This window comes from Kiloniellales bacterium (genome assembly GCA_030064845.1).
Classification (GTDB): domain Bacteria; phylum Pseudomonadota; class Alphaproteobacteria; order Kiloniellales; family JAKSDN01; genus JASJEC01.
Genome location: JASJEC010000008.1, coordinates 55,867 through 113,537, shown reverse-complemented (window position 1 = coordinate 113,537; position 57,671 = coordinate 55,867). Strand labels below are relative to the sequence as shown.

Sequence of the window (57,671 nt, the reverse complement as noted above, 5' to 3'; positions counted from 1 at the left end):
GAACAGCCCGAGGACCAGCCAGGCCGCGGCGTAGGCCACGTAGTACCACTCGCGCACGAAGAAGACCGTGACCGCCGTCTTGAACGGCTCGATCTCGGAGAAGGTCTTGGTCAGCGCCGGCGGCGCCACGAAGACGGAGAGGATGAGGCCCGCGAGCAGGACGTACTTCAACGCTTTGAGGCGGCGATCCCAGCGCTCGCTCGGCTCGATCTGCCGGAGACCCAGGCGCAGGCCCAGGTGGTGCGCGAACTCCTGCAGCGCGCCGAAGGGACAGAGCCAGCCGCAGAACAGGCCGCGCCCCCAGACGACGAAACTGACGATCGCAACGACCCAGATCAGCAGGGAGAAGGGATCGTAGAGCAGGAAGTTGAAGTCGCCGCCGTTGAGCGCCGCGCGGATCGTTCCCATAACAGTGACGATCGAGAGCTGTCCCTGGCCCCACCAGCCGACGAACACGGTCATCACGGCGAGCACCACGAGGCGGACGTCGATGAATCGCCGAAGGCCCGCCAGGGGGTCCATGCGGAAGGCCAGCATGCCGGTCAGGCCGAGTAGGAAAACGCCGAGGGCGCCCAGGTCGCCGGCCCGGTTGCGCAGCGCCTCGAGCCGGGGATCCAGCACGCCCACCGCCTGCTCCCGAAGGAAGAAGCGCTCGTCGGTCGCATGCGTCGCCGAGAGCGTCGCGGTCCCGGTGTCCGGCTGGAACGAGCCGTGCTCACGCACCGCCAGGACGTGCAGGATCCACTCGCGGGTCGGATCGAAGCCGAGGCGCCGGTCGGTCCGCAGGATCATGGCGGTCCCTTCCGGCGCGTCCTCGGCGACCTCGACGAAGAGATCGGCGTCGCGCAGCGCGACCGGCAGGCCGTCCTGCTCGGCCGACAGCCAGTCCGGGCTGGTGTTGCGCACGAAGGTCTCGGAGACCAGGCCGTGGCGCCCCGCGTCGATCAGCAGGATCGGCTCGTCGCTGCCGGAGATCGCCAGGAACTCCTGGAGCTCCTCGAAGGTATCCGGGTGCAGCGCCGCGCGCGCGATGGCCTTCGGCCCGACATCGACGATCCAGAGGTCCAGGTAGGCTTCCTCCGGCGCCTCCAGGGCTTCGGGATCGTCGTCGGCCCAGCGCGTGCCGGCGAAGGCGGCCTGGACCTCGGCGTTGCTCACCCGCTTGCGGGTCGCCAGGCCCTGCACGACTAGGTCCTCCCAGGTCAGCTCTTCGTCGTGGTCGGGATCGGGCCTGGCCGGCGGTCCCGTGGAGATGCCCTGCATCTTCTCGCGGGCCACCGCGAGGGCGGCCGCCAGCAGGCTCTCGTGGGCGATACGCACGCTCGCGGTGGCCTTGGTCACGCCGTCGAGATAGACCAGCGACGAGGCCTTGTCGGCCGCGCCGTACGGCACGCCGACCACCAAGGTCGACGAGATCGAATGCCCCCGATACTGCTCGAAGAACTTGTGGAACGGCGCCGAGCCGAGGCCGGAGATGAAGATCGGCTCGCTGTGGTCGATCAGCCTGGCCGTGATGATCCGGCCCTCGAGGTCGAGCATGACGAAGACGTTGATCGGCGCGCCGGAAAAGCCGGGCAGAGGGGCGAGCGGTTCCGTCTCGAAGACGTAGCCCGCCAGGGCGCCGCCCGAGTTCAACAGCGACCAGACGCCGCGGTCGTTGACCGGCTCGCCCAGGGAATAGGGCGGCATGACCAGCGCGGCCAGCTCCGCGCGCGACATGGTTGCGTCCGCGCCTGCTCCGTCACGCGCCGCGGCTACCTGCGCGATTGACAGCAGGGTCCCCATCAGGAGTCCGAGCAGGGCGGGCCCTATTCCGGTCCACGGCAAGAGTCTGCACATCCGACAGAACCTAGTGATCGCCCGGCGACGTGGAAGCCATACCAAAGTCGGAGTGAATCTGTCTCGGGCGGGCGATAGGATGCAAGCAGCTAGTTGTCGCCTCTGCGCTTCTGGCGAGAGCTCACAGAGATTGGCGACGCCGAGCCCGCTATCGCCCGGCGATAGGTGTTAGGGCCCCATAGATCTTTAGACAGCTTTCGCGCAGGCTTCCCGATGAACGCGCGGCGGCGGCAGGCGAAGCGTGACGCAGGTGCCTTCGCCGGGCCCGCTCTCGATCTCAAGGCTGCCGCCGTGCAGTTCGATCAGAGACTTGCTGAGCGGCAACCCGAGGCCGGCGCCCGCGTAACGGCGATCGAAGCCGGAATCGATCTGCCTGAAGGGCTCGAGCGCCGTTTCGATCCCGTTGGCATTCATGCCGATGCCGTTGTCCCGCACCCGGATCGCGATGCCGCCGAGCGGCTCGAGCTCGGCGGAGAGCCTGATCTGACCGGTCGCCGGCGTGAACTTGATGGCGTTCGACAGAAGGCTGGAGACGACGCGCCGCAGTTTGAGCTCGTCTCCCGTCACCGTCGGAAGCTGCTCGGTCACGTCGAGAACGAGAGTCAGGCCCGCCTCCTCGAGCCTGCCTTCGACGCCCCGCCGGCAATAGTCGATCAGCTCATGGAGGCTTATCTTTTCTTCCATCAATGAGGCTTCGCCGACTTCCAGCATCGATAGCTCGAGAATGTCGTTGATCATCCCCAGCAGGTGGCCGCCCGCTTCACCGATGTTCTCCGCCGCCTCGATGTACTCCGGATTGTTGACCGGCCCCAGAAGCTCTTTGGCCGCCATCTCGGCAAAACCGATGATGGCGTTGAGCGGCGTCCTCAGCTCGTGGCTCATGTTTGCCAGGAAGTGGGTCTTGGCCTGGTTGGCCAGCTCGGCCTTCTGCTTCGCCGCGCGCAGTTCCAGTTCCTGCCGGCTGGCGCGGAGTATGTAGTTGATCTGGTGACCGAGCAGATCGAAGTTGATCGGCTTGGTCAGAAAGCTTGTGGCGCCGGCGGCGAAGGCCTCGTCGATGGATTTCCCATCCTCCAGGCCGGTCGAAATGACGATCGGCAGATACTGGGTATCCGGCGCCGCCCTGAGCGACCGGCAGACCGAGAAGCCGTCCAAATCTGGCATGATCACGTCGAGTATGACGAGGTCGGGCGTCAGCTCGCGGGCCTTCTCCATGCCTTCCGAGCCGCTCTTGGCTTCTTCGATGTCGAAACCGGCTTCCTCGAGCGTCTCACGCAGAATGATGCGTTGAGCAAGATCATCGTCGACGATCAGGATCAATCGCCTGGTTTCCGGGGTCTCCAAGCTGTCCATCACGCGCTCTTCGCTGCCGTCTCCGCGGTGGGAACCTCGCTCTCGAGAGCGGCCCGGGCCGTGTCAAACTCCTTGCGGACCTGGGCAAGCAGATCGGGAAGCTCGGCGAGAGCGTTTTCCCGGCCCTTGTGCTCCATGGATTTCAGCAGGCCGGCCAGTTTCGCCAGGCCCAGGTTCGCGCTGCTTGTCTTGAGTCCGTGCGCCAGAACCGAGGCGCCGGCGCTGTCCTCGCGCTCGACGGCCGCCGCGAGCTGACCCAACTGGACCGGCGCTTCCGCCAGATAGACACCGGTGAGCTTGGCGAGCAGCTGGCGACCGGTTCTCTCGTCGAAACTGCGAAGCTGGGCGATCACCTCTCTGTCCAGCGAGGGCGTGCTCTGGTCATCCGGGCCGCTCGCGGGCTCCTTGGGCCTCAACTGCGCAAGCGGGGCCCAGCGCGTTAGAACACTGCGGAGCTGTACCTGATTGAAGGGCTTGGACAGGTAGTCGTCCATGCCCGCGGCCAGGCACCGCTCGCGTTCGCCGGCGGTCACGAAGGCCGTGACCGCGATGATCGGAATTCTCACCCTGTCATCCAAGCGGCGCTCTTGCTCGCGAATCTGCCGGGCCGCTTCGTAGCCATCCATCTCGGGCATCTGACAATCCAGGAGGAGCGCGTCGTGGCCACCGTCCGCCCAGGCCTCGACCGCCGCGGTTCCGGTCTCGACGATCGTGACCCCGCATCCGAGATCCTCGAGGAACTCGCGGGCGACCTCCTGGTTCACGTGATTGTCTTCGGCGAGCAGAATCTGCAAACCGAGCGGGGGCTCGGACTGCTGCGCCGGTCCCGCGGCCTCGACCAGCGGGGTCTCGGCGGCCGGCTCCGTCAGATCCAGCGCGATCCGGGCGACATGCCGGCGCAGTTCCGCGGCGCGCACCGGCTTGGTCAGGAAGGCGGAGATCATTTCGTGGTGCCGCCGTTCCTGTTCCGCGTCCCATCCAAGAGAGGTCAGGAGAACGATATCGGTCTCGGCGATCTCTTCGGACGACTTGATGATCCGCGCCAGCTCCAGCCCGCCCAAGCCCGGCATCCGCATGTCGAGCACCGCGATATCGAAGGCGTCGCCGCGATCCGCACCGTCCCGAATCAGGGAAAGGGCCTCTTTGCCGCTCGCGGCTTCGTCGCAACGGCACCCCGAGCTGCAGAGGTATCGGGTCAAGACGGCTCGGTTCGCCGCACTGTCGTCCGCGAGCAGGATCCGCACGCCGGACAGGTCGTAGCCGGTTTCATCGTCCTCGGCCTCGTCTCGGCTGCATTGCCCGAAGGTCGCGGTGAACCAGAACGTCGATCCGCTGCCGGGCTCGCTCTCGACGCCCATCTTCCCGCCCATCATGGTGACCAGCTGGTTGGCGATCGACAAACCCAGACCGGTTCCGCCGTAGCGGTGGGAGATCGAGCTGTCGGCCTGTTCGAAGGCCGCGAAGAGATCGGTCCGCTCGTCGAGATTGATGCCGATGCCGGTATCGCGAACACGAAACAGCAGTGTGATCGCCTCTCCCTCGGTCGCTTCCTGCGCCACGGTGACCTCGACCTCGCCATGCTCGGTGAACTTGATCGAGTTGCCGATCAGGTTCATGAGCACCTGCCGGAGCCGTTGCGGGTCGCCGGAGAGCCACGCGGGCACCTCTTCCCCCAGGGAATAGACGATCTCCAGCGTCTTGCTCTGGGCGGGCTCCGACAGCAGTTCGGCGACGTCGCTGACCAGCTCCTGCAGGTCGAAATCGACCTTGTCGAGCGTCATCTTGCCCGCCTCGATCCGTGAGAAGTCCAGGATGTCGTTGATGATGTTGAGCAGCGTTTCGGCCGAGTGCTGCAGGATCCCGACCAGCCGTTTCTGACGCGGCCCCAGATCGGTGCTTCTCAGCAGGTCGGTCATGCCCAACACCCCGATCATCGGAGTCCGGATCTCGTGGCTCATCTTGGCGAGGAAGCTCGATTTCGCGCGGCTGGCATCCTCGGCGGCTATGCGCGCTCTGGTGATTTCCTCCGCCTGGCGCTTCAGTTTGCCTTCCGCCCGCTTCCTGACCACCACCTCGGTCTCGAGCGATCGTACCGACTGCTCGCGCGAGGCGATGGTTTCGCGCAGCTGTTCCGTCATTCGGTTGAAGCTCTCGACCAGCACCTGGACTTCGCCGGTGGTCTTCATCTCGACCCGGGTCTCGAGGTTGCCGCCGGCCAAGCGGGCCGCGGCGGACGCCAGCTCCACGATGGGATTGGAAAGGTAGCGCGACACGTAGAACGCGACCGCGAACACAACCAGCAAGGAGCCCGCGAGCACCAGGGAGAAGAAGCGGATGGCGGGTGAGAAGTCCTTGACCAGCAGCACAGAGGGTATCGCGACGGCGACCCGCAGAAACGGCTGTCCGGGCGTAATGGCGAAATCCTGGAAGGCCACGATGCCGCTCGGCACTTGGACGATTTCCAGGCTCCCTTGAAAACCGCTCTTCAGGAATTTGGCGGGGTCGAAGGTGACCCTGGCGTTCTCGGGTGATTGCAGCGCCTGTCCGTTCGCATCGAACACCCAGATCGGGTTCTCGTCGAAAAAGGTCACGTCGCGCAGCGCGGCGAGAAAGGGCGCGAGGCTCTTCCGCAGCATGATGACTCCGCCGAAAGTGCCGGTATCCAGGTCGATCTTGGCCAGCCCGGCGACAAAGGAGACCGTGCCGTTTCGGTCGACGAAGGGTCTGCTCACCTTCATCTCCCTGGGCGGCATGAACCACTCCATGTTGCCCGAGGAAAGCAGGACCGGGATCGACTTGAGATGCTTGAAGAGCTGGGCTGAGGCATCGTAGGCCATCGCGTCCAGCAGGCCGGCGGGGTCCGAATCGGCCGTCTCGAAATTGATGCGTTCCCGGCGGCGCGCCTTGCCGACGACCTCTATCATGACGTCGCCGCTCCCGTTCACGAAACTTGCGCCCTGGAAATCGTCGAAATCTTTGAGCAGCCTGAGAAACATCCGCTCCAGTCTCTTCTGCTCGACAATCTGCTCGGCGACCGAGGCTTGCAGATAGTCGTTCAGCGCCGTCGACGCCGCGATCGTGCTCAGGGATCGTTTCAGGGCGCCGATGTACTGATGCGAGAAGATCTGGTGGATCGTGTCGATCTGCTGAGCGATGTTCTCCTTCGTCCGCCGCTCCAAGGAATCGCGGCTGAAGTTGTAGGCCAGGACGATCAGAATGCTGCTCGTGGCGATGTTCACCAGCAGGAAGACGACGAGAATCCGCAGGAAAATCGAGATCCCATTGTTTTCCGCGGTCGCCATCGGAACGACTACCCGCCGAGAGCGATGGCGTCTTCTACGACGATGTCAATGATGTCCATGCGCTCGTCGACGTCGATGCCGAGCATCTTGGCGCGGACCCGATTGATCATCAGAGGCCCGCGCTGCGGCGTGACCGTTCTCATGCGGCTGGGGTTCAGGCCCTGCTCGAGGATGTCGTAGGCCATCTCGAAGGCCTTGTAGCTCTGGTTGAAGCCGGCATCGTTCGCGGTCAGAAGCATGCCTTCCCGGACGAATTGGTCCTCGTGCGACGCCTCCGGCTTGTTGACGTTCTCGAGATACCACTTGCCCACGGCGAGCATGTCGACATGGTTGCCGTCGTCATCCCGGAAGGTGTCGTGGTTCAGGATGAAGAAGGCGTCGACCGTTTCGGCCAGCTCGAGGACCCTTTCCTGGAACTCCGAGTAGGAGTTGGTCACCACGACGTCGACCAGCTGCAAGGGCAGTTTCCCGCTTCTTGCAAGAGCCTGGATCTGCTTGACGTTGGGGCGGGCGGATACCGAATCGCAGGCCAGGATGGCGAAGGTTCTGGCCGACGGCACCATCGCGTTCAGGAACTCCAGGCTCTCCCTGTGATAGCCGTTCTGCCAGACACCGGTCACGTTGTGCCCCGGGTTGTCCATGCTGTCGACCAGCCCATACTTCAGGGGCAGCCCATTGATGCCCCAAAAGACCACGGGCGTTTCGGTGTCGAGCAGCTGGTTGCCGATGTAGTTGGCCGCATTGTCGTCGCCCAGCAGCACGAGATCGGGCTGGAACTCCCGGATTTCCTTCATGATCCTCTGGGTCGCTCTGGCGATGGCAAGCGCGCTGTTTTTACGCTTGGTGTCCATCCATGCTTTTCTGACAATCGCCTTGGAGCTCTCGACCCCATCGTGCTCGGCGAAGTCCCGGACCTGCTGCTCGTTGTCCAGGTAGCCGTAGTTGAGCATCGCCTCGCTCAGGCCCTTCTGGGTCGATTGCGACCAGAGGTACTCCTTGTGATAGCTGCTCACCACGAAGATCCGCTTCTTGTCGGCCGCGGAGGCTGACCCCGCGACACCGAAGACGAAGAACAGCGCCACGACCAAGTGCAACGTTCTCATCGTCTACTCCGCAAAAACTTGCCACGTCTCGTGAATCGGCAGGCGTGTGAGCCCGGCCCCCTTAGACAGCGCCCCTTTCCCGCCATTTCCTGAAGATCCGCTCGGCTTCCCGGTTGCACTGACTGAGCGCGTCTTCGGGGCTCATGTCGCCTCGTGCGGCCTGGGCGAACATCGTCGAGATGAGCCAGCTGGTGAAGATCTCGTCCTCTGCGGCATTCGCGAAGCCGGGATAGCCCAGGTTGGTGACCCAGCGGGAAACATCCTCGAAGACTTTGTACTTGTCCGCCGGGTTCGCCTTGGGATCGTTGGCGATGAGATCCGGCAGATCGGGGACCATGCGCGGAAAACAGGGAAAGTTGTAGAACTGGCTGGCCCGGAACACCTCGCCGGAGTGGCCGATGTAATCCACCAGGAACTGCTGCGCGCCCTCTATGTTGTCAGCGAACTTCCAGATCACGTAGACATCGATCAGGTGGTGAAGCCCGATCCGGCGGACCGGCCCGCGGGCCGCCTTGGCCAGCCAGATTCTGTCCGCCACGGGAATGCTCTGGTTCTCGCCGGTACGGGTGATCGATATTGCGTTGACCGCCAGCGACCCGCGGCTTGCCAGCATCTGGCGGTTGTTCGATGAGGGGTCCCAGGTAAAGACCTCGTCGGTCATCGCCTCTTGATAGAGCGCCTTGGCGAATTTCAGGGATTCGAGGGTTTCGCGGGAATTGAGCGCCAGGTTGCCTGACTCGTCCTGGATCGAGGAACCGAACGAGGCCATCAGCGAGCGCAGGGCCATGTTGGTATCCAGTTCGGGCGCGAGGCCCAGACCGACCGGGATGCCGTGCCGCTTCTTGATCTTGCGGCCGCCGACCCTGATGTCGTCCCAGCTATCGGGATACATGCCGACATCGTCCCAGAGATCCTTGCGGTAGTTGACCGGATCGGGGACGTAGCTGTCGGAAAAGCCGTAGTACTTGTCCGTCTTCGGGTTGTAGGTGCTCTTGACCGCCAGCTCTACCGGCTTGCCGTAACGGCGCTCGCACTCTTCGTAGATCTCCCGGTGATCGATGACATGCTCCTCGTAGCTCGGCGGCGGGCTCAGGAACATGCAGAGGTCGTGACCTTTCTGGGCGGCGACCTCGGCGGCCGCGCGGCTGTTCAGGCTGGTCATGCCGACATTGTCGACGATGACTTCCGTGTCGTTACGACGGCCCCAGTCCTTGACGTAGACCTCGTTGAACCAGCGGTCGAACTCGGGCACGAAGTGATTCCATTGCAGGATCTTCAGGGTCCGTCGGGATGAACCACGCGCCTGGCGCGGTGCCAGAATGGCCGGCGCAAGACCTGCCGTGAGCGCAGCACTGCCCGCCGTCTTTATCAGTTGTCGCCGCGAGCTTTTCTTCGATTCGGTCATGAGCTTCTCTTTTCCAGTCTTGCGGCGCGATCCAGCGATTGCCGCAGAGAGCGATTGATTCCGTGTCGAGGAGTAGCAGGATGATCTTTTAGTATTATAAACGATAGTATTGTAATACTAAATTATTTGTATTAAAAACGGCTTAATCTATACTTTCGTACAACATCACGATATTGACCCAACGTGGGCGTTACCGAGCATTTCTCTGGGTGCCGCGACAGTATGAAGCGCCCGGCGCCGGCTGTCATAGATCCACCATAGCGCGCGCTGTATTCTGAGGCGCAGAATGCAGAGAAGGCTGGTCAGCCTGTGACGTCGAAGACGCTCCGCGAGGGATCAATGACGGCAGAAAGAAAGTTCACGACGCGAAGCGGCCGCCGCATGCGGCTTCGGCCGATACAACCCGACGACGCGGCGGCGCTGCAGCGCGCCTATGCGCGTCTCGACGTGCGTGACAAGCGCGCCAGGCTCTTCGTGCCGGTGCCCCAACTGACCGACGAGACCGCCCAGCGTTTCTGCACGATCGACGAGGACCACGAGCTCTGCTTCGTCCTCGAGGCGGATGACGAGCCGGGCGAGATCATGGGCGGCGGCCGCCTGATGGGCGCGCCGGCGAGCGACTCGGCGGAGTTCGCCGTGTCGCTCCGCTCCGACCTCAAGGGACAGGGTCTCGGCACGGCGCTCTTGAAGACCCTGCTCGAGGTGGCGCCGGAGAGGGGATTCAAGACCGTCTGGGGCTCGATCCTGGCCGACAACCATGCCATGCGGGCGCTCGCCGAGAAGCTCGGATTCCAGGTCCGCCGGGATCCGGACGATCCCAGCCTGGTCATGGCGACGATCGATGTGTCCCGCGCCTAGAGCGGAGCGCTTCGGTCTCGGGATGCACCTTGGCACCTTCGGGCCCGCCGAGTAAGACAGGGGCGGATATCGATCGCTTGCACGGGGGGTCCCAGGTGCAAACCAAGAAACTCTCTCTCGAGGGGCCGTACGCCGGTCTCGAACTGGCCTATACCGAGTGGGGTCGTCCCCAGGCCGAACATGTCGTCGTCTGCGTTCACGGCCTCACGCGCAATGCCCGCGATTTCGACTTCCTGGCCGCCGCGCTGGCGGAGCGAGGCGCGCGGGTCTACGCGGTCGACGTGGTCGGCCGCGGGGCCAGCACCTGGCTCGGCGACCCGGAAGGCTATGCCTTGCCGAACTACGCCGGCCAGCTCAGGCAGTTCATGGAGTTGTTGGAGCTCCCGGCCATCGACTGGATCGGCACCTCCATGGGCGGGCTCATCGGCATGGTCCTGGCCGCCGCGGAGAACGCACCGATCCGGCGCCTCGTCCTGAACGACGTCGGCCCCTTCATCCCCGAGCCTGCGCTGAAGCAGATCCAGAGCTATCTTTCCCTCGACATCGTCTTCGCCGATCTCGACGAGGCCGAGCGGCATCTGCGCAACATTCACGCGCCCTTCGGGCCGCTGACCGCCGCGCAGTGGCGCCATCTGGCGCTGCACAGCGTGCGCGAGACCGGCGAGGGTCTGCGGCTCAACTACGATCCCGCGATCCGCCGGAAGTTCGTCGAAGTGGCCGCCGGCGACATCGACCTCTGGGAGCTGTGGGACGCGGTCAGCTGCCCAACCTTTCTGATTCGCGGCATGGAGAGCGCGCTGGTCTCCGCCGAGACCGCGGCCGAGATGGGTCAACGCGGCCCCAAGGCCACCGTGACCGCGGTACCCGACGTCGGCCATGCGCCGGCGCTGATGTCCCGCGATCAGATCTCCACGATCGAGCGCTGGCTGGAACTGACACCGGCCCAGCAGACCGCCACCGTGCCGGCCGGCTCCGGCAGCTGAGGCAGGCGCCGGCCGTTCTAGCCGGCCAGAGCCATCTCGGGCACCTCGCCCGGCACGATCAGTTCCGCGTCCGTGACCGCGCGAATCTCGTCGACCGTGACGCCCGGGCCTCGTTCCATCAGCACGAGGCCTTCGTCGCTCGGCTCGATCACGGCCATGTCCGTCACGATCAGGCTGACCGGCCGGACCGATGTCAGCGGCAGAGAGCATTCCCGGACGATCTTGGCGCGCCCCTTGTGGCTGTGGATCATCGCGACGATGACCCGCTTGGCGCCGGAGACCAGGTCCATGGCGCCGCCCATGCCGGGCACCATCTTGCCCGGGATCACCCAGTTTGCGAGGCGGCCCGACTGATCGACCTCGAGCCCGCCGAGCACCGTCATGTCGAGATGGCCGCCGCGGATCAGGCCGAAGGACATGGCGCTGTCGAACGCGACGGCGCCGGGCAGCGCGGTGATGAAGGCGCCGCCGGCGTCGGTCAGGTTCGGGTCCTCCATGCCCTCGGGCGGCCGGGCCCCCATGCCGATCAGGCCGTTCTCCGACTGGAAGTAGACCGTGATGCCCTCGGGCACGTGGTTGGTGACCTGGGTCGGCAGCCCGATGCCTAGGTTGACCAGCATGCCGTCGCGCAGTTCCTGCGCGACCCGCCTGACGATGATTTCCTTGCCGTCCATCATGCCCCCCGCGAAATCAGGTAGTCGACCAGGATGCCCGGCACCACGACGCCGTCCGGCGGGATCACGCCGAGCGGCACGAACATGTCCGGCTCGACGATCACGGTCTCGGCCGCCATGCACATGATCGGGTTGAAGTTCCTGGCGGTCAGCGTGAAGTCGAGATTGCCGTTGTAGTCCGCGCGGTGGGCGCGGACCAGCGCGTAGTCCGCGGCGAGCGGCCGCTCGACCAGGTAGCTCTTACCGTCGAGCTCGAGGGTCTGCCTGCCCTTCGCCGCCTCGGTGCCGAGCCCGGTGGGCGTCAGGACGCCGCCGAGGCCGTAGCCCGCGGCCCGCATGCGTTCCGCCAGCGTACCCTGAGGCACCAGATCGACCTCGATCTCGCCGGAGATCATCTTCTCCTGGGTGACCGGATTGGTCCCGATGTGCGAGGTGATCACCTTGGCGACGCAGCCGGCGTCGATCAGCTTGCCGATGCCGTGGCCGGGCCGCGCGGTGTCGTTGGCGATCACCGTTAGGCCCTTCTTGTTCTGTTCGACCAGGGTCTCCATCAAGCGGGGCGGCGTGCCCACGCCCATGAAGCCGCCGATCATGAGCGACGCGCCGTCGGGGATGCCGGACACCGCCTCCTCGACCGTGATGGGTTTCTTCATCTACCTCTCCTCCCGATCCTCTAGCCGCAATAGAGCGGCGTCAGGGCGCAGGATGCAAGGCGCAACCTTTCCTCATCCGGCGGCCGTGGCAGGAACGACGGGATCTTTCCCCCTGCGCGCGCGGGTCAGCAACTTTCTCGAGCCTAGCCGGTGTCGTCCGCGTAGACCCGGAGATAGCGGCCCTCGGTCTCTATGCCGACGAAGCGCTGATCGAACTCGACGCAGAGACGCTGCGCCATGGCGACGATCGCGTCGGTCGAGTCCGTGCGGACGCGCATGGTCAGCACCGGCCGCCGGACACCCTCGAAGACGCCCTCCGCCTCCTGCATGACAAAACTGGGAAAGCTCGTCTCCATGACCGCCGCGAGGCGGTCCCGGTCCAGCGGCGTTCGGTCGATCTCGGTATTCGCGAGATAGATCAGGTGCACCCGCTGCCCGGCGGTGGCGTCAAGCTGGAAAGCGACGCTCCCGCCGTCGGAGAGCCGCGCGAAGTGCTGCTTCACGCTCGCCTCGGCGCGGTCGGCCTCATCGGCGAACAGCCGGTCCAACTGTGCGTTGGCCCCCGCCAGCGCCTCGTGCATCTCACGGCAGGACTTGATGTACCCGAGGCACCACTCGGCCGGCCAGCCCGCCGGGGGCGACAGCGCGGTGGCACGCAGATTGGAGATCATGTCGGCCAGCTTGATCGTCTTGGCGCCGGGCGACTTGGCCCGCGCGAGCTCCAGGCGCCGGCGCTTGCGCTCCTCCTTGGGGAGGCTCATGTCGTCCGTGTTCTCGGCGACCCAGCCGGCGATCCGGTCGCCGAAGCGGCGCGACAGCTGCTCGAAGGTGACCTTGGTGTCCTCGAGGGTATCGTGCAGCAGGCCGCCGATCACGAGGTCGGTGTCCTCGCCGCCGGTCGCCGCGGCGATCAGGTTTCCGACCTCGATCAGGTGGTTCACGTAGGGCTCCTGGGCCGCCCCCTTGCGCCGCTGGTTGGCGTGGGCGCGGGCCGCGAAATCGAGCGCCGTCATGAGGCGCGAGACCTCCGAACGCACCGTGACGCCGCCCTCGGAGTCGCCTTCGCCGCGCTCGAAGCCCTCCGCCAGCCAGGAAACGTCGGACGGCGTGATCATGTCACCTCCGCCGGCGTCCGCAGCAAAACGGTCGGCATCATTGCCGCCCGCGGCCGCAGGGATTTCAACCAAGACCCTTCGAGACCTGATGCCATATCGACCCTCCCTAAGAACGCATCATAGGACCGTACCCGATGTTTTTTGTGCGCTGCAGCAAAAAAGTGTCGCTCTGTCACATGAATCTCATGTAACACTCGTATTTCCAGGTATCTCAAGGCGGTCAATGGCAGGAGGGCGCGCGGATGAGCAATGATCCGGACATCATCACCTTCGATCCTCAGGCACGTATGCTCGAGGGCAAGAAGGGCGTCGTGCTGGGGGTCGCGAACCGGCAATCGATCGCCTACGGCTGCGCGGCGGCTTTCCGCTTCCTCGGCGCCGAGGTCGCGCTGACCTACCTGAACGACAAGGCCAAGCCTCACGTCCAGCCGATCGCCGAGGAGCTCGAGTCGCCGATCTTCATGCCCTGCAACGTCGAGCAGGAGGGCCAGATGGAGGCCCTCTTCGCGGCCATGGAGGAGCAGTGGGGCAGCATCGACTTTGCCCTGCATTCGATCGCCTTCGCCCCGAAGGAGGACCTGCACGGCCGTCTGGTCGACACCTCGGGACCGGGCTTCGCTCGCGCCATGGACATCTCCTGCCACTCTTTCGTGCGCATGGCCCGCCTCGCCGAGCCGTTGATGCCCGAGGGCGGCACGCTCTTCGCCATGAGCTACTACGGCGCGGAGAAGGTGATCACGAACTACAACGTGATGGGGCCGGTGAAAGCGGCGCTGGAGTGCGCGGTGCGCTATCTCGCCCACGAGCTCGGGCCGAAGAAGATCCGCGTTCATGCCATTTCGCCCGGCCCGATCAAGACGCGCGCCGCCTCGGGGATCAGCGCGTTCGAGGACCTGCTTTCGAGCGCGCAGAGCCGCGCGCCCGCCCAGCAGCTGGTCAGCATCAGGGACGTCGGCATCGCCACCGCCGCCCTGTCGACGCCCGCCGCTCATCTGATCACCGGCAACACGATCTACATCGACGGCGGCTACCACGTGATGGGGTGATGGCACCGATTGAAGAACTCTTCGTGAATGACGCCAGAGGGGGCTCCCATGGGTGATCTCGTTCTCGTTATCAACGCGGGCTCCTCCAGCCTGAAGTTCTCGCTGTTCGAAGCCGGCGCCGAGGGCGATCCCGAGCTGCAGGTCCGCGGACTGGTCGAGGGCATCGGAACGAAGCCGCATTTCACGGCGCGGGATGTCCACGGGGAAAAGCTCGTCGACAGCACCTATGAATCCGGCGGCGGACACCGCGCCGCGATTCAGCGGGTCAGCGACTGGGGCAGCAACTATCTCGGGGACCGAGACATCGACGTGGTCGGCCACCGCGTCGTGCACGGCGGAACCGAGCATCAGGAACCCGTGGTGGTCGACGCCAACGTGATGGAGGCCTTGGAGGCCCTGATTCCTCTCGCCCCCTTGCACCAGCCGCACAACCTCAAGGCCATCGAGGCGATGGCGCTGGCCTATCCCGGCGTCCTGCAGGTCGCCTGCTTCGACACCGCGTTCCATCGCGGACATCCCTGGGTCGCCGACACCTTCGCCCTGCCGCGCGATCTCTATGCCAAGGGGGTCCGCCGCTACGGCTTCCACGGCCTTTCCTACGAGTACATTGCCCGGGAGCTGGGCCGGAGCGCGCCTGCGCTGGCCGAAGGCCGCGTCGTCGTGGCCCACCTGGGCAACGGCGCGAGCTGCTGCGCGATCAAGGCGGGCCGCAGCGTCGACAGCACCATGGGCTTCACCGCGCTCGACGGCCTTCCCATGGGGACCCGTTGCGGCCAGCTCGATCCCGGCGCGCTGCTGCACCTGATCGACGGTCTCGGCATGACGGCGGCGGAAGTCTCCGACCTGCTCTACAAGGAGTCGGGCCTCAAGGGGCTGTCCGGCATCAGCAACGACCTGCGCGAGTTGGGCGCGAGCGGCGCGACCGAGGCGGCCGAAGCGGTCCAGTACTTCACCTACCGGATCCGGCGCGAGGTCGCGGCCCTGGCCGCCGCCCTCGAGGGGATCGACGGGCTCGTCTTCACGGCGGGCATCGGCGAGAACGACCGGGCCGTGCGCCGCGAGGTCTGCCGCGGGCTGGATTGGCTGGGCATCGCGCTCGACGAGGAGGCCAACGAGAAGAACGCCCCGGTCATCTCCCTGCCGGAAAGCCGCGTCGAGGTGCGCGTGGTGCCGACCAACGAAGAGAAGATGATCGCGCTACACGCGCTCCGCGCCAGTGCGTCCGGAGGCCGGACCGCCTGAACAAGGTGCCGTAGAGCTACTCTTGAGGGCTTTCGTTCTCGTCTTGGTGCGTAAGCGTCACCAGGGGCGACATCGCCTCTAGCCAAGGTGCCCAGGCAATCTCGGCCCACCGGCTCCACGCGGCCATGGGTGCCGACCAGCCGCCCAGCCAGGGATTCAACAGCCAGGGGTTCATCGGCCAGGGGTTCATCGGCCAGGGGTTGATCGGCGAGTCGGGGTCGAAGGGCAGCAGCGGCAGGTTTCCCGGCTTCGTCAAACTGCCGAAGACGGCGTCGAATGACGGGACAGCGGTCATGCGGAGCGTGATCGTCTCGGCGTTCTGCTCCGGCAGCTCGCGCCGCGTAATCTCGACGTCCAGGCTGGGCAGCTTGGCCGTTATCTTCGTTTCTTCCATCGATGAGAGTTCCCGCGAAGCCGTGTGGATCGTTCGAATAGCCTAGATCAGATCCGGGTCTGATGAAATCGCGGGAACCGCTGCACGAGACGGCCACGCTGCCGCTTCATGGGTGAACACCGACGCGATCCATCTGAGGGGTCAATCCGGCCCGAACTGTGATATTGAGGGCCGGCTTTCGCGGAACAGGATGTGCCATGACCCGGGCTCTCATTATCACCGCTTGCCTCATCGTCGTCTTCGCGGGAATCAAGGCCGCCGCCACGCTGGTCGTGCCTTTCCTGCTGGCCGTCTTCCTGGGAATAGTCCTGGGGCCGCCCTTCGCCTACATGAAGCAGAAAGGCATCCACGACGCCATCGCGCTCACCGTGATGTTCGCCGCACTGGCGGTGCTCTGTATTCTCGCCGTCACCATCCTGCGCGCGTCGCTGGACCAGTTCGCCGCCGCCCTGCCCGCCTACGAGGCGGGGCTCCGGGCACAGCTCGACGCCCTTTGGAGATGGCTCGCGTCCGTCGGCATCAGCCCGCCGGAGGAGTTCGTCGCGGAGAACCTCGACCCGAACTTCGCCATGCGCTACGCCGGCACGCTGGCCCGGGCCCTCAGCTCGACGCTGGGGCAGGCGATCCTAATCTTCATCGTGGTCGCCTTCATGCTGGTCGAGGCGAGCGGCCTGCACCTGAAGATCCGCGCGATCCCCGGCATCTCCGAGAAGGGCATCGAGGCGCTCGACCGCAACTTCGAGGACGTGCGCCGCTACGTCACCCTGAAGACCTTGATGAGCCTGTTGACCGGCGCGCTGGTCGTGGGCTGGCTCTGGCTCCTGGAGATCGACAACGCGCTCTTCATGGGCCTGCTCGCCTTCTTCCTGAACTTCGTGCCGGCGATCGGCTCGATCGTCGCCGCGGTCCCGGGGGTCATCCTGGCCTTCATCCTGCTCGGGCCCGGGATCGCCGCCGTGACGGCCGTCGGCTACATCGTCATCAACGTCGGCGTCTCCAACGTCATCGAGCCGCGGTTCCTCGGCCAGGGCCTCGGCATCTCCCCGCTGGTCGTCGTCCTGTCGCTGATCTTCTGGGGCTGGCTGCTGGGTCCGCTCGGCATGTTGCTCAGCGTTCCTCTTACCATGGCGGTCAAGGCGGGCCTGGAGACCAGCAATGCCACGCGCCCGGTCGCGGTGCTGCTCGGTCCGCCGCCGAAAGAGTGACGGGGGGCGCGTGGCGGTGGGCGGTCAGAAGTGCTTGGAGAGAGCCCTTCTTCGCTAAAGCTTCGAAGGGCATCCTGCTTCGCTTCTGGGTTCGCAGCAAATCCTGCAAAGCGCGGCGCGCGATGCGACAGAGTGCGCGGGAAAAAGCCCTTCTTCGCTAAAGCTTCGAAGGGCATCCTGCTTCGCTTCTGGGCTCGCAGCCAATCCTGCGAAGCGCGGCGCGCGAAGCAGGATGGCGGAGGGGGTGGGATTCGAACCCACGAGACGGTTTCCCGCCCACACGCGTTCCAGGCGTGCGCCTTAAGCCACTCGGCCACCCCTCCGCGGGCGGCGCGAAACCTAGCCCAGGCGGCGCGGCCGCGCAACGGCGCCGTTTCTTGCCCGATCCGGTGCCGGCCCACCCATGCGGCGAGACGCGGCCGGCGGACTGGGTTATCCTGCGGCCGCGGGACATCCGACCGTGGGAGGAAGGACGAGATGGATTCCACCGTATTCACCGGCTGCATCCCCGCGCTGATGACGCCCTGCGGGGCGGACCGGACGCCGGACTTCGAGGCCCTGGTCCGCAAGGGCCAGGAACTGATCGGGACCGGCATGTCCTCGCTGGTCTACTGCGGCTCCATGGGCGACTGGCCGCTCTTGACCGATGAAGAGCGCCAGGAGGGCGTCGAGCGCCTGGTCGCGGCCGGTCTGCCGGTGATCGTCGGCACCGGGGCGCAGAACCCGGCGCGGGCCGCCGCCCACGCCGCCCACGCCGAGCGGGTCGGCGCCAAGGGGCTGATGGTCATTCCCCGCGTGCTGTCGCGGGGCACCGCGCCCAGCGCCCAGCGGGCCCACTTCGCCGGCGTCCTGGGCGCGGCCCCCGCGCTGCCGGCGGTGATCTACAACAGCCCCTACTACGGCTTCGAGACCCGGGCCGAGCTCTTCTTCGAGCTCCGGCGCGACCACCCGAACCTGATCGGCTTCAAGGAGTTCGGCGGGGCCGAGTCGCTGCGCTACGCGGCCGAGCACATCACCAGCCGGGACGACGACGTCTCGCTCCTGGTCGGGGTCGACACCCAGGTGTTCCACGGCTACGTCAACTGCGGGGCAACCGGGGCGATCACCGGGATCGGTAACGTGCTGCCGCGCGAGATCCTGCACCTGGTCTCGCTGTGCGAGCAGGCGGCCGCCGGCGACGCCGAGGCGCGCACGCGGGCGCGCGAGCTGGACAGCGCGCTGGCCGTGCTGTCGTCCTTCGACGAGGGCCCGGACCTGGTGCTCTACTACAAGCACCTCATGGTCCTGGAGGGCGATGCCGCCTACGCGCTGCACTTCAACGAGAGCGACGCGCTCTCCGCGAGCCAGGCGAACTACGCGGCCCGGCAGCTGCAGCTGTTCAAGGCCTGGTACCGGGGCTGGGTCCAGGAACCGGGCGTCGCGCGGCTGTCCGCCTAGCTGGGGGGCTGAGCAACTTTTGAGTACTTGATCGCGGTCATCCTTCGACAAGGGGGCGTAGGCCCGGCGCTACGCGCGGATGAGGGAGACTGCTTGAAACACCTTGCCCTCACCCTGAGCTTGTCGAAGGGTGACGTTGGGGCAGGACGCCGGCGTTCGGACCCGGCGTCGCCGCGCACAATTTGATTTATGTCAAAGACATTGGACGGCTTTTGTGTCAAATTTACTTGACACAAGGAGAGCCGCTCATGCGCATCGTGCTCGTTCACCCGAACTACCATTCCGGCGGCGCCGAGATCGCCGGCAACTGGCCGCCCGCCTGGGCCGCCTATCTCGCCGGCCACCTTCGCGACGCCGGGTTCGACGACGTCCACTTCATCGACGCGATGACCAACAACGTCGGCGACGACGAGCTGCGCGACCGCCTGGCGGCGCTGCAGCCGGACGTCGTCGGGACGACCGCGATCACGCCGTCGATCTACAAGGCCGAGGACGTGCTGGCCATCGCGCGCGACGTCTGCCCGGGCGCGGTCCGCGTGCTGGGCGGCATCCACGCGACCTTCATGTACAAGCAGGTCCTGTCGGAGGCGCCCTGGATCGACGTCATCGTCAGAGGCGAGGGCGAGGAGATCTTCCGCGCGCTGATCCGCACCATCGACGAAGGCCGCTGGCCGCAGGACCGGGAGAAAATCAAGGGTCTGGCATTCCGCGAAGGCGAGCAGATCGTCGCCACCCAGGCGGCGCCGACGGTCAAGGAGCTCGACGCGATCAACCCGGACTGGTCGATCCTGGAGTGGGAGAAGTACATCTACGTGCCGCTCGGCGCGCGGGTCGCCATCCCCAACATGGCGCGAGGCTGTCCCTTCACCTGCTCGTTCTGTTCCCAGTGGAAGTTCTGGCGCGACTACCGGGTGCGCAACCCGGTCAAGGTGGTCGACGAGATCGAGCGCCTCGTGAACGACTACGGCATCGGCTTCTTCATCCTGGCCGACGAGGAACCGACGATTAACCGCAAGAAGTTCATCCAGTTCTGCGAGGAGCTGATCGCCCGCGACCTGCCCGACAAGGTGAAGTGGGGCATCAATACGCGGGTCACGGACATCATGCGCGACAAGGCCCTGCTGCCGCTCTACCGCAAGGCCGGCCTGGTGCACGTCTCGCTCGGCACCGAGGCGGCGGCCCAGCTGAAGCTCGACCAGTTCAACAAGGAGACGCGGGTCGCCGACAACAGGGAAGCGATCCGGCTGCTCAGGGAGGCCGACATCTTCGTCGAGGCGCAGTTCATCGTCGGCCTCGACAACGAGACGCCGGAGACCCTGGAAGAGACCTTCCAGATGGCCTGGGAATGGCAGCCGGACCTCGCCAACTGGGCCATGTACACGCCCTGGCCCTTCACCTCGCTGTTCCAGGAGCTGAAGGAGAAGGTCGAGGTCTTCGACTTCTCGAAATACAACTTCGTCACGCCGATCATGGCGCCGGCAGCGATGGACCGCGCGACGCTGCTCGACCGGGTCATGCACAACTACCGCCGGTTCTACAGTCGCAAGGCGCTGTTCCACTATCCCTGGCGCGGCACCGGCTTCCGCCGGCGCTATCTGCTGGGCTGCCTGAAAGCTTTTCTCAAGGCCGGCTTCCAGCGGAAGTTCTACGACCTCGGCAAGGTCAACTATTGGGGGCCCCAGTCGAAGTCGAAAGTCGATTTCCATTTCGACCGGACGCGCAAGATCGCGCCGGCGCAGATGGAGGACTGGGAGGCGGCGGCGGACCGTGCGGCCCGCGCCAAGGCCCGGCGCGGGGCGGCCGAGGTCAGGGCCTGCGGCGGCGGCGACCAGCAGCTGCCGGAGAACCTGGCCGCCCCGGTCGCGGCCGAGGTCAGAGCCTGCGGCGGCGGCGACCAGCAGCTGCCGGAGAACCGCGCCGCCCCGGTCGCCGGGGACTAGGGTCTTGGGAGGCGAAGGCGCAGGCCCCGCCGCGGCGGCACCGGCCGCGACGCGCGGACGGGTCGGCCCCAACGCCGTGATCCAGCTCGGCGCGGCGCTCACGGCGCGGGGGCGCACGGAGGCGGAGATGGTCTTCACCCGGGCGGGCTACCTGGAACTGCTCGACGCGGCGCCGGACGAGATGGTCGACGAGGCCGTGCCGGCGGCGCTGTTCCGGGCGCTCTGGCAGGTCCTGCCGGCCGAGTCCGCGCGGCGCGTCGCGGTCGAGGCCGGGCGCCGCACCGCGGACTACGTCATTGCCAACCGGATCCCGGCCGCCGCCCGCCTGGCGCTCCGCCTGGCGCCGCGAGCGCTCGGCGCCAGGCTCCTGCTGCGCGCGATCGAGCGCAACGCCTGGACCTTTGCCGGCTCGGGACGCTGCGAGACCGCGGCCCGGCCGACCTACGCCATCTCGATCGCGGACAATCCCTTGCGGATGCCGGGCTGCGTCTGGCACCGTGCGGTCTTCGCGCGCCTGTTCGACCGGCTGACCGCTCCGGGCGCCGCCGTCGTCCACGCCGCCTGCGGCGGCACCGGCGGCGCCTGCCGTTTCGAGATCCACCTGCCGACGAGTCGAGAGAGACCATGGACGCCAAGCTGAAGAAACACGCGGTTCGCAAGGTCCCGCGCTACACCAGCTACCCGACCGCCCCCCATTTCAGCGAGGCGGTGGGCGCCCGGGACTATGCCGGCTGGCTCGAGGCGCTCGACCCCGCCCAGTCGGTCTCGCTCTATCTGCACGTTCCGTTCTGCCGCCGGGTCTGCTGGTACTGCGGCTGCAACATGAAGCTTGCGTCGCGCGACGCGCCGGTGGCGCAGTACGCCGCGACGCTGACCGACGAGATCGGCCTTGTGGCCGGGCATCTGCCGGGCCGCATGACCGTCTCGCACCTGCACTGGGGCGGCGGCACGCCGACCGCATTGACGCCGGACGACCTCGAGCGGGCCATGGCGGCGGTCGACTCCCATTTCGACATGACGCCCGGCGCCGAGCGCGCCATCGAGAGCGATCCGCGGACGCTGACCAGCGCAATGATCGCGCGGCTCGGACGGCTCGGCTTCAACCGCGCCAGCATCGGGGTGCAGGAGTTCGACGCCAAGGTGCAGGCCGCGATCAACCGCCTGCAGCCGCCGGCCATGGTGTCGAACTGCGTCGAGCGCCTGCGCGAGGCCGGGGTCTCGGCGATCAACTTCGACCTGATCTACGGCCTGCCGCACCAGACCGTCGAGACCCTGCTCGACACCATCCGTCTCTGCGTGGAGATGCGCCCGGACCGGCTCGCGCTCTTCGGCTACGCCCATGTCCCCTGGATGGCCAAGAAGCAGCGCCTGATCGACGAGGCGGCGCTGCCGGGCGCGGCGGCGCGCCTGGCCCAGGCCGAAGCAGCCGCGAAGGCCCTGACCGAGGCCGGCTATGTTGCCATCGGCCTGGACCACTTCGCGCTGCCGAGCGACCCGCTGGCCACCGCGGCCGCGGCGGGAACGCTCCGGCGCAACTTCCAGGGCTACACGACCGACGGCGCCGACACGCTGCTGGGGATCGGCGCGAGCTCGATCGGGCGGACACCGTCCGGCTTCGTCCAGAACATCACGGAGACCGGCGCCTGGGCCCGGGCGGTGGAGGCCGGCGTGCTGCCGGTCGGCAAGGGCCTGGCGCTGACCGGGGAAGACGGTCTGCGCGCCTACGTGATCGAAGCACTGATGTGCCGGGGCGCCGTGGACCTGGACGTGGCGGCGGATCGTTTCGGCGCGCCCCAGGATTGGTACGCCGAAAGCGAGGCCGAGCTGGCGGACTTGGTCGAGGACGGTCTGGTGGTCCGCGACGGCGGACGGATCAGCGTGACCGAAGCGGGCACGCCGCTGGTGCGCGTGGTCGCCTCGGCGTTCGACGCCTACCTCTCCCATCGGCAGGCGCGCCACGCCGCGGCCGTGTGACCGACCGCGCGGCTCGGACACCGTCCGGCGTTGAGCCCGCAAGACGGCTTCGGCATAAGAGGTCGTCATGAACCGGCGGGCAAGAGACGCGCGGTCCCCCAACCCGCGCCGCGTCCTGGTGCTGGGCGGGACGGGGACGATCGGCAAGGCGACGGTACAGGCCCTGATGGCCCGCGGCCACGAGGTCGTTTGTTTCCTCCGCCCCCGGCCGAAGGGCGCGGCGGTCGATCCCGCCCTCGGCGGCGCGGAGCTGCGCTTCGGCGACCCGACCGACCCGGCCTCGCTGGCCCGCGACGGCTTCGGCGGCGACGCGGTCCAGGCCGTCGTTTCCTGCATGGCCTCGCGGACCGGCGCGCCGAAGGACGCCTGGGCAGTCGACTACGAAGCCCACGCGAACGCCCTGGCGGCGGCGGCCGCCGCCGGCGTCGAACACTTCGTCCTGTTATCGGCGATCTGCGTTCAGAAGCCCCGGCTCGCCTTCCAAAGGGCCAAGCTCGCCTTCGAGGAAGAGCTCATGGCGTCCGGTCTCGCCTACTCCATCGTCCGGCCCACGGCCTTCTTCAAGTCGCTCTCCGGCCAGCTCGAGCGGGTCAGGCGCGGCAAGTCCTACCTGCTCTTCGGGGACGGGCGCCTGACCGCCTGCAAGCCGATCAGCGACGCGGACCTGGGCAGCTATCTGGCCGACTGCCTCGACGATCCGGCGCTGCGCAACCGGGTCCTGCCGATCGGCGGGCCCGGGCCCGCGATTACGCCCCGGGAGCAGGGCGAGCGACTCTTCGCGCTCGCCGGCCAGGAGCCCCGCTTTACCGAGGTGCCGGTCGCGCTGCTCGACGTGGCCGTGTGGACGCTCGCGGCCCTCGGCACGCTGTTTCCACCCCTGAAGGAGAAGGCCGAGCTCGCCCGCATCGGCCGCTACTACGCGACCGAGTCCATGCTGGTCCTCGACCCCGAGAGCGGCGCCTATGACGCCGCCCGGACCCCCTCGACCGGCGCCACCACTCTGTTCGATTTCTACGCGGCGCTGGTCGCCGGGAAGGCCTCGGTCGATCGCGGCGCGCACAAGGTGTTCTAAACTCGCCACCCTGCTCGATCGAAGACCGTTTAGCACCGGCCCAAAGCGGTGTAGAATCTATAGTCCGTTAAGATTGCGCGGCGATCCTCCGCCCGAGCCCGCGACGGCGGCCTGGCAGGAAAAGGACGAGGACGCAGATGATCTTCCTGCTCAGCATGATCGGCTATCTGCTGATCATCCCTGCGGTGGGGGCGCTCGCTTACGACCTGGCGCAGTTCTTCTCGACCGGGAGCTTCAAGCTGTCGACCTGGGGCGAGCTGTGGTTCAAGCTCCACCCGGGCAGTCTCAACCTCTACCAGGCCGTGGTCGAGCGCTACGTCTCGGTCGCGCTCTGGGACGATGTGCTCTCCCCCCTGCTGTTCTGGCCGGCGCTCTACGCCTTCGGCATTCCCGGGCTCGCCCTCGCCCTGCTGCCCTGGCTGCAGAAGACCCTATCGCGCGACGAGGAGTTCCGCTGAAGCGGTTCGCCGTATTCTCTTCCTAGTCGTCGCTCATCCTGAGCGCGGCGATGAAGGCGGACTGGGGGATCTCGACATTGCCGAACTGGCGCATGCGCTTCTTGCCGGCCTTCTGCTTCTCCAGCAGCTTGCGCTTGCGGGTGACGTCGCCGCCGTAGCACTTGGCGGTCACGTCCTTGCGCATGGCGCTGACCGTCTCCCGGGCGATCACCTTGCCGCCGATCGCCGCCTGGATCGCGATCTTGAACAGCTGGCGCGGGATCAGGTCCTTGAGACGCTGGCAGAGCGCCCGGCCGCGCGGGTCGGCCTGGCTGCGGTGGACGATCATCGAGAGCGAATCGACCGGCTCGGCGTTGACCAGGATCGAGACCTTGACTAGGTCGCCCTGGCGGTACTCGTCGATCTGGTAGTCGAAGCTGGCGTAGCCGCGCGAGACCGACTTGAGACGGTCATAGAAGTCGAACACCACCTCGTTGAGCGGCAGGCGGTAGATCACCATGGCCCGCTTGCCGGCGTAGGTCAGGTCGAGCTGCTCGCCGCGCCGCTCCTCGCAGAGCTTGAGGACCGCGCCCAGATAGTCGTCGGGCACCAGGATGGTCGCCTTGATCCAGGGCTCGTCGATGGTTCCAATCTTGACCGGGTCGGGCATGTCGGCCGGGTTGTGCAGCTCGATCGTCTCGCCGCTGGTCAGGTGGACGTGGTAGACCACGCTGGGCGCCGTGGTGATCAGGTCGAGCTGGAACTCCCGCTCCAGGCGCTCCTGGACGATCTCCAGGTGCAGCAGGCCCAGGAAGCCGCAGCGGAAGCCGAAGCCGAGCGCCGCCGAGGTCTCGGGCTCGAACAGGAAGCTCGAGTCGTTGAGCGCCAGCTTGGCCAGGCTCTCGCGCAGGTTCTCGTACTCGGCGGCGTCGGCCGGAAAGAGGCCGCAGAACACCACCGGCACGCTGGGCTGGAAACCGGGCAGCGGCTCCGCCGCGCGCCGGCCCTCCTCGGTGATGGTGTCGCCGATCTGGCAGTCGGCGACCGACTTGATGCTGGCGGTCAGGTAGCCGATCTCGCCGGGGCCCAGTGTGCCGGTCTCGGTGCGCTTCGGCGTGAAGACGCCGACCCGGTCGACCTGATGGACCGCGCCGGTCGCCATCATGCGCATCTTCTGGCCAACCTTGAGCTGGCCGTCGATCACCCGGACGAGGGTGATCACCCCGAGGTAGGCGTCGTACCAGCTGTCGACGAGCAAGGCCTTGAGCGGCGCCGCGGGGTCGCCCTTTGGCGGCGGCAGGCGTTCGACCAGGGCTTCCAGCACGGCCGGCACGCCCTCGCCGGTCTTGGCCGAGATCGGCAGGGCCTCGCTGGCGTCCAGGCCGATCACCTCCTCGATCTGCTCCTTGATCCGCTCCGGCTCGGCCGCCGGCAGGTCGATCTTGTTGAGCACCACGACGATCTCGTGGTCGTGGTCGATCGCCTGATAGACGTTGGCCAGCGTCTGGGCCTCGACCCCCTGGCTGGCGTCGACCAGCAGCAGCGAACCTTCGCAGGCCGAGAGGCTGCGGCTGACCTCGTAGGCGAAGTCGACGTGGCCGGGGGTGTCGATCAGGTTCAGGACGTAGTCTTGCCCGTCCGGCGCCTTGTAATTCAGGCGCACGGTCTGCGCCTTGATGGTGATGCCGCGCTCGCGCTCCAGCTCCATGGAGTCGAGCACCTGCTCCTTCATCTCCCGGTCCGAGAGCCCGCCGCAGGTCTGAATCAGCCTGTCCGCCAGCGTGGACTTTCCGTGGTCGATATGGGCGATGATCGCGAAGTTGCGGATCCTGGAGAGCTCTGTCATGGACCTGGATATAAGTGCCTGAACGCGCCGCCGCTATAGCACCGCCTCGGGCCGAGGCCAAGGGTAGCCTCCGCCCTCAGGCCACCGCGGGGCCACGGGTCCGTGTTAGCCTGTCGCAGGCCCAATCTGAGCGAGATTCCTCGAGATGCGCCTGCCGCAGAACCCCTGCTTCGTCGTTCGAGGCGACCCGGATCGGCCGGTCCACCAGCGCCAGTGGTACGAGTTCCCGGGGCGCGGCGACGGCCTGCCCGAGATCTGGTGCTACACGGACCGCCTGTCCTACGCGCCGGGCGAGACGCTGGCGCTGCACCTCTGCGCGAGCGAAGCCGAGGCCCGGATCGAGATTCGGCGCGAAGGCGCGACGCCCCGGCGGGTGCTCGAGCGAAGAATCGCCGCGTCGTGGCACGACACCCCGGACGAGGCCTCCGTCGCCGGCTGCCGCTGGCCGGCCACGGCGGAGATCGCGATCGACGCGAGCTGGCCCTCCGGCGCCTACCGGGTGACGGCGCGGGCCGCCGATTCGGCCGGCCGCGAAGCGGCGGCCCACCACATCTTCGTGGTCCGGCCGCGGCCCGGTCAGGGAACGGAGCGCCTGCTGCTGATCACCTCCGACGCGACCTGGTGCGCCTACAACGACTGGGGCGGCTCGAACCACTACGAAGGCGTGATCGATCCCGCGAGCAGCCGCTTCTCGCCCCACCTCTCGAGCCAGCGGCCCTTCGCCAGGGGCTTCGTCGCCCTGCCCGGGGACGCGCCACGAACGCTGCCGGCGACGCCGCCCGCCTTCGGGGCGCCGGTCGCCTATCCCCACATTGAATGGGCCTGGGCGAGCGGGCATTCCAAGAAGTACGCCTCAGCCGGCTGGGCCAGCTACGAGCGGCACTTCGTCGAGTGGGCGGAGGCCGCCGGCTACGCGGTCGACCTCGCCACCCAGCAGGACCTGCATTTCCGCCCGGAGATCCTGGAAGGCTATCGCTGCCTGGTCATCGTCGGCCACGACGAGTACTGGAGCTGGGAGATGCGCGACGCCGTCGACGCCTTCGTCGAGCCCGGCGGCCGCGTCGCGCGCTTCGCCGGGAACTTCCTCTGGCAGATCCGGCTGGAGGACGAGGGGCGGCGGCAGGTCTGCCACAAGTACCTGGCCCGCGAAGAAGACCCGGCCTACGGCGGACCGGAGCCCCACCTCACGACCAACTGCTGGGAAGCCGCCGAGGTCGGCCGGCCGGGCAGCAAGACCTTCGGCCTGGACGCGACCCGCGGCCTCTATGCCGGTTGGGGCGGTCTGACGCCGCGCGGCGCCGGCGGCTTCACGCTCTACCGTCCCGAGCACTGGACCTTCGAAGGCAGCGGTCTCGGCTACGGCGACATGCTGGGCGCGGCGGCGCGCATCTTCGGCTACGAGGTCGATGGCCTGCCCTACCGGATCGAGGACGGCCTGCCCGCACCGAGTCCCGAGGCCCAGGCGCCGGACGGCCTCACGATCCTGGCGCTCGGCCTGGCGCGCCTGCGCGAGACGGGTGGCGACCCGGCAGCGCTCTTCGTCGGCGACGAGGACGCGCGCTTCATCGCCGAAACGCTTCGTGGCGAAACCTCGCCCTCGACCCTGGCCCGATTGGACCGCGGCTCCGGTATGATCGTCCACTTCCCCAAGGGCCGCGGCGAGGTGTTCCACGCCGGCACCACCGAGTGGGTGGCCGGCCTGCTGCGCCGCGACCCGGCGGTGGAACGGGTGACGCGCAACGTCCTCGACCGCTTCCTCTCGTAAGCGGCGGGCGCCAGAAAGCGTCGCCGCCAGACGGACGGACGCCGCGGGACTTCTGTTCGAATTCCTTCGCTCCACGGGGGAGTTGAAGGCTTGGAAGGCAAACGCCCACTCTCCGGAATTCGGGTTCTCGACTTCGGCCAGTACGTCGCCGGTCCCGCCGCCTCGATGATGCTGGGCGACCTCGGGGCCGAGGTGATCCGTGTCGACCCGCCGGGCGGCCCGCGCTGGAAAGCGCCGGCAGCGGCGATGCTGAACCGGGGCAAGGTCCGTATCGCGCTCGACCTCAAGTCCGGGTCCGGATTGACCGAGGCGCGCCGGCTGGCGCGCTCGGCAGACGTCCTGGTCGAGAACTTCCGCCCCGGCGTGATGGACCGCCTGGGCCTGGGCGCCACCGCCCTGCGCGCGGAGAACCCGGGCCTGGTCACCCTCTCGATCCCGGGCTTCTCGTCGAAGGACCGCGCGCGCGCCGCCATCCCCGCCTGGGAGGCGATCGTCGCCGCGGCCTGCGGACAGTACTCGGACATGGGCCTGAACCGGGTGCTGATGGGCATCGAGCCCAGCTTCTCGCCCCTGCCGCTGGCCTCGGCCTACGGCGCCGTCCTGGGCGCCGGCGCGGTCGCCCTGGCGCTCGCCAGGCGCGCCCAGACCGGCCGGGGCGACGCGATCGAGGTTCCCCTGGCCGCCGCCCTGATGGAGGGCCTGGCCTACAACGCCCAGCGGGTCGAGGACTATCCCGAGCGCTACAAGTCGGGCCGGGAGAAGGAGATCGAGCGCCGCCGGGCCGCCGGCCTGCCGATGGACGTCAGCTACGACGCGCTGCAGGAGCTGCTCGACCCCTTCTACCGCAACTACCCCTGCGCCGACGGCCGGCGGATCTATGTGGTCAGCGCCTCGCACCGCGCGCACCCTGAGCGCGTGCTGCGCGCCCTCGGCCTCTGGGAGACGGTGCTGGCCGAGGGCCTGCCCCGCCACGACCCCTATCTGGACGTGGCCGACTGGCCCGAGGGGGCGGACTGCACGCTCGCCAACTACCCGTTGTCGCCCGCCTGGGCGGCGCGGATCTCCGCGCTCATGAAAGAAGCCTTCCTGGCCAAGCCCGCCTTCGAGTGGGAGCGCATTCTAGGCGAGGCCGGCGCGCCCGCGGCGGCCCAGCGGACGACCCGGGAGTGGCTCGCCTCGGAGCACGCGCTCGCCTCCGGCCTCGTGCTCCGGGTCGAGGACCCGGACTTCGGCGCGATGCGCCAGCTCGGCAACCTCGCCTGGCTGGCCGGCGACGCCGAAGCGGCGCTCGACAAGGCGCCGCGCCGCGAGGCCGAGCCGGCGGCGGTCGAGGCACCGCCGAAACCGGTGCCAGCGGCCGGCGACGCCGGCGGCGGCTGGCTCGACGGGCTCAAGGTTCTGGATCTCACCAACGTCATCGCCGGGCCGACCATCGCGGCGACCCTCGCCCGCTTCGGCGCCGAGGTGATCGCCGTCGGCCCGGTCACGCCCACCATGGATCCCTGGAACGCCATCGTCTTCGGCATGCAGGCCGGCCGCGGCAAGCGCAGCCTGCTGATGGACCTGAAGTCCGAGCGCACCCGCGGCGCGCTAGACCGCCTGCTCGCCTGGGCCGAGGTGGTGACGGTGAACGCGACCGACCGGCAGCTCGCCGGCATCGGCCTCGATCCCGCGCGCCTCGCGGCCGACCACCCCGGGCTGATCCTGTGCCAGCTCGACTGCTACGGCGGACCGGCCCGCGGGCCGCGCAGCGACTTCCCCGGCTACGACGACCTGGCGCAGGCCTCGACCGGGGTGATGGCGCGCTTCGGCGGCGCGCTGGAGACGCCCGAAGAGCACGCCCACTTCGGCACCATCGACGTCCTGGGCGGCTTCTGCGGCGTGCTCGCCATCGGCGCGGCGCTCCTCAAGCGGGCGCGCGAAGGACGCGGCGACGTCGCCCGCGCCTCGCTCTGCGCGGCGGGGCAGCTGATCCAGGCGCCCTTCATGGTCGACTTCGCCGGCCGCGGCCCCTTCGACGAGCCGAGCGGCCGGGCAGTCAAGGGCTGGGGCCCGCTCTATCGCGCCTACAGGGCGGCGGACGGCTGGTTCTTTCTCGCCGCCCGCCAAGACCGCGGGGCCGACCTGGCCGCGCTCGAAGGGCTTGAGGGCACGGCCGGACTTTCGGGCGCCCCGCTCGAGGCACGCTTGGAGCAGCTCTTCGTGACACGCCCCATGGCCGACTGGCTGGCGCTCCTGCTGGCCGCCGACTTCGGCGCCCAGCGGCTCGACAAGATGCACGCCGTCTGCCAGGCGCACCTGACCCGCGAGAGCGCCGGCGAGCCGGACCTCGCCGGACCGACCTTCGCCTTCGTCCGCCACGACCGCCACCCCAGCGGCCGCTGGGTCGACCTCGTCGCACCCAACGCGATCCGCCCTCGGGAGGCCCGGATCCGCATGCCCGGCCCCGCGCCCAAACCCGGCGCCCAGAGCCGGGAGATCCTCCGCGAGATCGGGCTAGGGGAAGACGAGATCGACGCGCTGGTCGCCGACGGCGTGGTCGCCGAGGCCTGGTGCGACAAGTACCTGCCGGAGTGATGCCGCGGGTCGGACTGGCGTACGGTAATAGATCGTATTGGCGTCAAGCGGGTTACTTCTCGGCGTCCTCGCCGAACACATAGCCCTTGACGTGCAAACCGAGCGCCTTGCGGAGCTGTTCGAGGTGATCGGCCATTTCGCAGAAGGGAGGAAAAACGTGCCAGTATTTGGTGTGACTGAGCCAGCGAACCCCGCGCTGGCGCTCCAGCTTCACGTCCCTAATGCCGTAACCCAGTGCACCGCCCAGCGGCCCGCCGATCAGATCGCCCAAAAAGACGAGGCGGGCCGGAAAGTAAAGATTCGTCCAGCGCACTGCGGCAAAGACGGCAGCATGATGCGGCACGCGCCGCTTTTCAGGCTGTACGTCGTCTGGTTTGGCCGGCGGGTTATAAGAGAAGCGCTCACCCTTCTCACCCGTCGGAGTTTCGAGGACAGGGGGGCAGATGGGCAAGACCCGTCGCTCCTGAAACTCGCGAAGCTGCTCGTCATCCTCGGCGATCAGGACATCCGCGTAGGTCAGCGGACTCCCCAAGGTGATGAAGTCGGTCACGCGCCAAGCGTTCCCTGTCTCGCGCAAGTGTTGCTGAAATGCCACTTGGGCGGCGCGAAAGCCGGCTGCCAACTCCTCGTCTTGATCAAGCAAGCGTGGCCACTGGCCGCGCCAGTTTGGAATGGCAAGCTTCTTCCGCGCCTCTGCTAGCTGGTGGGCCAGACCTTCGAGCTTGGTCAACGCCTCGTAGCCCGGATTGCTTGCGGGGTTGAAGGTATGGTTGTAGCGCGGCCACAAGTGGGTCAATACGTCGTAGCCGATGACGCTGCCCAAGCTGTGGCCCACTACGATGATACGGTCATACTTATTCTTGTCGTGCAGCTTCTGAAGCAGGTCGATCCCGGCCTCGCGGATCGCGTGGCGTACCTTCACGTTGGCGGGCGCGGCACTGAGGTAACGGGCTGCATCGCCGACGATGGGTTTGATGATCGCTTCCCGAATCAATGCAACGACCAAGAGCACGCTGGCGAAGAAGACACCGGGCGCGGCGATACCAAGTACATTGAGCTCCAGCTCCTCATGAAGAAAGATCACCACGGCACCGCCGATCATCAGGAGGCCGACAATCCAGAGCAGAAAGAAGGTCACCAACAATGGACCCGGGACGTGCCAGGGCAAGCGCCACAAGAGATGGCGCGCCCAGGAGAAGACGTGGGAAATCTGGGTGCCTTCCATCAGATGGGCCCAATAGAACTCGAAGAAATCCGTGCGGGCGCAGTTCTCATCGAAGTCCGTCGTCAATCGGCGAAGCTCGAAGTTACCCGAAGTCAGATCCGGCTTGCTCCAGACCAGCGGTCGCGAGTCCGCGTGGAGCGGTGGCGCCTCGCGCGGCCAGACTGCGACGACAAAACGCCGAAGCGTCTCCATCGGCCGCTGCTCACCGATGCCGTGAATGATGACCACGGCCTGACGAGCTTGCTGCTGTGTCTCGCAGAGATGCTTGGCCATTTCTTTTGCCCCCGGATTGAAACCCTGTGCACGGCCGCCGTGCCGGCGTGGTCCAAATCAATAGGCAATCAAAGGTAATCAGCTTGAAGATCGGCGATATGACGCCGTGCTTTTAAACGCACTACGAAGTGCTCACCTATGTGATAGTCCCCAAACCCTAGTTGTGCGACTTCATCAGAACCGGCTCGATGCGCTCCATGGCCCAGTCGACCTGGTCGCGGGTGATGACCAGGGGCGGGGCGAAGCGGATCGTGTTGACGTGGGTCTCCTTGCACAGCAGGCCCTGCGCCTTGAGCGCCTCGCAGTACTGCCGGGCGCCGCCGGCCTCGGCCTCGAACTCGACCGCCAGCATGAGGCCGCGGCCGCGCACCTCCTTGATCGCGTTGTTGCGGACCGATTTCAGGGCGGCGAGGAAGTAGTCGCCCATCTCCGCGGCGTTCTCGATCATGCCCTCCTCGACCAGCACCTTGAGCGCGGCGCGGGCCACGGCGCAGGCCAGCGGATTGCCGCCGAAGGTGCTGCCGTGCTCGCCGGGCTTCAGGACGCCCAGCACGTCCTTGTTGGAGAGCACGGCGGAGACCGGGTAGAAGCCGCCGGACAGCGCCTTGCCGACCAGGGTGACGTCGGCCTCGACCGACTCGTGCTCCTCGGCCAGGAGCTTGCCGGTGCGGCCCAGGCCGGTCTGGATCTCGTCGAGGATCAGCATGACGTTGTGGCGGCTGCAGATCTCGCGGATCGCCTTGAGGTAGCCGTCGGGCGGGATGATGACCCCGGCCTCGCCCTGGATCGGCTCGACCAGGAAGCCGACGGTGTTGGGCGTGATCGCCGCCTCCAGCGCCTCGGCGTCGCCGAAGGGGATCACCTTGAAGCCCGGGGCGAAGGGCCCGAAGCCGCCGCGCGCCGTCGGGTCGGTGCTGAAGCCGACGATCATCAGGGTGCGGCCGTGGAAGTTGTTGCGGCAGACCACGACCTCGGCCTGGTTCTGCGGCACGCCCTTGACCTCGTAGCCCCACTTGCGCACCGCCTTGACGGCGCTCTCGACCGCCTCGGCGCCGCTGTTCATGGGCAGCACCTTGCTAGCGTCGGTGAGCTCGCAGATGTCTTGGTAGAACAGCGCCAACTGGTCGTTGTGGAAGGCCCGCGAGGTCAGAGTCAGCTTGCCGGCCTGTTCGACCATGGCCTCGCGGATCTTGGGGTGGCAGTGGCCCTGGTTAACCGCCGAGTAGGCCGAGAGGCAGTCGAGATAGCGCTTGCCGTCGATGTCCCAGACCCAGACCCCCTCGCCGCGCGAGAGCACGACGTCGAGGGGCTTGTAGTTGTGCGCCCCGAGCTCGGCCTCGATCTCGAAGATTTCCCGCTTGCCGACCGGGGGCGATTCCTGCTGATCAGTCATCTCTGCTCCTCGAGAGCGGGCCGCGCGACCCTGGTCAGTCGAAAGACGTCTTGTGGCGGCTCAGAATCTGCTCGCCGAACAGGCTCGCCACCAGCTCGACCACCATATCGGCGGTCTGGTTACGGATGTCGAAAGCCGGGTTCAGCTCCATTATGTCCAGGGAGGCCATCAGGCCGCAATCGTGGATCATCTCCATGGCGAGCTGGGCTTCCCGGTAGGTCGGGCCGCCCAGCACCGTGGTGCCGACGCCGGGGGCGATGGCCGGGTCGAGGAAGTCCACGTCGAAGCTGACGTGGAGGTGGCCGCCGCGTTTTTGCACCGCTTCCAAGGTCTCGGCCATGACCGCGTGCATGCCGCGCTCGTCGATGATGCGCATGTCGTAGACCGTCATGCCGCTCCCGACGACCGCGAGCTTCTCGACGTGATCGACCGAGCGGATGCCGATCTGGACGATCTGGGCGGCGTCGAGGATCGGCGCGCCGGCGCCGAGGCCGGTCAGCGCCGCGGGCCCCTGGCCGCAGAGAATGGCGACCGGCATGCCGTGGATGTTGCCCGAGGGCGAGGTCGCCGGCGTGTTGAAGTCGGCGTGGGCGTCGAACCAGAGGACCGAGAGCGGCTTGTCCTGCTCCGCGCAGTGCTTCGCCACGGCGGCGATCGACCCGATCGCGAGGCAGTGGTCGCCGCCGAGCAGGATCGGCAGCGTTTCCGCCTGCAAGGCCGCGGAGAAGGCCGCCTCCAGGCTGCGGCACCAGGCGGCGGTCTCGGCCAGGTGTCGATAGCCGTTCTCGGGCGGCAGATTGGGGTTGGGCGGCCCGACCAGGTTGCCGGCGTCCTTCACCGGAAAGCCCAGACGCCTCAGCGCGGGCTCGAGCCCGGCGACCCTGAGCGCCTCCGGGCCCATCGACGCGCCGCGGTGCCCGGCGCCGATGTCGGTCGGCGCCCCGATCAGGGTGACGGTCTGCTTCGGATCCTTCACGTCCTCGCCCCTGCCTCGCCCCTGCCGCGCCGGGCTTCATCTTGCTACAACTCGGCAGTCGGGGGAACCGGAGCCTTTGTCGGCCGCGACCGGTCCGGTCTCAGCCGCACTGCCGGTTCTGGACCTGGATCTGCGTGACGAAGGCGCCGTCTCGGTCCGAGATCCGGTAGATCACCTCGGCGCCGCGGCTCAGCAGGAGTCGCAGGCGCGTGTCCCGGCAGGTCAGCCCCACCAGTTTGTGCTCGGCCCCCGAACGCCAGCCGCGCGACCATTTGGCCTCGAGCTGGTCACGCGTCCGTCGGGTCAGCTTAACATCCTGGATCAACTCGTCGCGCAGGTCGTTTCTGCCCGGGTAGGCGTCGACCAGCACGGCATGGAGAAAGAGCTCCTCGCCCTGCTTGCGCTTGCGGCCCTCGGCTACGGTCTGGAGCAGCTCGGCCATGGGCATCTCGGCGAGCTGCTTGTGCCGGGCCTCGGACAGGCCCCACAGGATGCCGCCGCCGACATCGTAGGCGATCCACAAGAGCACCAGGCCGACCAGGACATATTTCATGAGCGCGAGGACCCAAAGGTTGCCGCGATCCGCTCCAAGCGGCCAGCTATAGGCGACAAGTGCTAAGACTTTCTGATCCGGCGGCTTGGCGCGGAGGCGCGGCGGTGCATAATCGCGGCAATGCTCGCGCCGCTCGCGAACCCCACCTACCGCCGCCTCTTCGCCGCGCAGGCGGTCTCGATCCTGGGCACCGGCCTTGCCACGGTGGCGCTCGCGCTGCTGGCCTACGAGCTGGCCGGCGCGGAGGCCGGCGCGGTGCTGGGCACGGCCCTGGCGATCAAGATGATCGCCTACGTCGGCATCGCGCCGCTGGCCGGCGCCTACGCCAACCGCTTCCCCCGGCGCGCGTTGCTGATCGCCATGGACCTGGTCCGGGCGGCGGTGGTGCTCGCCCTGCCCTTCGTCGATCAGGTCTGGCAGATCTACCTGCTGATATTCCTGCTGCAGTCGGCCTCGGCGGTATTCACGCCGACTTTTCAGGCGACCATCCCCGACGTCCTGCCGGACGAGAAGGACTATACCAACGCGCTCTCGCTCTCGCGCCTCGCCTACGACCTGGAGAGCCTGATCAGTCCGGGCCTGGCCGCCGCCCTGCTGCTCTTCGTCAGCTTCCACTGGCTGTTCGCCGGAACCGTGGTCGGGTTCCTCGCCTCGGCCGCCTTCGTCCTGGCCGCCCGCCCGCCGAGCCCCAAGGCCGCGTCCGCCGAGGCCGGCCCGCTCGGGCGGACCACGCGGGGCCTCAGGATCTATCTCGCGACGCCGCGCCTCCGCGGCCTGCTGGCCCTCAACGCCGCCGTCGCCGCGGCCGGCGCCATGGTGATCGTCAACACCGTGGTCGCCGTCAAGGGCCTGCTCGGCTTCGGCGAGGCGGAGGTCGGCCTGGCGCTAGCGGTCTATGGGGCCGGCTCCATGGCCGCCGCGCTCGCCGCGCCCCGGCTGCTCGAGCGCCTCGGCGACCGGCCGGTCATGCTGGGCGGCGCGGCCGGCATGACGGTCCTATTGGTCGCGCTCGGTGTCTCGGGCCTCGGCGGGGCGTTCGCGTGGCCCCTGCTGCTCCTGGGCTGGCTCGGCCTCGGCCTCGGCAACGCGCTGGTCATGACGCCTTCGGGCCGCCTTCTGCGCCGCTCAGCGCGCGCGGAGGACAGGCCGGCGGTCTTCGCCGCCCAGTTCGCCCTGTCCCACGCCTGCTGGCTGGTAACCTACCCCCTGGCCGGCTGGCTCGGCCTGGCCGCCGGGCTCGACGCCGCCTTCCTGGCCCTGGGGGCGATCGCCGCTATCGGCCTGGTCGGCGCGCGCAACATCTGGCCCAAGGACGACCCCGAGGTCCTGCCGCATAGCCACGACGACCTGCCGCCGGACCACCCCCATATCCGCGCCACGGCCCGCGGCGGCGCGGACCGCAGCCACGCCCACGCCTTCGTCATCGACGACGAGCACCGGCACTGGCCGACCCAGGGCTAAGTCAATTGCACGATTCAGCGCTAAGGCGGCACCGTCACCCTTCGACAAGAGTGCGAAGCACTTGCGCATCGCGCGGATGAGGGAGCTATGTATCAGACAACATACCTCATCCTGAGCTTGTCGAAGGGTGGTCAAGAGCACGATCTGGTGGTCGGCTAAGCCTTGGAAGCCTTCTTTGCCATACAGCGCTGGGTTCGCGACGCCATTGCGCTCGACCTCCAGGCCTTCGCCGATGAGCGCTCCTGGCTCGCGCTGGCCGCGGTGCTGCCGCTGGGCGTGTTCTTCGGCGCGATCCACGCAATGACGCCGGGCCATAGCAAGACCGTGCTGGCGACCTACGTCGCCGGTTCGCCCGTTTCCGTGGCGCGCGGCCTCGGCGTCGCCGCGACCCTGGCGGTGACCCACGTCTTCTCGGCGGTCGCCATCGCCCTTCTGGCCCTGCCGCTGATCTCCCACAGCCTGGGCCAGGGCGCCGACTCGCCGCTCCTGGCCGACCTCAGCCGCGGCCTGCTGGCCGCCATCGGCTTCTGGATGGTTTGGCGCGCCGCGCGGCACCCGGAATACAGCCACGCCGAGGGACCGGCCGTCGGGGTGATCGCCGGCCTGATCCCCTGCCCGCTGACGCTCTTCGTCATGGTCTACGCAATGGCGCGCGGGATCCCGGAGGCGGGCCTGGTCTTCGCGCTCGCCATGATGCTCGGCATCCTGACGACGCTGGGCGGGGTCGCGGCGCTCTCGGTTCTCGCCCGCCAGGCGCTCTCGAGGCTGATCGAGAAGCGCGGCAGCAGTCTCGCGCGGGCGAGTCGCGTCTTCGAGGGACTGGCCGGCGTGATCCTGATCGCGATCGGATTGAGGGAGCTGCTCTGGTGAGCGTTAGCCCCGCAGCTCCCCGCCCGTCGCCTTTGTGACCTGGGCCACGATCTTCTCCGAGACCGCCTCGATCTCGGGATCGGTCAGGGTTCTCTCCGTGGGCTGCAGGGTGACGGCCAGCGCGAGGGACTTCTTGCCCGGCTCGATGCCCTTGCCGGCGTAGGTATCGAAGACCTCGACCCGGGAGATCAGGGTCTTGTCGGCGCCCTTGGCGGCGCGGATCGCCTTCTCGGCCGGCACCCCGGCGTCCATCAGGAAGGCGAAGTCTCGCTCGACCGGCTGGAAGGCGGAGAGCGCCAGGAGCGGCTTGCGCTTGCCGCCGGCCTTGGCCTTGGGCTCGGGAATCCGGTCGATGAAGACCTCGCAGGCCGCCGCCGGGCCGCGCAGTTCCATGGCGCGGGCGACCTTAGGGTGCAGCTCGCCGAAGGTGGCCAGGACGTTCGGTCCCAGCCGCAGGCTGCCGGAGCGTCCGGGGTGGTACCAGGCCGGCGCGTCGGTCGTCACCTGCAGGTTGGCGACCGGCGCGCCGCAGGCCTCCAGCACGGCGAGCGCGTCGCCCTTGGCGTCGAAGGCATCCACGGGGTGCCCCGTCGAGTCCCAGTGGCGGCGGTGCGACTGTCCCGCGCGCAGGCCGGCCGCGACCTGGTCCTGGCCGGTCGGCGAATCGTCGCGGTACTGCGGCCCGACCTCGAACAGCGCGGCGTCGCCCAGGCCCTTGTCGGCGTTGCGCGCAGCGGCCTCGGCCAGGGTCGGCAGCACCGAGGGGCGCATGATCACGAGGTCGGTCGAGATCGGGTTGACCAGACGCAGGTTGTCCGGCACGCCGCCGAACAGCTCGGCCTGGGGCTCGGAGATGAAGGAGAAGGTGACCGCCTCGTTGAGGCCGCGCCAGGCCAAGGCCGTGCGCGCCAGGTGGGTGAAGCGCTGGCGCCGGGTCAGGGTCGGGTGCGGCAACGCGGTTTCCTGGATCAGCGGCACCACGGGAATGGCGTCGAAGCCGTAGAGCCGCAGGATCTCCTCGACCAGGTCCGCCTCGCCCTCGACGTCGGGACGCCAGGACGGCACCTGGACCTGGATCGTCTTGCCTCTCTCGATCCCGAAGCCGAGGCCTTCCAGGATGTCCGCGCTGGTCTCGGCCGGCAGGTCGAGGCCGCCGAGCCCGCCGACCCGCTCGGGGCGCAGGGTCAGCTTCCGGTCCCAGGCCGGGATCGCGCCAGCCTTCACCGGGTGGCTTGCCTCGCCGCCGCAGAGCTCCCGCACCAGGAGCGCGGCGACCTCCGCGCCCCAGTCGGCGGAGTTGGGGTCGAGCCCGCGCTCGAAGCGGTAGCGGGCGTCGGAGAGAATGCCGAGGCGGCGTCCGGTCGTCGCCGTGCGGATCGGATCGAACAGCGCGACCTCTAGGAAGACGTTGGTGGTCTCCTCGGTGCAGCCCGTGAGCTCGCCGCCCATGATGCCGCCGATGCCCTGGACCCCCTTGGCGTCGGCGATCACGGTCATCTCGGAGTCGAGGGTGTAGGTCTTACCGTCGAGCGCCAAGATCTCCTCGCCGTCGCGCGCCATGCGCATGGTCAGATCGCCGGCCAGCTTGTCCGCGTCGAAGACGTGAAGCGGGCGGCCCAGGTCGAAAGTCACCAGGTTGGTGATATCGACCAGCGCCGAGATCGGCCGGAGCCCGATGGCGTGCAGGCGGTCCTGCAGCCACTTGGGGCTGGGGCCGTTCTTGACGTTGCGGAAGTAGCGGCCGACCACGCAGGGGCAGGCGGCCTGGTCCGGCAGGTCGCGCAGCCACTTGACCGGGCTGTCGAAGCTGCCCTCGACGGTCACCGTGGGCGCGCCCTTCAGGGTGCCGAGACCGGCGGCGGCGAGGTCCCGGGCGACGCCGAACACGCCCAGGCAGTCGCCCCGGTTCGGCGTGATGGCGATCTCGATCACCGGGTCGTCGAGGCCGCGGATCTTGGCGAAGGGCGTGCCGACCTCGGCGTCCTCGGGCAGGTCGATGATGCCCTCGTGCTCGTCGGACAGGCCCATCTCGCGCTCCGAGACCAGCATGCCGTTGGATTCGACGCCGCGGATCACGCCCTTCTTGAGGTCGATCCCGGTGCCCGGGATGTGGCTGCCGGCGGCGGCGAAGACGCCCTTCATGCCGGTGCGCGCGTTGGGCGCACCGCAGACCACCTGGACCTCCTCCGTGCCGGTGTCGACGATGCAGACCCGGAGCCGGTCGGCGTCGGGATGCTGCTTCGCCTCCTTGACGTAGGCGACCGTGAAGGGCGCCAGCTCCTTGGAGCGATCCTCCACGCCCTCGACCTCGAGGCCGATCATCGAGAGCTTGTCGGTGATCTCCTCGAGCGAGGCCTCGGTCTCCAGGTGCTCCTTGAGCCAGGAGAGCGTGAACTTCATCGCCATGGCTAGGCCGCTCCCCTCGGACACGGGTTACCGGCATCAAGAGAACAAATGGCCCTCACCCTCCCAATGCTATCGCATTGGGGCCCACCCTCTCCCAAGGGAGAGGGCCAACATAACCCTCTCCCTTGGGAGAGGGTGGCGGAGCGAAGCGAAGCGGGTGAGGGCCGGTTGGTTCTTGTTTCGCCCTTCATCACAGCCCCCGCACCATCGAGGGGGTCTCCAGCGGCACGAATCCGTAGTGCTTCAGCCAGCGCAGGTCCGACTCGAACATGATGCGCATATCAGGGATGCCGTACTTCAGCATGGCCGGGCGCTCGATCCCCATGCCGAAGGCATAGCCCTGGTAGCGGGACGAATCGATGCCGCAGTTCTCCAGCACCTTGGGGTGCACCATGCCGCTGCCGAGGATCTCCAGCCAGTCCTCGCCGGCGCCGATCCTGAGCTCGCCGCCCTTGCGCGAGCAGCCGATGTCGACCTCTGCCGAGGGCTCGGTGAAGGGGAAGTAGCTCGGCCGGAAGCGCACCGGCAGGTCGTCGACGTCGAAGAAGGCGCGGCAGAACTCGATCAGCGTGCCCTTCAGGTGGCCCATGTGGGTCTTCTCGTCGATCACCAGGCCCTCGACCTGGTGGAACATGGGGCTATGGGTCGCGTCGTAGTCGGCGCGGAAGGTCCGCCCCGGCACGATGATGCGGATCGGCGGCGTGGTCTTCTGCATGGTGCGGATCTGCACCGGCGATGTATGGGTCCTCAGCACCTTGCGCTCGCCGTCCGCCCCCTCGGGCAGGTAGAAGGTGTCCTGCTCCTGGCGCGCCGGGTGCTCGGGCGGGATGTTGAGCGCCGCGAAGTTGTGGAAATCGTCCTCGATATGCGGCCCCTCGGCGACCGAGAAGCCCATCTCGCCGAAGATCGCGATGATCTCCTCGATGGTGTGGCTGATCGGGTGGATCCGTCCCAGCTCGGCCGGGCGGGCCGGCAACGACACGTCGATCCGCTCGTCCAGCAGGCGGGTCTCCAGGTCGGCGTCCTGCAGGTCCTGGCGCCGCGCCTCGATCGCCTCGGCGAGCTCGGTCTTGAGCCGGTTGAAGGCCTGGCCCCGCTCCTTGCGCTCGTCGGCGGGCAGGCCGCCCAGGCTCTTCATCAGCTGGGTGACCTGGCCCTTCTTGCCCAGCGCCTCGACGCGCAGCTGCTCCAGGGCGTCCAGGTTCGCCGCCTGGTCCACCCGGGCCATCAGGTCGGTCTTCAGAGCGTCGAGGTTGTGCAGTTCCATCTCGCCCCCGCGGCGGCGATTCGGAGCGCCGGCCGCGGTCCCGGTCTATTCCTTCGTCGGCGCGGCGGCGAGCGCGGCCTGAGCCTGTTCGACCAGGCTCTTGAAGGCAGCCGGCTCACGCGTGGCCAGATCGGACAGGACCTTGCGGTCCAGCTCGATGCCGGCCTGCTTCATGCCGTTTATAAACTGGGAATAGGTCATGCCGTGCTCGCGCGCGCCGGCGTTGATCCGCTGGATCCAGAGGCCCCGGAACTCGCGCTTGCGCACCCGGCGGTCGCGGTAGGCGTATTGCAGCGCCTTCTCGACCCGCTCGATGGCGACCTTGTAGACGTTCTTGCCGCGGCCCCGGTAGCCCTTGGCCTGCTTCAGGACCTTCTTGTGGCGGGCGTGCGTGGTCACGCCGCGTTTCACACGTGCCATGGCGGCCTCCTATCGGGCGTAGGGCAGGAAGTTGCGCGTGATGATCCGCGCGTCCGGGGCCGACATGATCTTGGTGCCGCGGGCCTTGCGCTTCATCTTCTGGGAACGCCGGCGGAGCATGTGGTTCTTGCAGGCGTAGTTCATCCGCACCTTGCCGGAGGCGGTCAGGCGAAAACGCTTCTTCGCGCTGCTCTTGGACTTGAGCTTGGGCATTTCGCAGTCCTTTGGTCGAAGGCTCCGGGCCCGCCTGGGGCCGGAGCGTCTGGGTTATCGGGGCGGTCGGGCATGCCCTCATGGCCGCGCCGCCCGGTTCGGAAGCGCAAGGTTATAGCGGGGCCGGCAGGCCAAGACAAGGCCCGGAGAACCGGCCGGATCGACGGATTCGAAAGCGGCTCGAGACGGCGGCGCCGGCCCCGGACAGGTCTAGCGGGGCGCCATCACCATGATCATCTGGCGCCCTTCCATCTTGGGGAACTGCTCGACCTTGGCGGTCTCCTCGAGCTCGTCGCGCACCCGGTTGAGCACGTTCATGCCGATCTCCTGGTGCGCCATCTCGCGGCCGCGGAAACGCATGGTCACCTTGACCTTGTCGCCCTCGGCGATGAAGCGGTGGATCGAGCGCATCTTCACATCGTAGTCGTGCTGATCGATGTTCGGGCGCATCTTGATCTCTTTGACGTCGATGACCTTCTGCTTCTTGCGCGCCTCGGCCTTCTTCTTCTGGCTGACGTACTTGAGCTTGCCGTAATCCGTGACCTTGCATACCGGCGGGTCGGCGTTGGGCGAGATCTCGACGAGATCGAGCCCAGCGTCGTAGGCCTGCTCCAGGGCTTCTTGAGCCGTCACGACGCCGACGTTCTCGCCGTCGGCACCGATCAGCCGGACTTTCGGTACGCTGATCTGCTCGTTGACACGCGGTCCGTCGCGGGACGGCGTGGGGTCGAAAGGTGGCCTCGCTATGGCCGAGTCTCCTTACTATCTATTGTCACTACGGGTCTTATGTGACTGCGGGTCTTCCCGGTTCCGCGGCCGCGCGGTCGCCCCCCGCCGCGGAACCGAAGGGCGCGCACTCGTTTGACTTCCCGACCATCAGGGCGCCGCCGCTTCGTCCGAAAGTTTAGTGACTGCGTCTGAGAGCGCAAGGATCTCTTGCTGCTTGCCGCCGAGCACACGGAGCGCGAGGGACCGCTCCTCCGCCTCGCGCTTGCCGACCACGGCAATCACCGGGACCTTGGCGAGGGAGTGCTCCCTCACCTTGTAGTTGATTTTCTCGTTGCGCAGATCGACTTCGGACCGGAGGCCGGCCGTCCGCAGGGCCGCCGCCACCTCTTCGGCATAGGCGTCGGCGTCCGAGGTGATGGTCGCCACCACGATCTGGACCGGCGCCAGCCAGAGCGGAAAGCGCCCGGCGTGGTGCTCGATCAGGATCGCCAGGAAGCGCTCGAAGGAGCCGAGGATCGCCCGGTGCAGCATGACCGGCCGGTGCTTTGCGCCGTCCTCGCCGATGTAGTGGGCGTCGAGGCGCTCGGGCAGCACGTAGTCGACCTGGAAGGTGCCGCACTGCCAGTCGCGGCCGATCGCGTCGCGCAGCACGAACTCCAGCTTGGGGCCATAGAAGGCGCCTTCGCCGGGATTCATCGAGACCTCGATGCCGGTCTCCTCGACTGCGTCCTTGAGCGCCTTTTCGGCCCGTTCCCAGACCTCGTCGCTGCCGGCGCGCACGGGGGGCCGGTCGGCGAATTTGACGATCACGTCCTCGAAGCCGAAGTCGCGGTAGACGCTCATCAGCAGCTCGCAGAACTTGACCGTCTCGCTGTTGATCTGGTCTTCGGTGCTGAAGATGTGGGCGTCGTCCTGGGTGAAGGCGCGCACGCGCATGAGGCCGTGCAAAGCGCCCGAGGGCTCGTTCCGGTGGCACGAACCGAACTCGGCCATCCGGAGCGGCAGGTCGCGGTAGCTCGTGATCCCCTGCTTGTAGATCTGGACGTGGGCCGGGCAGTTCATCGGCTTGACTGCCAGCACCCGGTCCTCGGACTCGGCGATGAACATGTGCTCGCGGAACTTCTCCCAGTGGCCCGAGGCCTCCCAGAGCCCGCGGTCGATCAGCTGCGGCGTCTTGACCTCGAGGTAACCCTCGTCCTCCAGGCGGCGGCGCATGTAGCCCTCCACCGTGCGCCAGAGGGTCCAGCCCTTGGGGTGCCAGAATACGCTGCCGACCGCCTCCTCCTGCAGGTGGAAGAGATCCATCTCGCGGCCGAGACGGCGGTGGTCGCGCTTCTCCGCCTCCTCGACCATCCTGAGGTAGGCCTTGAGCTGCTTCTCGCTCTCCCAGCAGGTGCCGGTGATCCGCTGCAGCTGCTCGTTGCGGGCGTCGCCGCGCCAGTAGGCGCCGGAGATCTTGGTCAGCTTGAAGGCATGGCCGAGCTTGCCCGTCGAGGGCAGGTGCGGCCCGGTGCAGAGATCGAGCCACTCGCCCTGGCGGTAGACCGAGATCTCCGCCTCGTCGGGCAGGGTCTCGATGTGCTCGGCCTTGTACTTCTCGCCCAGGTCCTGGAAGAAGCGGATGGCGTCGCTCTTGTCCCAGACCTCGCGGCTGATCGCCTCGTCGCGCTCGACGATCTCGTGCATGCGCGCCTCGATGCGCTCCAGGTCCTCCGGATGGAACGGCTCGCTGCGCGCGAAGTCGTAGAAGAAGCCGGTCTCCGTCGCCGGTCCGAAGGTCACCTGGGTGCCCGGATAGAGCTCCTGCACGGCCTCCGCCAGCACGTGGGCGCAGTCGTGGCGCAGCAGCTCGAGCGCGTCCCCGTGGCCGCGGGTGACGATCTCCACCGCGGCGTCGTGCGCGATCGTCGCGGCGAGGTCCCTGACCACGCCGTCGACCTTGACGGCAAGCGCGTCCTTGGCAAGCCGTGGGCCGATGTCGGCGGCGATTTCGGCGCCCGTCACCGGCCCTTCGAAGCTGCGCACGCTTCCGTCGGGTAGCGTGATGGCGACCATCTTGTCGATTACTGGAATTCAGCGACCCTCAACGGAGGCGGCAAGATATAAGGTATTGGCCTCAAGTCAAGAATCCCCGACGCGGCGAAGGCGCGCTAGCGGGCAAGCGCGGCATCTCTCTGCAGACCCGACTTCTTGAAGATCTCGGGGCTCTGCGGCGGCACGTCCTTCATCGGGGCCGGCGGCTGGGGCGCGGCGTAGAACTTGCGCTCCCGCTTGTCCCACGACTTCTCGAAGGGCTGGTTCATCCGCACGGCGGAGCCTTCCGCCTCGGCGCGGCGCTGGGCGTCGTGCAGCTGGCGGGCCATCTCCTGGTCCCAGGGCATCACATAGGCGCGCGGTTCCTGCACCCCGTCGATCGCCAGCCAGAGATAGATCGCCTCGTCCTCCTCCAGGCGCGCCGAGAGCACGTCGGCCTTGGAGACCGTGGCCTCGCTCCATTCGAAATGAATCGGCTTCGGCCGGCTCAAGAGGTCGGCGAGGCTGACGTAGCTGGCCGGCAGGAAGAGCGCGGTCGCGGTCAGGGCGGAGAGCTTGATCCAGAGCTGGCGCGGCGCCCAGAGCGCGATCGAGGCGAGCAGCCCGGCGAGCGCGGCAGCGGCGGCGAAGTAGATGACCAGGTTTTCCATTACGACTTCTTCCCCGAGCGCAGGGGCCGCGGCAGGTCGTGGACGCTGCCCTTGACGAGGCGCCCCTCTTCGTCGAGCGAGAAGCGGAAGGCCGTCACCTCCTCGCCCTCGGTCACCAGCTTCATCTGGGTGGCGAGCACCTGCTTGGCCGCCTTGCCCGGCGCCTTCTTGACGCTGACCACGATGGTGACCGGCACCGGCAGGCGGCCGGAGAGATCCCGGTAGAGGTGCAGGTTGACCGTATAGTCGCCCGGCGGGATGCCGCGGCTGTAGGAGACCTCGTAGTTCAGCCCGGAGTAGTCCGCGTGCAGGCCGAGGTCGTCGCGCAGCAGATTGAACACCAGGCCGCCCTTGTTGGAGTAGCCGACCGGCACGTCGCCCGGCGCCTCGACCCAGAGGTCGACGTCGGTGTTGAAGTCGTCGGGCCAGCGAATCTCGACGATGACGTTGCCCGGACTGGGCGATTCCTCCTCAGCCTTGGCCGGCGGGTTGAGATGGGGCAGGAGCAGGATGACGATCGCGATGAAGCCGGCCAGAGCCAGGAAGATGACGTCGCGAAAGACCGTATCGCTGTCGTCCTCTTCCAGGAAATCAAGCTCTTGCATTGTCTTCTCCGAAGTCGATCAGCGCGGTGATCAGCTTCACCGTGCCGCCGGCGAGCAGGCGGTAGTTGATCATCAGCCAGACATTGAGCACCGAACCGATCAGCGTCGTGTAGAGCGCCGTGGACAGGCCCTCAATCAGGCTGGAGACCATGGGCGCGATCGACTGGACGTCGGACGCGCTCTCGGGGTCGACGCCGGAGAGCGCGATGATGAATCCGATCACGGTCCCGATCAGGCCGAGCAGGACGAGGCTTCCGGCGATGTGGCGAACCAGCGAGATGCGCTGTGACAGCTTCATGCGCAGCGACGCCGAGAGCATCGAGCGGCTCTCGCCGCCGCGGCCGCGCAGCTTGGCGATGTAGTCGCCCACGGCCGATTGAACCAAAGGGTCGAAAGACTTGATGTGGTTGAGCTCGCTGCTGGTCTGGAAAACGCGCAGCGCGCAGTATCCGAGGCCGACGACGAAGACCAGCGCGATCACGATGGAGAGGCGGGAAGCGTCGGCCTGTACGACCATCTCGACCCAACCCTGCGCGTGGGCCGCCCCGAGCAGGCCGAGCCCGAGCAGGTTGATCAGCACGAAGCGCAGCAGCAGCAGATAGTGGTAGGGCCTTTCCTGCGCCCCCCGGGCGCGCGCCAGGAGCCAGTTCACTTGCTCCTGTCCGGAGTCGGCCGAAGCTTGGGCGCCGCTCGCCAGGTTGGAAGTTGGTGCGGAGGGTGAGGAAATGGCCATTGCCGGCTCCCGATCTTTTTGCTGAGCGTCACGCCCGGCACGGGATCGACCCGTGCACGGCACGGCGCGCTTCCGGACAAACCAGTTACCCCTGGTCGCTCAAGAAACTGTCCGGACAGCTCAAGAGTGCGGCAGCCATGGTTAATTTCCCCTTAACCGGGACCGCGGCTTTGCACCTTCCGCTATAGTAAGTCGCTTGATTACATATGTTTAATTGAGGTGCCGCGATGGCTGACTACTGCGCCGCCCCGAAATCGCGGTCGTGGCCCGCGCCGAAGCCGGCGCGGCCGGACTCCTCGAGCAGCTCGCGGTAGAGGTCCAGGACCAATTCGCCCACCCGGTCCTTGGCGAAGCGGCTGCGGGCGTGGGTCTCGGCCTGGCGGCCGATGTGCCGCCGATGCTCGGCGCTCAGGCCGATGGTTCGGCGCAAGGCCGTCGCCAAGGCCTGGACGTCGCCCGGCGGGTAGAGGAAACCGGTCTCGTCGGCCAGCACCTGCTCGCGGACGCCGCCGTGGTCGCTCGCCACGACCGGGCGCCCCATGGCCTGGGCCTCGCCGATGGTGCGGCCGAAGGCCTCGGGGCGCGGCCCCGGGCAGACCACGGTGTCGGCCAACATGTAGGCGGCCGCCATGTCGTTGCAGTGATCGAGCACGAAGACCCGGTCTTCCAGACCGCGGCGCCTGACCATCTGCTCCAGCTCGTCGCGGTTCGAAGTCCGGCCGCGCTCGGTGGCGATCACGACGCAGGCGAACTCCATCTCCTTGAGCGCGGCGAGCGCGTCGAAGAAGAAGGCCTGGCCCTTCCAGGCCGTGAAGCGCGGCGGCATCATGATCAGCGGCATGCCGTCGCGCAGACGCCATTCCGTGGCGAGGCGAATGACCCGCTGCGGCGACACCTGGTCCGGGCAGAAGACGTCGAGGTCGACGCCGCGCGGCACGACGCGGATGCGCGCCGGATCGACATTGAAGGTGGTGATCAGGTGCCGGGCGAGAAACTCGGAGACGACGGAGACCCGGTCGCCGGTGGTAAGGATCCGGCTGCGCGCACGTTGCAGCAGGTTGCCTGCCATACTGGCCGCGCCGAAGTCGGTTACCAGGCGACAGCCGGTGCGCCGCGCCGCGGCCTGGGCGATCTTGGCCGGCCCCCGGCTGCGCAGGTGGAGGATATCGACGCCGTTGCTCCGGATGATGTGGGACAGGTGGTCGATGTTGCCCCGGACCCGCGCCGGATTTCGCGTGGCCAGCGGCATGGCGATGTGGCGCGCCCCGGCGCGCTGCAGGTGGCGCTCCATCTGGCCGCCCTCGGAGACCACGAAGGCCCGGCCGCGCGACTCCGTCACGGTCGCGGCGAAATCGACGGCGCTGCGCTCGACGCCGCCCGCTTCCATGGCGGGCAGAACCTGCAGCACGGCCGGTCCCTCTTCTTCCGCCGCGCGCGCGGTGCTAGCCTTGCCAATCTTTGCGAAAATACCGCGTCCAGCCATGCCTTCGACGGACCTCGATTCAGACAGCCATCCGGAAACCCTGCGGTGCCCCGATGGGCGAATCATCGCCTACCACAAGACCGCGGGGTCTGCACCAGGTATCGTCTTCCTCGGCGGCTTCATGTCCGACATGACAGGAACGAAGGCGCTCGCCTTCGAGGCCTGGGCGCGCGAGCGTAAGCGATCATTCCTACGATTCGACTACCAGGGCCACGGCGCTTCCTCCGGCCGTTTCGACGAGGGCACGATCGGTGTCTGGGCCGACGACGCGGTGCAGGCGCTCGACGCCTTGACCGAGGGACCGCAGATCCTGGTCGGCTCCTCGATGGGCGGCTGGATCATGCTGCTGGCCGCGCTGGCGCGACCCGAACGGGTCTGCGGCCTCATGGGGATCGCCGCGGCGCCGGATTTCACCGAGGACCTGATGTGGGCGCGCTACCCCGAGTCGGTGCGCGAGACGCTGACGCGGGACGGCGTCTACCGCGAACCCTCGGACTACGGCGACGAACCCTACACGATCACCATGAAGCTGATCGAGGAGGGCCGCCGCAACCTGCTGCTGCGCGACAGCGTCGCGATCCGCTGCCCGGTGCGCCTGGTCCACGGGCTGGCTGACCCCGACGTGCCGTGGCAGGTCTCGATGACCCTGGCCGAACGGCTGCAGGCGACCGACGTCGAGGTCACCCTGATCAAGGGCGGCGGCCACCGCCTTTCCGAGCCGGGGGAACTGGCGCGCCTGGGCGCGGTACTGGACGAGCTGGCGGCCGCCGCCGGTCACGCGCTAGAACGCAAGAGCGCATCCAAGCCCGCGCGATAATCGGGATAGCGCAAGGCGACCCCGAGCTCTTCCTTGATCCGCCGGTTCGAGACCCGCTTGCTGTCCTGATAGAAGGAACGGCCCATGGGCGAGAGCTCGGCCTCGGCGAAGGGCACCAGCGGCGGCGGCGTCACCTCGAGCAGCGCGCAGGCGTGGGCGATCACCTCCGCCGGGGGACAGGGGTCATCGTCGCAGACGTTGTAGATGCGGCCCGGATTGGGCCGGGCCATCGAGGCCTCGAGCACCGTGGCGATATCCTCGACGTGAATCCGGCTGAACACCTGGCCCGGCTTGTCGATCCGCTTGGCTCTGCCCGCCCGGACCGACTCGAGGGCGTTGCGTCCGGCGCCGTAGATGCCGGCGAGGCGGAAAATGTGGACCGGGAGGCCGTCGCGGCGGCCCAGCTCCAGCCAGGCATGCTCGGCCGCAACGCGCAGGCGGCCGCGCCTTCCCGTGGGCCGTAGCGCCGACTCCTCGTCGACCCAGCCGCCGTCGCGATCGCCGTAGACGCCGGTGGTCGAGAGGTAGCCGGCCCAGGCGAGTCCGGGTATCGCGGCGATGTCCGCCCCGTGGCGCCCAACCACGGGATCGCCCTCTTCGTCCGGCGGCACGCTCGACAGGAGATGGGTCGTGCCGGCCAGGGCGCCGGCCGGGTCTTCCAGGGAACCGCCCGGCGGCAGGAGGTGGACTTCGAAGCCCTGGGATTCAAGCGTCCTTCTGCTCTCCTCCGAGCGGGTGGTGCCGGCGATCCGCCAGGACCGGGCAGCCAGACGGCCCGCCAGGACCTGCGCGGAGTATCCGAGGCCGAAGCAGAACAGGCGTGGGGTGGCGGTTTCTCGGGACATGGCTCGGTGGACGTCTTTTAAGGGTGGTGCGCGCTCTGTTCTCGTGCCCGATCGGGGCGGCGGAGTCGAGAGGCAAGCGGAGCACGCGCGCGCCCACGTCGCGGTGGCAGTGGTGGGGCGCTTGATTCGGCCCGGCGATCAGGCTTTCTTCCCGGGGACCGCGGGCCTCGAGAAGGCAGGCCCGGACAGCGGAAAAGAAAGGCTCGCGCGTGTCTTCTTACAGGTCGTGCCGCATCCTGGCCGTGGCGTCCGCGGCCCTGGCCGTGGCGGCCGCCGGCCCGGCGCCGGAGCCGCCGCCGGAGCAGGTCTACGCGGACTGCCTCTTCCGGGCCGCCGAGGATCCCGAGGGCGCCTACGAGGACGCCCAGAACTGGCAGCGGAACGGCGGCGGCACCCAGGCCCGGCACTGCGCCGCCGTGGCCCTGCTCGTGCTGGGCTATTTTGCCGAGGCCGCGATGCGCCTGGAGACGCTGGCCGAAGAGCTCAATCAGACCGACAAAGCGCTGACCGTCGAGGCGCTCCACCAGGCCGGCCAGGCCTGGCTGCAGGCCGGCGAGATCAGGCGGACCCTGGCGGTGCAGACCGCGGCCTTGGACCTCGCGCCCGACCACGTAGAGCTGCTGATCGACCGCGCGATCGCCTGGGCCTATGCCGGCGACTACCAGGAAGCCATCGCCGACCTGAGCCGCGCCCGGGAGATCGCGCCCGAGCGCGCCGAGATCCGTATCCTGAGGGCGGACGCCAACCGCAAGGCTGGCAACACGGCGGAAGCCTGGGCCGATATCGAGAACGCGCTCGCGTCCGAGCCGGACAACCCCGAAGGCCTTCTCGTGCGCGGCCTGCTGCGCCGCGAGGAGGGCGACGCGGACGGCGCCCGCTCCGACTGGCTGGACGTCCTGCTGCACGCACCCGAGGGCCCGTCGGGCGACGCGGCGCGGCGCTACCTGGAAGCGCTCGACGTCAAGGTCGAGTAGAGCAAATTCGGGTTCGGGGTATTCACGACGGACAGGGCCTCAAACCATCACTCTCTCGTCGTGGTGCTACCAAAGGTGCCCAGCCGGCACCATCACCCTCCGACAAGCTCAGGGTGAGGGTGTGATGTTTCAAACAAGCACCCTCATCCGCGCGAAGCGCCGGGCTGCGCCCCCTGTCGAAGGATGAGGGTGATCAAGAGCTCAAGATTTTCGGCAGCCCGCTAGAAATCCGGGTCCGCGTAGTGCGGGACGGGCGGAATGCCCGCGATCGCATCGCTCAGCAGCGGGCGCAGGCTCGGCCGCGACTTCATCCTGGCGTACCAGTCCTTGGCCGCGGGGCGGTCGCTCCAGGGCACATCGCCCAGGTAGTCGACGGTCGAGAGCTCGGCGGCCGCCGTGATGTCGGCCAGGGTGAGCGTCTCGCCGGCCAGCCAGTGGCGCTGCTCGGTCAGCCACGCGATGTAGTCCAGGTGATAGCGGATGTTTGCGTGGCCGGCGCGGATCGCCGCCGTGTCCGGCTGGCCGAGACGCAGATAGCGCTTCATCAGCTTCTCCTCGACCAGGTTCCGGGTCACCTCCTGGTGGAACCGGCCGCCGAACCAGATCACCAGCCGCCGGGTCTCGGCGCGGTCGATCGGGTCGGCGCCCAGCAGATTCGGGGTCGGATAGGCGTCTTCCAGATACTCCCCCGCCACGGCGGCGCCGGCGATCTTGGTGCCGTCGGCCTCGATCAGCACCGGCAGCTCGCTTCCCGGATCCAGGTCGAGGAAGCGCTCGCGCCGCTCCCAGGCCTTATCCACCTTGAGCGCGGCCTCGAGGGACTTCTCGGCCAGCTGGATCCGCAGCTTGCGGCTGCCCGCATCGAGCGGGAAGTGGTAGAGGGTTCGCATGGCGCGGCAAAATAGCGGCCCGAGGGGCCGAGCGCGAGCGCTATCGGCCCGGCGTCAGAGCCGCCGATACTCCGATTCCAGCAGCGAGAACAGGATCAGTGTGGCGAAGCCGTCGGGGCGCAGCACCGATTCGCGCGTGCGGCCTTCCTCGACGAAGCCGAGCGCGCGGTAGGCGGCTTCCGCCCGTTTGTTGTCGTCGAACACGTCGAGCCACAGGCGGTGGGCGGCCCGCTCTTCGAAGGCCCAGGCCATGATCTCACGGATGAAGCGCCGGCCGAGGCCCTGGCCCGGCGCGGCCACCACGACCCGCCACAGACCGATCGAGCGGTGCGGCGAGGCGAGGCCGGCGAGGATGGCGTAGCCGAGCCGCTCTCCGCCGTCCTCGCCGATCAGGTAAGCCTTGTCGGGATCCACCATCTCCGCCTCGTGGCGCGCCCGCGGCCAGGGGCAGATGAAGCGGTCGTAGCCCGGCAGCGCCTCCTGGGCGAGGATGAAGTCGAGGTCATGCTCCGTGGCCGGCCGCAGCTCCATGCCTCGCGCCCCTCTCTGACGCACCCCTGTCCGGAACGGGGGCGCCGCTCAGGCGCGCTGCTCGGCCGCGGCCCGGGTGACCGGATGCTCGAGGCGGTCGAGCATCTCCTTGGGAACGATCTGCCACAGCTTGGCGCGCTCCTTGGACCAGTCGATCAGCAGGCGCTCGGCGAAGCGCGACTGGGTCTCCTGCTGATGCTGCCGGACCAGGTCTCGCACCAGGGCCTCCCAGTGGTCGGTCTCGATCCGCTGGTAGATCACCGAGTCTTCGTTGATCCGCTCGTGCAGCAGGTCGTCCGGGTCGTAGACGAAGGCCATCCCGCCGGTCATGCCCGCCGCAAAGTTGTTGCCGACCGCGCCGAGCAGCACGGCGACGCCGCCGGTCATGTATTCGCAGCCGTTGGAGCCGCAGCCCTCGACCACCGCGGTGGCCCCGGAGTTGCGTACGCAGAAGCGCTCGCCGGCCTGGCCGGCCGCGAACAGCCGGCCCGCCGTGGCGCCGTAGAGCACGGTGTTGCCGATGATCGTGTTGCGGTTGCTCTCCAGCGCGCTCGCGGTCATGGGGCGGACCACGATGGTGCCGCCGGAGAGGCCCTTGCCGACGTAGTCGTTGGCGTCGCCGAACAGCTCCAGCTTCAGGCCCTGGACCGCAAAGGCGCCCAGCGACTGCCCGGCCGAGCCGCGCAGGCGCACGGTGATGTGGCCGGGCTTCAGGCCGGTCATGCCGAAGCGGCGGGTGATCATCGACGAGAGGCGGGTGCCGATCGCCCGGTGGGTGTTCCGGATCGTGTACTGCAGCTGCATCTTCTCGCCGACCTCGAAGAGCGCCCCGGAGTCGGCCAGGATCTGCGCGTCCAGCGTGTCGGGCACCGGATTGCGCTCGGTCATGGTGCAGTAGACCGGGTTGTCGCCGGGATCGGCCATGGCCAGGATCGGGTTGAGGTCGAGGTCGTCGAGGTGTGACGCGCCGCGGCTGACCTGGGCCAACAGGTCGGTGCGGCCGACGACCTCGTTGAGGCTCCGGGCGCCCAGCGAGGCCAGGATCTCGCGCACCTCCTCGGCCATGAAGCTGAACAGGTTGACCACCTTCTCCGGCGTCCCGGTGAACTTGGCGCGGAGCGCCGGATCCTGGGTGCAGACGCCGACCGGACAGGTGTTGGAGTGGCACTGGCGCACCATGATGCAGCCCATGGCGACCAGCGAGGCGGTGCCGACGCCGAACTCCTCGGCGCCCAGCATCGCTGCGATCACCACGTCGCGCCCGGTCTTGATGCCGCCGTCGGTGCGCAGGCGCACCATGTGACGCAGGCGGTTGAGGGTCAGCACCTGGTGAGTCTCGGACAGGCCCATCTCCCAGGGCACGCCGGCATACTTGATCGAGGTCTGCGGCGAGGCGCCAGTGCCCCCCGAGTGCCCGGAGATCAGGATCACGTCGGCCTTGGCCTTGGCCACGCCGGCGGCGATCGTGCCGATGCCCGAGCGGGCCACCAGCTTGACGCAGACCCGGGCGTCGGGGTTGATCTGCTTCAGGTCGTAGATCAGCTGGGCCAGGTCCTCGATCGAGTAGATGTCGTGGTGCGGCGGCGGCGAGATCAGCATCACGCCGGGCGTCGAGTGGCGGAGCTTGGCAATCACCTCGCTGACCTTGAAGCCGGGCAGCTGGCCGCCCTCGCCCGGCTTGGCGCCTTGGGCGACCTTGATCTCGATCTCGCGGCACATGTTGAGGTACTCGGCGGTGACGCCGAAGCGGCCCGAGGCGATCTGCTTGATCGCCGAGTTCTCGTTGTCGCCGTTCGGCCGCGGCACGTAGCGCCGCGGGTCCTCGCCGCCCTCGCCGGAGTCCGACTTGGCGCCCATGCGGTTCATCGCGATGTTGAGCGTGCCGTGGGCTTCCTGGCTGAGCGCGCCGAGCGACATGCCCGGGGTGACGAAGCGCTTGCGAATCGAGGTGATCGACTCGACCTCCTCGAGCGGCACCGGGGTCATGCCCTCGGCCTTGAAGTCCAGCAGGTCGCGCAGGGACGAAGGCGCGAGCGCGCGCAGTCCCTCGCTGAACTTCTTGTAGGTCGAGTAGGAATCGGTAGCGACCGCGGCCTGCAGCGTGTGGATCAGCTTGGCTTCCCAGGCGTGCTGCTCGCCGCCGCGCCGGTAGCGGTAGAAGCCGCCCACGGGCAGCGCCAGGACGTCGTCGTTCCAGGCCTTCTCGTGGCGCTCCAGCACGTTGCGCTGGATGCCGGTCAGGCCGATGCCCGACAGGCGGCTCGGCATGGAGGGGAAGAACTCGTCGACCAGGGTGCGCGACAGGCCGACCGCCTCGAAGTTGCAGCCGCCGCGATAGGACGAGAGGACCGAGATGCCCATCTTGGACATGACCTTGAGCAGGCCGTCGTCGACCGCGCTCTGGTAGCGCCGCACGCAGTCTTCCAGGCTGAGCGTGCCGAACAGGCCCCGCCGGTGGCGGTCGGCGATGCACTCCTGGGCCAGGTAGGCGTTGACCGTGGTCGCGCCGACGCCGATCAGCACGGCGAAGTAGTGCACGTCCACGCATTCGCCGCTGCGCAGATTGATCGAGGCGAAGGTGCGCAGGTTCTGGCGCATCAGGTGGGTGTGGACCGCGCCGGTCGCGAGGATCATGGGGATCGGCGCCCGCTCCGCGCCGAGCGCCTCGTCGCTCAGGACCAGGTGCTCGCAGCCGCCGCGCACGGCGTCCTCGGCCTCCCGGCTGATGCGGCGCAGCGCCGCGCCCAGGTCCTCGCCGTCGGCCGCGTCGAAGGTGCAGTCGATGTCGAGCGCGGACCCGCCGAGATAGCGGCGCATGGCATCGAACTCGGCGTTGGAAAGCACCGGCGAGTCGAGCTGCAGCACGCGCATCTGGCTCTCGTCCTCGTCGAGCACGTTGCCCAGGTTGCCGAGCCGCGTCTTCAGGGTCATGACCCGGCGTTCGCGCAGGGAGTCGATCGGCGGATTGGTCACCTGGCTGAAGTTCTGCCGGAAGAAGTGGTGCAGGCTGCGGGCCTGGTCCGAGAGCACGGCGAGCGGCGCGTCGTCGCCCATGGAGCCGACCGCTTCCTTGGCGTCCGCGACCATAGGATGGAGGATCAGTTCCAGATCCTCCATGGTCATGCCGAAGGCGAGCTGGTGCCGCCGCAGGGCGTCGCGGTCCAGCTCGGAAGGCTCGCCGTGGTCGGGCTTGATCAGGTCGTCGATCACGGTGATCTGCTCGACCCACTTGCCGAAGGGCCGTTGCGCCGCGAGATGCTCCTTGATCTCGTCGTCGTGGTAGAGCCGGCCGTCGAAGAGATCGACCGCGATCATCTCGCCCGGGCCGATCCGGCCCTTCTCCAGGATCGAATCCTCCGGCAGGCGCACCATGCCGGTCTCCGAGCCGGCGAACAGCAGGCCCTTGTCGGTGATGGTGTAGCGCAGCGGCCGGAGCCCGTTGCGATCCAGGCCCGCGACCGCCCAGCGGCCGCCGTAGGCGCAGATCGCCGCCGGCCCGTCCCACGGCTCCATCACCGCGTTGCAGTAGGCGTAGAGATCCTTCTGGGCCTGCGGCATGGAGCGGTTCTGGCTCCAGGCCTCGGGAATCATCATGGTCTTGGCCATGGGCAGGTCGCGGCCGGCGCGCACCATGAGCTCGAAGACCGCATCGAGCGCCGCCGAGTCCGAGCTGCCCGACTGGATGATCGGCTTGAGGTCCTCGATCGACTCGCCCAGGTCCTCGCTCGCCAGGCGGCACTCGTGGGCCTTCATCCAGTTGGTGTTGCCCTTGATCGTGTTGATCTCGCCGTTGTGGGCCAGCACCCGGAAGGGCTGGGCCAGCCACCAGTTGGGGAAGGTATTGGTCGAGTAGCGCTGGTGGAAGATGGCGAAGTTGGAGACGAAGCCCTCGTCGAGCAGGTCGGGATAGAAGGCGGTCAGCTGCTCGGCCAGGAACATGCCCTTGTAGATGATCGACCGGCAGGACAGCGAGCAGATGTAGAAGTCCTTGATCGACTCGAGCTCCGCGGCGCGCTCGATGCGGCGGCGGACGACGTAGAGCGCGGTCTCGAAGCTGCGCGCGTCGACGTCTTGGCTGTTGGCGATCATCAGCTGCTCGATCTCGGGCCGCGCGGCGTTGGCCTTCTCGCCGATCACCTCGGTGTTCACCGGCACCTGGCGCCAGCCGTAGATCGTGAGGCCGGCCTTGAGGATCTCGCGCTCGACGATCACCCGGCAACGCTCCTGGGCGCCCAGGTCGGTGCGCGGCAGGAAGATCATGCCGACGCCGATCATGCCGTCCCGGGGCTCGTGGCCGGTCAACGCGATGTGCTTCCGGAAAAACGCCTGGGGGATCTGCACGTGGATGCCGGCGCCGTCGCCGGTCTTGCCGTCGGCGTCGACCGCGCCGCGGTGCCAGACCGCCTTGAGCGCCTCGATGCCGGCAACCACCACCTCGCGCCGCGGCCGCCCGTCGATCGAGGCGACCAGTCCGACGCCGCAGGCGTCGTGCTCCTCCGCCGGGTCGTAGAGGCCCACGCGGGCGAGGCGCTCGGCTTCGTCTCGCCACTGACCATTTAAGCCGTGATCCGGGCAACTCTTCGCCTGGTTGGACATTCCGTCTCTCGCCTTCTATTCCGCCGCCACCGGCACGGCATCGGCCGGCATCTTGTTCCTCAGGTAGCCGTCGATCTCGCGCGCGGCGTCGCGGCCGTCGCGCACCGCCCAGACCACGAGGGAGGCGCCGCGCACGATGTCGCCGGCGGCGAAGACCCCGTCGAGGTTGCTCATCATCGAGCGGAAGTCGACCATGATGGTGCCCCAGCCGCTGACCTGCAGCTCGGGCTCGCCGAACAGCTGGGGGATCGGCTCGGGATCGAAGCCGAGCGCCTTGATCACCATGTCGGCCTCGAGCGTGAAGGACGAGTCCGGGATCACCTCCGGCGCCTGGCGTCCCGAGGTGTCGGGCACGCCGAGGTGGACCTTCAGCGCCCGCACGGCCTCGACCTTGCCGTCGCCCAGCACGGCCTCGGGCGCCGAGAGCCAGACGAACTCGACGCCCTCTTCCTCGGCGTGGCCGACCTCGCGCTGGGAGCCCGGCATGTTGGCCCGGTCGCGGCGGTAGAGGCACTTCACCGACTTGGCGCCCTGGCGCACCGCGGTGCGCACGCAGTCCATGGCGGTGTCGCCGCCGCCGACCACGACGACGTGCTTGCCATGCGCGTCGAGCCGGGTCGAGTCGCAGGCCGGGATCTCGTCGCCAAGGCCCTTGCGGTTCGAGGCGATCAGGAAGTCCAGGGCCGGGAAGACCTCGGGCAGGCCGACCCCCGGCACTTTGACGTCGCGCGCCTTGTAGACGCCGGTGGCGATCAGGACGGCGTCGTGGCGCTGGCGCAGCTCCGCCAGGCTGGCGTCGCGGCCGACCTCGAAGTTGAGCTTGAAGGTGACGCCGCCGTCGGCGATCAGCTCGGCCCGGCGGTTCACCACCTCCTTCTCGAGCTTGAAGTTGGGAATTCCGTAGATCAGCAGGCCGCCGACCCGGTCATAGCGGTCGTAGATCGTGACCTGGTAGCCCTTGCGCCGCAGCTCCTCGCCGGCCGCCAGCCCGGCCGGCCCGGCACCGATGATGCCGACCGAGGCCGCGAGCTCGCGGCGCGGACTGACCGGGCGGACCCAGCCCTGCTGCCAGGCGGTCTCGGTGATGTACTTCTCGACCGAGCCGATCGTCACCGTGCCGTGGCCCGCCTGCTCGATCACGCAGTTGCCTTCGCACAGCCGGTCCTGGGGACAGATGCGCCCGCAGATCTCGGGGAAGTTGTTGGTCGACTGGGCCAGCTCGTAGGCCTCCTCGAGCCGGCCCTCGGCGGTCAGCATGAGCCAGTCGGGGATGTTGTTGTGCAGCGGGCAGTGGACCTGGCAGAAGGGCACGCCGCACTGGGAACAGCGGCTCGCCTGATCCGCCGCCGCCGCGGGGTCGAACTCCCGGTAGATCTCGGCGAAGTCCTCGCGCCGCTCGCCGGCTTCGCGCTTGTCCGGCATCCGCTGGCCGATATCGACAAATTTCAGCATGCTGCCTGCCATAAGGCGGCCTCCCTCTCGCTCCGGCCTTCTCTGGGACTCCAAG

At 67.9% G+C, this 57,671-nt stretch carries 46 protein-coding genes and 1 tRNA gene (1 of these 47 running past the window's edge); 17 read left to right on the top strand and 30 right to left on the bottom strand.

The genetic code is table 11. The features are described from left to right. From QNJ67_05040 to QNJ67_05020, 5 genes are all read right to left on the bottom strand, one after another. Positions 1-1,719, bottom strand: partial view of a 4Fe-4S binding protein gene (locus QNJ67_05040; protein MDJ0608321.1) — the 5' portion only. It extends 279 nt beyond the left edge of the window; 1,719 of the gene's 1,998 nt are visible here — the first part of the coding sequence; its start codon is at positions 1,717-1,719; its stop codon lies beyond the left edge, outside the window. A gap of 306 nt (positions 1,720-2,025) precedes the next feature. Next, entirely contained in the window at positions 2,026-3,192 is a 1,167-nt protein-coding gene (locus QNJ67_05035; GenBank protein MDJ0608320.1) for a response regulator, read from the bottom strand. Further along, positions 3,192-6,494, bottom strand: a complete 3,303-nt coding sequence (locus QNJ67_05030) for a response regulator (GenBank protein MDJ0608319.1) — start codon at positions 6,492-6,494, stop codon at positions 3,192-3,194. Before QNJ67_05030 ends, QNJ67_05035 begins: the two co-directional genes overlap by 1 nt. 8 nt (positions 6,495-6,502) lie before the next feature. After that, complete coding sequence (locus tag QNJ67_05025; protein MDJ0608318.1) at positions 6,503-7,597, bottom strand: ABC transporter substrate binding protein; 1,095 nt, start codon at positions 7,595-7,597, stop codon at positions 6,503-6,505. Between the two features lie 61 nt (positions 7,598-7,658). Beyond that, positions 7,659-9,002 (bottom strand): ABC transporter substrate-binding protein, encoded by a 1,344-nt coding sequence (locus QNJ67_05020; GenBank protein ID MDJ0608317.1) that lies wholly within the window; start codon positions 9,000-9,002, stop codon positions 7,659-7,661. A gap of 339 nt (positions 9,003-9,341) precedes the next feature. Between QNJ67_05020 and QNJ67_05015 the strand changes: the two genes are divergently transcribed. Next, the gene (locus QNJ67_05015; GenBank protein MDJ0608316.1) at positions 9,342-9,860 is read left to right on the top strand and encodes a GNAT family N-acetyltransferase; all 519 of its coding nucleotides are present in this window, start codon (positions 9,342-9,344) and stop codon (positions 9,858-9,860) included. Between the two features lie 95 nt (positions 9,861-9,955). Further along, the gene (locus tag QNJ67_05010; protein ID MDJ0608315.1) at positions 9,956-10,843 is read left to right on the top strand and encodes an alpha/beta hydrolase; all 888 of its coding nucleotides are present in this window, start codon (positions 9,956-9,958) and stop codon (positions 10,841-10,843) included. Between the two features lie 17 nt (positions 10,844-10,860). Here QNJ67_05010 and QNJ67_05005 read toward each other — a convergent pair whose 3' ends face one another. The 3 genes from QNJ67_05005 to QNJ67_04995 all read right to left on the bottom strand — a co-directional run bounded on the left by QNJ67_05005 (position 10,861) and on the right by QNJ67_04995 (position 13,285). Further along, positions 10,861-11,517: a 3-oxoacid CoA-transferase subunit B gene (locus QNJ67_05005; protein MDJ0608314.1), complete on the bottom strand. Its 657-nt coding sequence runs from the start codon at positions 11,515-11,517 to the stop codon at positions 10,861-10,863. After that, the gene (locus tag QNJ67_05000; GenBank protein ID MDJ0608313.1) at positions 11,517-12,170 is read right to left on the bottom strand and encodes a 3-oxoacid CoA-transferase subunit A; all 654 of its coding nucleotides are present in this window, start codon (positions 12,168-12,170) and stop codon (positions 11,517-11,519) included. The genes QNJ67_05005 and QNJ67_05000 overlap by 1 nt, the downstream gene beginning before the upstream one ends. A gap of 143 nt (positions 12,171-12,313) precedes the next feature. Beyond that, entirely contained in the window at positions 12,314-13,285 is a 972-nt protein-coding gene (locus tag QNJ67_04995) for an HD domain-containing protein (protein ID MDJ0608312.1), read from the bottom strand. Positions 13,286-13,527: 242 nt separating this feature from the next. Between QNJ67_04995 and fabI the strand changes: the two genes are divergently transcribed. Together fabI and QNJ67_04985 are read left to right on the top strand one after the other, a co-directional pair. Further along, positions 13,528-14,331 (top strand): enoyl-ACP reductase FabI, encoded by an 804-nt coding sequence (fabI, locus tag QNJ67_04990; protein MDJ0608311.1) that lies wholly within the window; start codon positions 13,528-13,530, stop codon positions 14,329-14,331. Between the two features lie 48 nt (positions 14,332-14,379). Continuing rightward, the gene (locus QNJ67_04985) at positions 14,380-15,573 is read left to right on the top strand and encodes an acetate/propionate family kinase (GenBank protein MDJ0608310.1); all 1,194 of its coding nucleotides are present in this window, start codon (positions 14,380-14,382) and stop codon (positions 15,571-15,573) included. Positions 15,574-15,589: 16 nt separating this feature from the next. On the opposite strand, the gene QNJ67_04980 is transcribed toward QNJ67_04985, so the two are convergent. Further along, positions 15,590-15,967: a hypothetical protein gene (locus QNJ67_04980; protein ID MDJ0608309.1), complete on the bottom strand. Its 378-nt coding sequence runs from the start codon at positions 15,965-15,967 to the stop codon at positions 15,590-15,592. A 197-nt stretch (positions 15,968-16,164) separates the two neighbouring features. On the opposite strand from QNJ67_04980, the gene QNJ67_04975 reads away from it, so the two are divergent. Further along, on the top strand, positions 16,165-17,172 hold the full coding sequence (locus tag QNJ67_04975) for an AI-2E family transporter (protein ID MDJ0608308.1): 1,008 nt from the start codon (positions 16,165-16,167) through the stop codon (positions 17,170-17,172). Positions 17,173-17,405: 233 nt separating this feature from the next. On the opposite strand, the gene QNJ67_04970 is transcribed toward QNJ67_04975, so the two are convergent. Beyond that, a tRNA-Ser gene (locus QNJ67_04970) sits at positions 17,406-17,495 on the bottom strand. 154 nt (positions 17,496-17,649) lie between these two features. Here QNJ67_04970 and QNJ67_04965 point away from each other — a divergent pair. The 6 genes from QNJ67_04965 to QNJ67_04940 all read left to right on the top strand — a co-directional run bounded on the left by QNJ67_04965 (position 17,650) and on the right by QNJ67_04940 (position 24,053). Continuing rightward, positions 17,650-18,609 carry a dihydrodipicolinate synthase family protein gene (locus tag QNJ67_04965; GenBank protein ID MDJ0608307.1) on the top strand — a complete coding sequence of 320 codons (960 nt, stop codon included), beginning with the start codon at positions 17,650-17,652 and terminating at the stop codon, positions 18,607-18,609. A gap of 248 nt (positions 18,610-18,857) precedes the next feature. Next, positions 18,858-20,549 (top strand): magnesium-protoporphyrin IX monomethyl ester anaerobic oxidative cyclase, encoded by a 1,692-nt coding sequence (gene bchE, locus QNJ67_04960; protein ID MDJ0608306.1) that lies wholly within the window; start codon positions 18,858-18,860, stop codon positions 20,547-20,549. 4 nt (positions 20,550-20,553) lie between these two features. Beyond that, positions 20,554-21,189 carry a bacteriochlorophyll 4-vinyl reductase gene (gene bchJ / locus QNJ67_04955; protein ID MDJ0608305.1) on the top strand — a complete coding sequence of 212 codons (636 nt, stop codon included), beginning with the start codon at positions 20,554-20,556 and terminating at the stop codon, positions 21,187-21,189. Next, a complete protein-coding gene (hemN, locus tag QNJ67_04950; GenBank protein ID MDJ0608304.1) occupies positions 21,174-22,523 on the top strand; it encodes an oxygen-independent coproporphyrinogen III oxidase in 1,350 nt (449 codons plus the stop codon). Before bchJ ends, hemN begins: the two co-directional genes overlap by 16 nt. A 67-nt stretch (positions 22,524-22,590) precedes the next feature. After that, positions 22,591-23,595: an NAD(P)H-binding protein gene (locus tag QNJ67_04945; protein MDJ0608303.1), complete on the top strand. Its 1,005-nt coding sequence runs from the start codon at positions 22,591-22,593 to the stop codon at positions 23,593-23,595. A 137-nt stretch (positions 23,596-23,732) separates the two neighbouring features. Further along, positions 23,733-24,053 carry a hypothetical protein gene (locus QNJ67_04940; protein ID MDJ0608302.1) on the top strand — a complete coding sequence of 107 codons (321 nt, stop codon included), beginning with the start codon at positions 23,733-23,735 and terminating at the stop codon, positions 24,051-24,053. A 22-nt stretch (positions 24,054-24,075) separates the two neighbouring features. On the opposite strand, the gene lepA is transcribed toward QNJ67_04940, so the two are convergent. Continuing rightward, positions 24,076-25,878 (bottom strand): translation elongation factor 4, encoded by a 1,803-nt coding sequence (gene lepA, locus QNJ67_04935; GenBank protein MDJ0608301.1) that lies wholly within the window; start codon positions 25,876-25,878, stop codon positions 24,076-24,078. Positions 25,879-26,023: 145 nt separating this feature from the next. Here lepA and QNJ67_04930 point away from each other — a divergent pair, with 145 nt between their 5' ends. Together QNJ67_04930 and QNJ67_04925 are read left to right on the top strand one after the other, a co-directional pair. Further along, positions 26,024-27,643 (top strand): hypothetical protein, encoded by a 1,620-nt coding sequence (locus QNJ67_04930; protein ID MDJ0608300.1) that lies wholly within the window; start codon positions 26,024-26,026, stop codon positions 27,641-27,643. 90 nt (positions 27,644-27,733) lie between these two features. Then, positions 27,734-30,220, top strand: coding sequence for a CoA transferase (locus QNJ67_04925; protein MDJ0608299.1), 2,487 nt, complete (start codon positions 27,734-27,736; stop codon positions 30,218-30,220). Positions 30,221-30,272: 52 nt separating this feature from the next. Here the strand turns inward: QNJ67_04925 and QNJ67_04920 are convergent, their stop codons facing one another. From QNJ67_04920 to QNJ67_04905, 4 genes are all read right to left on the bottom strand, one after another. Then, a complete protein-coding gene (locus QNJ67_04920) occupies positions 30,273-31,718 on the bottom strand; it encodes a hypothetical protein (protein ID MDJ0608298.1) in 1,446 nt (481 codons plus the stop codon). Positions 31,719-31,875: 157 nt separating this feature from the next. Further along, complete coding sequence (gene rocD, locus QNJ67_04915) at positions 31,876-33,111, bottom strand: ornithine--oxo-acid transaminase (GenBank protein ID MDJ0608297.1); 1,236 nt, start codon at positions 33,109-33,111, stop codon at positions 31,876-31,878. A gap of 34 nt (positions 33,112-33,145) precedes the next feature. Further along, the gene (gene rocF, locus QNJ67_04910; protein MDJ0608296.1) at positions 33,146-34,087 is read right to left on the bottom strand and encodes an arginase; all 942 of its coding nucleotides are present in this window, start codon (positions 34,085-34,087) and stop codon (positions 33,146-33,148) included. Between the two features lie 100 nt (positions 34,088-34,187). Continuing rightward, positions 34,188-34,640, bottom strand: coding sequence for a hypothetical protein (locus QNJ67_04905; protein ID MDJ0608295.1), 453 nt, complete (start codon positions 34,638-34,640; stop codon positions 34,188-34,190). 120 nt (positions 34,641-34,760) lie between these two features. Here QNJ67_04905 and QNJ67_04900 point away from each other — a divergent pair, with 120 nt between their 5' ends. Next, a complete protein-coding gene (locus tag QNJ67_04900) occupies positions 34,761-36,101 on the top strand; it encodes an MFS transporter (GenBank protein ID MDJ0608294.1) in 1,341 nt (446 codons plus the stop codon). Positions 36,102-36,263: 162 nt separating this feature from the next. Continuing rightward, the gene (locus QNJ67_04895) at positions 36,264-36,971 is read left to right on the top strand and encodes a sulfite exporter TauE/SafE family protein (protein MDJ0608293.1); all 708 of its coding nucleotides are present in this window, start codon (positions 36,264-36,266) and stop codon (positions 36,969-36,971) included. A gap of 3 nt (positions 36,972-36,974) precedes the next feature. On the opposite strand, the gene pheT is transcribed toward QNJ67_04895, so the two are convergent. From pheT to QNJ67_04845, 10 genes are all read right to left on the bottom strand, one after another. Continuing rightward, positions 36,975-39,371 (bottom strand): phenylalanine--tRNA ligase subunit beta, encoded by a 2,397-nt coding sequence (pheT, locus tag QNJ67_04890; protein MDJ0608292.1) that lies wholly within the window; start codon positions 39,369-39,371, stop codon positions 36,975-36,977. A gap of 196 nt (positions 39,372-39,567) precedes the next feature. Continuing rightward, positions 39,568-40,638: a phenylalanine--tRNA ligase subunit alpha gene (gene pheS / locus QNJ67_04885; GenBank protein ID MDJ0608291.1), complete on the bottom strand. Its 1,071-nt coding sequence runs from the start codon at positions 40,636-40,638 to the stop codon at positions 39,568-39,570. 51 nt (positions 40,639-40,689) lie between these two features. Continuing rightward, positions 40,690-41,064, bottom strand: a complete 375-nt coding sequence (rplT, locus tag QNJ67_04880; protein ID MDJ0608290.1) for a 50S ribosomal protein L20 — start codon at positions 41,062-41,064, stop codon at positions 40,690-40,692. A 9-nt stretch (positions 41,065-41,073) separates the two neighbouring features. Next, positions 41,074-41,277: a 50S ribosomal protein L35 gene (rpmI, locus tag QNJ67_04875; protein ID MDJ0608289.1), complete on the bottom strand. Its 204-nt coding sequence runs from the start codon at positions 41,275-41,277 to the stop codon at positions 41,074-41,076. A gap of 210 nt (positions 41,278-41,487) precedes the next feature. Beyond that, positions 41,488-42,024 carry a translation initiation factor IF-3 gene (gene infC, locus QNJ67_04870; protein ID MDJ0608288.1) on the bottom strand — a complete coding sequence of 179 codons (537 nt, stop codon included), beginning with the start codon at positions 42,022-42,024 and terminating at the stop codon, positions 41,488-41,490. 129 nt (positions 42,025-42,153) lie between these two features. Beyond that, entirely contained in the window at positions 42,154-44,061 is a 1,908-nt protein-coding gene (thrS, locus tag QNJ67_04865) for a threonine--tRNA ligase (GenBank protein ID MDJ0608287.1), read from the bottom strand. A gap of 95 nt (positions 44,062-44,156) precedes the next feature. Next, a complete protein-coding gene (locus QNJ67_04860; GenBank protein MDJ0608286.1) occupies positions 44,157-44,690 on the bottom strand; it encodes a hypothetical protein in 534 nt (177 codons plus the stop codon). Next, positions 44,690-45,295, bottom strand: a complete 606-nt coding sequence (locus tag QNJ67_04855) for a hypothetical protein (protein MDJ0608285.1) — start codon at positions 45,293-45,295, stop codon at positions 44,690-44,692. The genes QNJ67_04860 and QNJ67_04855 overlap by 1 nt, the downstream gene beginning before the upstream one ends. After that, positions 45,282-45,947 carry a MotA/TolQ/ExbB proton channel family protein gene (locus tag QNJ67_04850; GenBank protein MDJ0608284.1) on the bottom strand — a complete coding sequence of 222 codons (666 nt, stop codon included), beginning with the start codon at positions 45,945-45,947 and terminating at the stop codon, positions 45,282-45,284. Before QNJ67_04850 ends, QNJ67_04855 begins: the two co-directional genes overlap by 14 nt. A gap of 316 nt (positions 45,948-46,263) precedes the next feature. After that, a complete protein-coding gene (locus QNJ67_04845; GenBank protein MDJ0608283.1) occupies positions 46,264-47,436 on the bottom strand; it encodes a glycosyltransferase family 4 protein in 1,173 nt (390 codons plus the stop codon). Positions 47,437-47,509: 73 nt separating this feature from the next. Between QNJ67_04845 and QNJ67_04840 the strand changes: the two genes are divergently transcribed. Next, complete coding sequence (locus tag QNJ67_04840) at positions 47,510-48,328, top strand: alpha/beta hydrolase (GenBank protein ID MDJ0608282.1); 819 nt, start codon at positions 47,510-47,512, stop codon at positions 48,326-48,328. Here QNJ67_04840 and QNJ67_04835 read toward each other — a convergent pair. Next, positions 48,286-49,173, bottom strand: coding sequence for an SDR family oxidoreductase (locus QNJ67_04835; GenBank protein ID MDJ0608281.1), 888 nt, complete (start codon positions 49,171-49,173; stop codon positions 48,286-48,288). The two genes, QNJ67_04840 and QNJ67_04835, sit on opposite strands and share 43 nt — an antisense overlap. 209 nt (positions 49,174-49,382) lie before the next feature. On the opposite strand from QNJ67_04835, the gene QNJ67_04830 reads away from it, so the two are divergent. After that, positions 49,383-50,147, top strand: a complete 765-nt coding sequence (locus tag QNJ67_04830; GenBank protein MDJ0608280.1) for a tetratricopeptide repeat protein — start codon at positions 49,383-49,385, stop codon at positions 50,145-50,147. A gap of 221 nt (positions 50,148-50,368) precedes the next feature. On the opposite strand, the gene QNJ67_04825 is transcribed toward QNJ67_04830, so the two are convergent. From QNJ67_04825 to QNJ67_04810, 4 genes are read right to left on the bottom strand one after another with little or no spacing between them, the layout of a single operon-like run. Then, entirely contained in the window at positions 50,369-51,037 is a 669-nt protein-coding gene (locus tag QNJ67_04825) for a glutathione S-transferase family protein (protein ID MDJ0608279.1), read from the bottom strand. A gap of 54 nt (positions 51,038-51,091) precedes the next feature. Continuing rightward, positions 51,092-51,568: a GNAT family protein gene (locus QNJ67_04820; GenBank protein ID MDJ0608278.1), complete on the bottom strand. Its 477-nt coding sequence runs from the start codon at positions 51,566-51,568 to the stop codon at positions 51,092-51,094. A 48-nt stretch (positions 51,569-51,616) separates the two neighbouring features. Further along, the gene (gene gltB / locus QNJ67_04815; GenBank protein MDJ0608277.1) at positions 51,617-56,164 is read right to left on the bottom strand and encodes a glutamate synthase large subunit; all 4,548 of its coding nucleotides are present in this window, start codon (positions 56,162-56,164) and stop codon (positions 51,617-51,619) included. A 15-nt stretch (positions 56,165-56,179) separates the two neighbouring features. Further along, on the bottom strand, positions 56,180-57,628 hold the full coding sequence (locus tag QNJ67_04810; protein ID MDJ0608276.1) for an NAD(P)-dependent oxidoreductase: 1,449 nt from the start codon (positions 57,626-57,628) through the stop codon (positions 56,180-56,182). Positions 57,629-57,671 lie beyond the last annotated feature (43 nt).

What these genes read in the sequence shown, in the direction of transcription:
- QNJ67_05035 (MDJ0608320.1), bottom strand. Translation starts at nt 3,192, where the DNA reads ATGGACAGCTTGGAGACCCCGGAAACCAGGCGATTGATCCTGATCGTC.
- QNJ67_05030 (MDJ0608319.1), bottom strand. Translation starts at nt 6,494, where the DNA reads ATGGCGACCGCGGAAAACAATGGGATCTCGATTTTCCTGCGGATTCTC.
- QNJ67_05025 (MDJ0608318.1), bottom strand. Translation starts at nt 7,597, where the DNA reads ATGAGAACGTTGCACTTGGTCGTGGCGCTGTTCTTCGTCTTCGGTGTC.
- QNJ67_05020 (MDJ0608317.1), bottom strand. Translation starts at nt 9,002, where the DNA reads ATGACCGAATCGAAGAAAAGCTCGCGGCGACAACTGATAAAGACGGCG.
- QNJ67_05015 (MDJ0608316.1), top strand. Translation starts at nt 9,342, where the DNA reads ATGACGGCAGAAAGAAAGTTCACGACGCGAAGCGGCCGCCGCATGCGG.
- QNJ67_05005 (MDJ0608314.1), bottom strand. Translation starts at nt 11,517, where the DNA reads ATGGACGGCAAGGAAATCATCGTCAGGCGGGTCGCGCAGGAACTGCGC.
- QNJ67_05000 (MDJ0608313.1), bottom strand. Translation starts at nt 12,170, where the DNA reads ATGAAGAAACCCATCACGGTCGAGGAGGCGGTGTCCGGCATCCCCGAC.
- QNJ67_04995 (MDJ0608312.1), bottom strand. Translation starts at nt 13,285, where the DNA reads ATGATCACGCCGTCCGACGTTTCCTGGCTGGCGGAGGGCTTCGAGCGC.
- fabI (MDJ0608311.1), top strand. Translation starts at nt 13,528, where the DNA reads ATGAGCAATGATCCGGACATCATCACCTTCGATCCTCAGGCACGTATG.
- QNJ67_04985 (MDJ0608310.1), top strand. Translation starts at nt 14,380, where the DNA reads ATGGGTGATCTCGTTCTCGTTATCAACGCGGGCTCCTCCAGCCTGAAG.
- QNJ67_04980 (MDJ0608309.1), bottom strand. Translation starts at nt 15,967, where the DNA reads ATGGAAGAAACGAAGATAACGGCCAAGCTGCCCAGCCTGGACGTCGAG.
- QNJ67_04975 (MDJ0608308.1), top strand. Translation starts at nt 16,165, where the DNA reads ATGACCCGGGCTCTCATTATCACCGCTTGCCTCATCGTCGTCTTCGCG.
- QNJ67_04965 (MDJ0608307.1), top strand. Translation starts at nt 17,650, where the DNA reads ATGGATTCCACCGTATTCACCGGCTGCATCCCCGCGCTGATGACGCCC.
- bchE (MDJ0608306.1), top strand. Translation starts at nt 18,858, where the DNA reads ATGCGCATCGTGCTCGTTCACCCGAACTACCATTCCGGCGGCGCCGAG.
- hemN (MDJ0608304.1), top strand. Translation starts at nt 21,174, where the DNA reads ATGGACGCCAAGCTGAAGAAACACGCGGTTCGCAAGGTCCCGCGCTAC.
- QNJ67_04945 (MDJ0608303.1), top strand. Translation starts at nt 22,591, where the DNA reads ATGAACCGGCGGGCAAGAGACGCGCGGTCCCCCAACCCGCGCCGCGTC.
- QNJ67_04940 (MDJ0608302.1), top strand. Translation starts at nt 23,733, where the DNA reads ATGATCTTCCTGCTCAGCATGATCGGCTATCTGCTGATCATCCCTGCG.
- lepA (MDJ0608301.1), bottom strand. Translation starts at nt 25,878, where the DNA reads ATGACAGAGCTCTCCAGGATCCGCAACTTCGCGATCATCGCCCATATC.
- QNJ67_04930 (MDJ0608300.1), top strand. Translation starts at nt 26,024, where the DNA reads ATGCGCCTGCCGCAGAACCCCTGCTTCGTCGTTCGAGGCGACCCGGAT.
- QNJ67_04920 (MDJ0608298.1), bottom strand. Translation starts at nt 31,718, where the DNA reads ATGGCCAAGCATCTCTGCGAGACACAGCAGCAAGCTCGTCAGGCCGTG.
- rocD (MDJ0608297.1), bottom strand. Translation starts at nt 33,111, where the DNA reads ATGACTGATCAGCAGGAATCGCCCCCGGTCGGCAAGCGGGAAATCTTC.
- QNJ67_04905 (MDJ0608295.1), bottom strand. Translation starts at nt 34,640, where the DNA reads ATGAAATATGTCCTGGTCGGCCTGGTGCTCTTGTGGATCGCCTACGAT.
- QNJ67_04900 (MDJ0608294.1), top strand. Translation starts at nt 34,761, where the DNA reads ATGCTCGCGCCGCTCGCGAACCCCACCTACCGCCGCCTCTTCGCCGCG.
- pheT (MDJ0608292.1), bottom strand. Translation starts at nt 39,371, where the DNA reads ATGAAGTTCACGCTCTCCTGGCTCAAGGAGCACCTGGAGACCGAGGCC.
- rplT (MDJ0608290.1), bottom strand. Translation starts at nt 41,064, where the DNA reads ATGGCACGTGTGAAACGCGGCGTGACCACGCACGCCCGCCACAAGAAG.
- rpmI (MDJ0608289.1), bottom strand. Translation starts at nt 41,277, where the DNA reads ATGCCCAAGCTCAAGTCCAAGAGCAGCGCGAAGAAGCGTTTTCGCCTG.
- thrS (MDJ0608287.1), bottom strand. Translation starts at nt 44,061, where the DNA reads ATGGTCGCCATCACGCTACCCGACGGAAGCGTGCGCAGCTTCGAAGGG.
- QNJ67_04860 (MDJ0608286.1), bottom strand. Translation starts at nt 44,690, where the DNA reads ATGGAAAACCTGGTCATCTACTTCGCCGCCGCTGCCGCGCTCGCCGGG.
- QNJ67_04855 (MDJ0608285.1), bottom strand. Translation starts at nt 45,295, where the DNA reads ATGCAAGAGCTTGATTTCCTGGAAGAGGACGACAGCGATACGGTCTTT.
- QNJ67_04840 (MDJ0608282.1), top strand. Translation starts at nt 47,510, where the DNA reads ATGCCTTCGACGGACCTCGATTCAGACAGCCATCCGGAAACCCTGCGG.
- QNJ67_04835 (MDJ0608281.1), bottom strand. Translation starts at nt 49,173, where the DNA reads ATGTCCCGAGAAACCGCCACCCCACGCCTGTTCTGCTTCGGCCTCGGA.
- QNJ67_04825 (MDJ0608279.1), bottom strand. Translation starts at nt 51,037, where the DNA reads ATGCGAACCCTCTACCACTTCCCGCTCGATGCGGGCAGCCGCAAGCTG.
- QNJ67_04820 (MDJ0608278.1), bottom strand. Translation starts at nt 51,568, where the DNA reads ATGGAGCTGCGGCCGGCCACGGAGCATGACCTCGACTTCATCCTCGCC.
- gltB (MDJ0608277.1), bottom strand. Translation starts at nt 56,164, where the DNA reads ATGTCCAACCAGGCGAAGAGTTGCCCGGATCACGGCTTAAATGGTCAG.
- QNJ67_04810 (MDJ0608276.1), bottom strand. Translation starts at nt 57,628, where the DNA reads ATGGCAGGCAGCATGCTGAAATTTGTCGATATCGGCCAGCGGATGCCG.